The sequence below is a fragment of the Streptomyces longisporoflavus genome (genome assembly GCF_014649775.1).
In the GTDB taxonomy this organism is placed as follows: Bacteria; Actinomycetota; Actinomycetes; order Streptomycetales; family Streptomycetaceae; genus Streptomyces; species Streptomyces longisporoflavus.
Genome location: NZ_BMTR01000020.1, coordinates 57,672 through 115,342 on the forward strand (window position 1 = coordinate 57,672; position 57,671 = coordinate 115,342).

Annotated in this window: 49 protein-coding genes (2 of these 49 cut by a window edge); 35 read left to right on the forward strand and 14 right to left on the reverse strand. The window is 70.9% G+C overall.

Annotation, left to right across the window (positions count from 1 at the left end):
* Nucleotides 1–499, forward strand: partial view of a trimeric intracellular cation channel family protein gene (locus IE226_RS32515; protein WP_190085017.1) — the 3' portion only. Its footprint begins 179 nt before the window's first position; 499 of the gene's 678 nt are visible here — the last part of the coding sequence; its start codon lies off the left edge, out of view; its stop codon occupies nucleotides 497–499.
* A gap of 90 nt (nucleotides 500–589) precedes the next feature.
* A complete protein-coding gene (locus IE226_RS32520) occupies nucleotides 590–1,459 on the forward strand; it encodes a thioesterase family protein (RefSeq protein ID WP_190085018.1) in 870 nt (289 codons plus the stop codon).
* Between the two features lie 217 nt (nucleotides 1,460–1,676).
* Here the strand turns inward: IE226_RS32520 and IE226_RS32525 are convergent, their stop codons facing one another.
* The 3 genes from IE226_RS32525 to IE226_RS32535 form a co-directional block, all read right to left on the reverse strand.
* A complete protein-coding gene (locus IE226_RS32525) occupies nucleotides 1,677–2,723 on the reverse strand; it encodes a YeiH family protein (protein WP_190085019.1) in 1,047 nt (348 codons plus the stop codon).
* Nucleotides 2,723–3,292, reverse strand: coding sequence for a cysteine dioxygenase family protein (locus IE226_RS32530; protein WP_190085020.1), 570 nt, complete (start codon nucleotides 3,290–3,292; stop codon nucleotides 2,723–2,725). Before IE226_RS32530 ends, IE226_RS32525 begins: the two co-directional genes overlap by 1 nt.
* Before the next feature lie 149 nt (nucleotides 3,293–3,441).
* Nucleotides 3,442–4,347 carry a LysR family transcriptional regulator gene (locus IE226_RS32535; RefSeq protein WP_190085021.1) on the reverse strand — a complete coding sequence of 302 codons (906 nt, stop codon included), beginning with the start codon at nucleotides 4,345–4,347 and terminating at the stop codon, nucleotides 3,442–3,444.
* 97 nt (nucleotides 4,348–4,444) lie between these two features.
* Here IE226_RS32535 and IE226_RS32540 point away from each other — a divergent pair, with 97 nt between their 5' ends.
* On the forward strand, nucleotides 4,445–5,434 hold the full coding sequence (locus tag IE226_RS32540; protein WP_190085022.1) for a helix-turn-helix transcriptional regulator: 990 nt from the start codon (nucleotides 4,445–4,447) through the stop codon (nucleotides 5,432–5,434).
* On the opposite strand, the gene IE226_RS32545 is transcribed toward IE226_RS32540, so the two are convergent.
* Nucleotides 5,394–6,236, reverse strand: coding sequence for an alpha/beta fold hydrolase (locus tag IE226_RS32545; protein WP_190085023.1), 843 nt, complete (start codon nucleotides 6,234–6,236; stop codon nucleotides 5,394–5,396). The two genes, IE226_RS32540 and IE226_RS32545, sit on opposite strands and share 41 nt — an antisense overlap.
* Before the next feature lie 73 nt (nucleotides 6,237–6,309).
* Nucleotides 6,310–6,945, reverse strand: coding sequence for a TetR family transcriptional regulator (locus IE226_RS32550; protein ID WP_190085024.1), 636 nt, complete (start codon nucleotides 6,943–6,945; stop codon nucleotides 6,310–6,312).
* Between the two features lie 144 nt (nucleotides 6,946–7,089).
* Between IE226_RS32550 and IE226_RS32555 the strand changes: the two genes are divergently transcribed.
* The 4 genes from IE226_RS32555 to IE226_RS32570 all read left to right on the forward strand — a co-directional run bounded on the left by IE226_RS32555 (nucleotide 7,090) and on the right by IE226_RS32570 (nucleotide 10,469).
* Nucleotides 7,090–7,248 carry a hypothetical protein gene (locus IE226_RS32555; RefSeq protein ID WP_190085025.1) on the forward strand — a complete coding sequence of 53 codons (159 nt, stop codon included), beginning with the start codon at nucleotides 7,090–7,092 and terminating at the stop codon, nucleotides 7,246–7,248.
* Between the two features lie 261 nt (nucleotides 7,249–7,509).
* On the forward strand, nucleotides 7,510–7,728 hold the full coding sequence (locus IE226_RS45125) for a DUF4190 domain-containing protein (protein ID WP_190085081.1): 219 nt from the start codon (nucleotides 7,510–7,512) through the stop codon (nucleotides 7,726–7,728).
* Nucleotides 7,729–7,774: 46 nt separating this feature from the next.
* Nucleotides 7,775–8,947, forward strand: a complete 1,173-nt coding sequence (locus tag IE226_RS32565) for a cysteine desulfurase family protein (protein ID WP_190085026.1) — start codon at nucleotides 7,775–7,777, stop codon at nucleotides 8,945–8,947.
* Nucleotides 8,948–9,179: 232 nt separating this feature from the next.
* Nucleotides 9,180–10,469: a cytochrome P450 gene (locus IE226_RS32570; protein WP_190085027.1), complete on the forward strand. Its 1,290-nt coding sequence runs from the start codon at nucleotides 9,180–9,182 to the stop codon at nucleotides 10,467–10,469.
* A 15-nt stretch (nucleotides 10,470–10,484) separates the two neighbouring features.
* Here IE226_RS32570 and IE226_RS32575 read toward each other — a convergent pair whose 3' ends face one another.
* Nucleotides 10,485–11,162 carry an N-acetylmuramoyl-L-alanine amidase gene (locus tag IE226_RS32575; protein ID WP_190085028.1) on the reverse strand — a complete coding sequence of 226 codons (678 nt, stop codon included), beginning with the start codon at nucleotides 11,160–11,162 and terminating at the stop codon, nucleotides 10,485–10,487.
* A 61-nt stretch (nucleotides 11,163–11,223) separates the two neighbouring features.
* Here IE226_RS32575 and mnmA point away from each other — a divergent pair, with 61 nt between their 5' ends.
* Nucleotides 11,224–12,363, forward strand: coding sequence for a tRNA 2-thiouridine(34) synthase MnmA (gene mnmA / locus IE226_RS32580; RefSeq protein ID WP_190085029.1), 1,140 nt, complete (start codon nucleotides 11,224–11,226; stop codon nucleotides 12,361–12,363).
* 42 nt (nucleotides 12,364–12,405) lie between these two features.
* Here mnmA and IE226_RS32585 read toward each other — a convergent pair whose 3' ends face one another.
* Nucleotides 12,406–12,732: a DUF427 domain-containing protein gene (locus tag IE226_RS32585; RefSeq protein ID WP_190085030.1), complete on the reverse strand. Its 327-nt coding sequence runs from the start codon at nucleotides 12,730–12,732 to the stop codon at nucleotides 12,406–12,408.
* A gap of 63 nt (nucleotides 12,733–12,795) precedes the next feature.
* Between IE226_RS32585 and IE226_RS32590 the strand changes: the two genes are divergently transcribed.
* The 17 genes from IE226_RS32590 to IE226_RS32670 all read left to right on the forward strand — a co-directional run bounded on the left by IE226_RS32590 (nucleotide 12,796) and on the right by IE226_RS32670 (nucleotide 35,358).
* On the forward strand, nucleotides 12,796–13,341 hold the full coding sequence (locus IE226_RS32590) for an LOG family protein (protein ID WP_190085031.1): 546 nt from the start codon (nucleotides 12,796–12,798) through the stop codon (nucleotides 13,339–13,341).
* Nucleotides 13,342–13,383: 42 nt separating this feature from the next.
* Nucleotides 13,384–14,073 carry an SDR family oxidoreductase gene (locus IE226_RS32595; RefSeq protein WP_190085032.1) on the forward strand — a complete coding sequence of 230 codons (690 nt, stop codon included), beginning with the start codon at nucleotides 13,384–13,386 and terminating at the stop codon, nucleotides 14,071–14,073.
* On the forward strand, nucleotides 14,070–15,065 hold the full coding sequence (locus IE226_RS32600) for a methionine synthase (RefSeq protein WP_190085033.1): 996 nt from the start codon (nucleotides 14,070–14,072) through the stop codon (nucleotides 15,063–15,065). Before IE226_RS32595 ends, IE226_RS32600 begins: the two co-directional genes overlap by 4 nt.
* A gap of 30 nt (nucleotides 15,066–15,095) precedes the next feature.
* Nucleotides 15,096–17,279: an NAD-dependent DNA ligase LigA gene (gene ligA / locus IE226_RS32605; RefSeq protein ID WP_190085034.1), complete on the forward strand. Its 2,184-nt coding sequence runs from the start codon at nucleotides 15,096–15,098 to the stop codon at nucleotides 17,277–17,279.
* Between the two features lie 249 nt (nucleotides 17,280–17,528).
* Complete coding sequence (locus IE226_RS32610) at nucleotides 17,529–19,925, forward strand: putative bifunctional diguanylate cyclase/phosphodiesterase (protein WP_190085035.1); 2,397 nt, start codon at nucleotides 17,529–17,531, stop codon at nucleotides 19,923–19,925.
* Between the two features lie 443 nt (nucleotides 19,926–20,368).
* On the forward strand, nucleotides 20,369–20,665 hold the full coding sequence (gene gatC / locus IE226_RS32615; RefSeq protein ID WP_016642027.1) for an Asp-tRNA(Asn)/Glu-tRNA(Gln) amidotransferase subunit GatC: 297 nt from the start codon (nucleotides 20,369–20,371) through the stop codon (nucleotides 20,663–20,665).
* A gap of 5 nt (nucleotides 20,666–20,670) precedes the next feature.
* A complete protein-coding gene (gatA, locus tag IE226_RS32620) occupies nucleotides 20,671–22,176 on the forward strand; it encodes an Asp-tRNA(Asn)/Glu-tRNA(Gln) amidotransferase subunit GatA (protein WP_190085036.1) in 1,506 nt (501 codons plus the stop codon).
* Nucleotides 22,173–22,415, forward strand: a complete 243-nt coding sequence (locus IE226_RS32625) for a hypothetical protein (protein WP_190085037.1) — start codon at nucleotides 22,173–22,175, stop codon at nucleotides 22,413–22,415. Before gatA ends, IE226_RS32625 begins: the two co-directional genes overlap by 4 nt.
* A gap of 16 nt (nucleotides 22,416–22,431) precedes the next feature.
* Complete coding sequence (gatB, locus tag IE226_RS32630; protein ID WP_190085038.1) at nucleotides 22,432–23,943, forward strand: Asp-tRNA(Asn)/Glu-tRNA(Gln) amidotransferase subunit GatB; 1,512 nt, start codon at nucleotides 22,432–22,434, stop codon at nucleotides 23,941–23,943.
* 107 nt (nucleotides 23,944–24,050) lie between these two features.
* The gene (locus IE226_RS32635) at nucleotides 24,051–25,340 is read left to right on the forward strand and encodes an SLC13 family permease (protein WP_373307083.1); all 1,290 of its coding nucleotides are present in this window, start codon (nucleotides 24,051–24,053) and stop codon (nucleotides 25,338–25,340) included.
* 146 nt (nucleotides 25,341–25,486) lie between these two features.
* The gene (locus tag IE226_RS32640) at nucleotides 25,487–27,592 is read left to right on the forward strand and encodes a phosphocholine-specific phospholipase C (protein WP_190085039.1); all 2,106 of its coding nucleotides are present in this window, start codon (nucleotides 25,487–25,489) and stop codon (nucleotides 27,590–27,592) included.
* Nucleotides 27,593–27,817: 225 nt separating this feature from the next.
* Entirely contained in the window at nucleotides 27,818–30,064 is a 2,247-nt protein-coding gene (locus tag IE226_RS32645; RefSeq protein ID WP_190085040.1) for an MMPL family transporter, read from the forward strand.
* Entirely contained in the window at nucleotides 30,033–30,623 is a 591-nt protein-coding gene (locus IE226_RS32650; RefSeq protein ID WP_190085041.1) for a GNAT family N-acetyltransferase, read from the forward strand. The genes IE226_RS32645 and IE226_RS32650 overlap by 32 nt, the downstream gene beginning before the upstream one ends.
* A 35-nt stretch (nucleotides 30,624–30,658) precedes the next feature.
* A complete protein-coding gene (locus IE226_RS32655) occupies nucleotides 30,659–31,285 on the forward strand; it encodes a hypothetical protein (RefSeq protein WP_190085042.1) in 627 nt (208 codons plus the stop codon).
* 320 nt (nucleotides 31,286–31,605) lie between these two features.
* Nucleotides 31,606–31,791, forward strand: a complete 186-nt coding sequence (locus tag IE226_RS32660) for a hypothetical protein (RefSeq protein WP_190085043.1) — start codon at nucleotides 31,606–31,608, stop codon at nucleotides 31,789–31,791.
* Nucleotides 31,792–31,856: 65 nt separating this feature from the next.
* Complete coding sequence (locus tag IE226_RS32665) at nucleotides 31,857–34,997, forward strand: helix-turn-helix transcriptional regulator (RefSeq protein ID WP_190085044.1); 3,141 nt, start codon at nucleotides 31,857–31,859, stop codon at nucleotides 34,995–34,997.
* Between the two features lie 103 nt (nucleotides 34,998–35,100).
* Complete coding sequence (locus IE226_RS32670; RefSeq protein WP_190085045.1) at nucleotides 35,101–35,358, forward strand: DUF6191 domain-containing protein; 258 nt, start codon at nucleotides 35,101–35,103, stop codon at nucleotides 35,356–35,358.
* Between the two features lie 33 nt (nucleotides 35,359–35,391).
* Here IE226_RS32670 and IE226_RS32675 read toward each other — a convergent pair whose 3' ends face one another.
* Complete coding sequence (locus IE226_RS32675; protein WP_229871661.1) at nucleotides 35,392–36,555, reverse strand: PQQ-dependent sugar dehydrogenase; 1,164 nt, start codon at nucleotides 36,553–36,555, stop codon at nucleotides 35,392–35,394.
* Nucleotides 36,556–36,645: 90 nt separating this feature from the next.
* Nucleotides 36,646–37,638 (reverse strand): aldo/keto reductase, encoded by a 993-nt coding sequence (locus IE226_RS32680; RefSeq protein WP_190085046.1) that lies wholly within the window; start codon nucleotides 37,636–37,638, stop codon nucleotides 36,646–36,648.
* A 97-nt stretch (nucleotides 37,639–37,735) separates the two neighbouring features.
* On the opposite strand from IE226_RS32680, the gene IE226_RS32685 reads away from it, so the two are divergent.
* From IE226_RS32685 to serA, 6 genes are all read left to right on the forward strand, one after another.
* Nucleotides 37,736–38,701, forward strand: coding sequence for a 2-hydroxyacid dehydrogenase (locus IE226_RS32685; RefSeq protein WP_190085047.1), 966 nt, complete (start codon nucleotides 37,736–37,738; stop codon nucleotides 38,699–38,701).
* 378 nt (nucleotides 38,702–39,079) lie between these two features.
* Entirely contained in the window at nucleotides 39,080–42,016 is a 2,937-nt protein-coding gene (locus IE226_RS32690) for a putative bifunctional diguanylate cyclase/phosphodiesterase (protein WP_373307081.1), read from the forward strand.
* Between the two features lie 232 nt (nucleotides 42,017–42,248).
* Complete coding sequence (locus IE226_RS32695; RefSeq protein WP_190085048.1) at nucleotides 42,249–44,096, forward strand: acetolactate synthase large subunit; 1,848 nt, start codon at nucleotides 42,249–42,251, stop codon at nucleotides 44,094–44,096.
* A 29-nt stretch (nucleotides 44,097–44,125) separates the two neighbouring features.
* A complete protein-coding gene (ilvN, locus tag IE226_RS32700; RefSeq protein WP_160507374.1) occupies nucleotides 44,126–44,653 on the forward strand; it encodes an acetolactate synthase small subunit in 528 nt (175 codons plus the stop codon).
* A gap of 108 nt (nucleotides 44,654–44,761) precedes the next feature.
* Nucleotides 44,762–45,760, forward strand: coding sequence for a ketol-acid reductoisomerase (ilvC, locus tag IE226_RS32705; protein WP_190085049.1), 999 nt, complete (start codon nucleotides 44,762–44,764; stop codon nucleotides 45,758–45,760).
* A 263-nt stretch (nucleotides 45,761–46,023) separates the two neighbouring features.
* A complete protein-coding gene (serA, locus tag IE226_RS32710) occupies nucleotides 46,024–47,628 on the forward strand; it encodes a phosphoglycerate dehydrogenase (RefSeq protein WP_190085050.1) in 1,605 nt (534 codons plus the stop codon).
* 50 nt (nucleotides 47,629–47,678) lie between these two features.
* On the opposite strand, the gene IE226_RS32715 is transcribed toward serA, so the two are convergent.
* Nucleotides 47,679–49,238, reverse strand: a complete 1,560-nt coding sequence (locus IE226_RS32715) for an MFS transporter (RefSeq protein WP_190085051.1) — start codon at nucleotides 49,236–49,238, stop codon at nucleotides 47,679–47,681.
* 97 nt (nucleotides 49,239–49,335) lie between these two features.
* On the opposite strand from IE226_RS32715, the gene IE226_RS32720 reads away from it, so the two are divergent.
* Nucleotides 49,336–49,923, forward strand: coding sequence for a TetR/AcrR family transcriptional regulator (locus IE226_RS32720; RefSeq protein WP_190085052.1), 588 nt, complete (start codon nucleotides 49,336–49,338; stop codon nucleotides 49,921–49,923).
* 60 nt (nucleotides 49,924–49,983) lie between these two features.
* On the opposite strand, the gene IE226_RS32725 is transcribed toward IE226_RS32720, so the two are convergent.
* Nucleotides 49,984–51,150, reverse strand: a complete 1,167-nt coding sequence (locus tag IE226_RS32725) for a PucR family transcriptional regulator (protein WP_190085053.1) — start codon at nucleotides 51,148–51,150, stop codon at nucleotides 49,984–49,986.
* A gap of 182 nt (nucleotides 51,151–51,332) precedes the next feature.
* Here IE226_RS32725 and IE226_RS32730 point away from each other — a divergent pair, with 182 nt between their 5' ends.
* Together IE226_RS32730 and pruA are read left to right on the forward strand one after the other, a co-directional pair.
* Nucleotides 51,333–52,259, forward strand: a complete 927-nt coding sequence (locus IE226_RS32730; RefSeq protein WP_190085085.1) for a proline dehydrogenase family protein — start codon at nucleotides 51,333–51,335, stop codon at nucleotides 52,257–52,259.
* A gap of 40 nt (nucleotides 52,260–52,299) precedes the next feature.
* Nucleotides 52,300–53,931 (forward strand): L-glutamate gamma-semialdehyde dehydrogenase, encoded by a 1,632-nt coding sequence (gene pruA / locus IE226_RS32735; protein ID WP_190085054.1) that lies wholly within the window; start codon nucleotides 52,300–52,302, stop codon nucleotides 53,929–53,931.
* A gap of 299 nt (nucleotides 53,932–54,230) precedes the next feature.
* Here pruA and IE226_RS32740 read toward each other — a convergent pair whose 3' ends face one another.
* On the reverse strand, nucleotides 54,231–54,608 hold the full coding sequence (locus IE226_RS32740; protein WP_190085055.1) for a MerR family transcriptional regulator: 378 nt from the start codon (nucleotides 54,606–54,608) through the stop codon (nucleotides 54,231–54,233).
* A 74-nt stretch (nucleotides 54,609–54,682) separates the two neighbouring features.
* On the opposite strand from IE226_RS32740, the gene IE226_RS32745 reads away from it, so the two are divergent.
* A complete protein-coding gene (locus IE226_RS32745; protein WP_190085056.1) occupies nucleotides 54,683–55,801 on the forward strand; it encodes an alkene reductase in 1,119 nt (372 codons plus the stop codon).
* Here IE226_RS32745 and IE226_RS32750 read toward each other — a convergent pair.
* On the reverse strand, nucleotides 55,780–56,490 hold the full coding sequence (locus tag IE226_RS32750) for a nitroreductase family protein (protein ID WP_190085057.1): 711 nt from the start codon (nucleotides 56,488–56,490) through the stop codon (nucleotides 55,780–55,782). The genes IE226_RS32745 and IE226_RS32750 overlap by 22 nt on opposite strands.
* Before the next feature lie 18 nt (nucleotides 56,491–56,508).
* Nucleotides 56,509–57,671 carry the 3' portion of a lysophospholipid acyltransferase family protein gene (locus IE226_RS32755; RefSeq protein ID WP_190085086.1) on the reverse strand. Its footprint extends 25 nt past the window's final position, so only the last 1,163 of its 1,188 coding nucleotides appear in the window; the start codon falls outside the window, past its right edge; it ends in the stop codon at nucleotides 56,509–56,511.

Genomic DNA, 57,671 nt, shown 5'->3' on the forward strand with positions numbered 1-57,671 from the left:
GGCGGTGCCGCCCGCCGCCTTCGTCGACCTCGGCTACTTCATCACGCCGCTGTTCGCCGCCGCCCTGGTGTTCTTCCTGCACCCGGAGGTGGAGCGCACCCAGCTCGCGGTGAACGTCTTCGACGCGGCGGGTCTCGGCCTCTTCTGCGTCACGGGCACCACCAAGGCGTACGACTACGGCCTCGGACTCACCGCGTCGGCGGCCCTGGGCCTCGCCACCGCGGTGGGCGGCGGCGTGCTGCGCGACATCATCGCCAACGAGGTGCCCTCGCTGGTGCGCTGGGACCGCGATCTGTACGCCGTCCCCGCGATCGTCGGCTCCGCGATGGTCGCGTGCTGCATCAACTACGACATGCTGAACGCCTACACCAGCGGCCTCGCCGTGATCACGACCTTCGTCCTGCGCCTGCTCGCGCTGCGCTTCCACTGGCGTGCGCCACGGGCGTGGCACCGGCGGTCCACGGCGGTGGACGTGGAGGCGGCGGAGGACGTGTCGTAGGGCACGTGCGCCCCGTCGCGGGCCGTGCCCGGTTCAGCTGCCCCGGCAGGAAAGCTACCGCTCAGTAATGTCATGTTGTACGTTACCGGTATGGCAGAGGCAGCATCCATACCGGCAGCGGTGCCCGCGAGCATCGGCGACAGCGAGTTCGACCGCGACACCGCGGTCACCCGGCGGGAGCCCGGTGTCTACGACATCGATCTCTCCGCGGGGTGGACGATCATCAACGCCGTCAACGGCGGCTATCTCCTCGCGGTCCTCGGCCGCGCCCTCGCCGACGCGCTGCCGCACTCGGACCCCTTCACGGTCTCCGCGCACTACCTGACCGCGTCCCACCCCGGGCCCGCCGTGATCCGCACGGACACGGCGCGGACCGGGCGGACCCTGTCGACCGGGCAGGCGTCGCTCTTCCAGTACGACGAGGAGGGGCGCGAGGTCGAGCGCATCCGCGTGCTCGCCTCGTACGGCGACCTGGACGCGCTGCCCGACGATGTCCGTACGACGGCGAAGCCGCCCGCGCTGCCGCCGCTTGAGCAGTGCTTCGGGCCGCAGGACGCTCCGGATCACCGGCCTGTGCCCGGCAGTTCCGCCATCAGCGACCGGCTCTTCCTGAAGCTGGACCCCTCCACCCTGGGGTGGGCCCTCGGCCAGCCCTCCGGGAAGGGGGAGATGCGGGCCTGGTTCGGCCTCGCGGACGGCCGTGACGCGGATCCGCTTTCGCTGCTCCTCGCGGTGGACGCGTTGCCGCCCACGGCGTTCGAGCTGGGGCTTTCGGGATGGGTGCCGACGGTGGAGCTGACGGTGCATGTCCGTGCCCGTCCGGCGCCGGGTCCTCTCCGCGTCTCGATCACCACCCGCAACCTCGCCGGGGGCTTCCTGGAGGAGGACGCGGAGGTCTGGGACAGCGAGGACAGGCTGGTCGCCCAGTCGCGGCAACTGGCGCGGGTGCGGCTGGGCTGAGGTTCAGGGGCTCTTTCCCCAACCCCACCCCTTCCCGAAAACCGGCTGGCGCGGGGGCCTTGGTTGCCGTCATCACCGGCTCCGCCGAGTTCGTCCTCAATCGCCGGACGGGCTGAGATTGTCCCGGCCAGGGGGAATCTTTCAGCCGTCCGGCGATTGAGGACGCCCCGGCGCAGCCGGTTTTCGGGAAGGGGCGGGGTTGGGGAAAAGGCAATCCCTACCCGACCACGACCACCCCCACATACGAAGCCCCCGCCACCACGACCCACGCACACAGCCCAAGCGCCGCCACGCGCCCGCCCGTTCGGGTGAGGGAGGGCAAGTCCACCGCCGCGCCGAGGCCGAACAGCGCCGCTGCCAACAGCAGTTCCTGGACGTGGCCCGCCAGGTCCAGTGCGGAACCCGGCAACCAGCCCGCGCTCCGCACCGCCACCATCCCCAAGAACCCCGCCACGAACAGGGGCAAAACCGGCGGCCTCGGCTTCCCTGCCCCGCGCGCCACAGAACGGGCCCGCAGTGAGAGACCCACCCCCGCCACCAGCGGCGCAAGCATCGCCACCCGCATCAGCTTCACCAGGACCGCGTCCCCCAGCGCCCCCGCCCCGGCGGTCTGCGCCGTGGCCACCACCTGCCCCACGTCGTGCACGCTCGCCCCGGCCCACCGCCCGAACTCGGCGTCGGTAAGACCCAACGGGCCCTGCAACAGCGGGAGTACGGCGATGGCGAGCGTCCCGCAGAGCGTCACGAGCGCCACCGAAACCGCCGCGTCCCGCTCCTCGCTCTCCGTCACCTGACCGACCGCGCCGATCGCGGACGCCCCGCAGATCGAGTAGCCGGTGGCGATCAGGAGCGGCTGGTCGCCGGGCAGCCCCAATCGGCGGCCGAGCCACCACGTCCCGAAGAACGTCGCGGAGACCACCCCGAGCACCATCGCCACCGTCGCCCAGCCGAGACCCAGGACGTCGTCCAGGCTCAGCTTCAGGCCGAGCAGGACGATGCCGAGCCGCATCAGCCGCTTTCCGGCGAGGGAGAGCCCCGCCTTGCCCCGGCCTCGTACGAAAGCGCGGGCACCCGGTACATGCGCCGCCACGAGCCCGAACACCACCGCCGCCGTCAGCATCGGCACGGCGGGGAAGACGGCGTGCGTCGCCCATGCCGCCGCGACGCCCAGCGCCGCGAGGGCAAGGCCCGGCGCCGGGTGGCGGCCGGGAGGGGACAGCGGGGAGACGCGGGAGACCTGGTGACGTTGCCCGAGGAGCGCCATCAGCGGTCGGCCGGCAGCTCGTACACCCGGCGCACGCTGGTGCCGAGGCGGGAGATGTCGGCGCCGTACACATGGATCGATATCGCCCGTTCCGTGCCCGCGTTCCAGACGCGGTGGATGTCCCCCGGCGGTGCGAAGCCGCAGACCGAACCCTGCTCGTTGACCAGGTCCTCGGTGGCGACGAGATGCGCCGGTGTGCCGGAAGCCGCAGGCACGAGCCGGTAGCGCCGCTCCTGCTCCGCGCCCTCGTGGACACCGGTGACGCACCAGGAGACGTGGTCGTGGACCGGGGTGTGCTGGCCGGGCAGCCAGACCAGGCCGACCACGGAGAAGCTGCCGTCGTGCTCGGAGTGCAGCAGATGCTGGCGGTAGCGCTCGGGATCGCCCTCGCACTGCTCGTCGGTGAGCAGGTCGGCCGTGCCCAGATGCGGCGCGAGCCGTTCGCCGACCAGGTACGCCGTCAGGTCGGGCGGCAGGCCCCGGCCGACGGCCTCGCGGATGCCGGCGACGAGGGCGTCCATGCGCCCGGTGGTGCGGACTGCGCGGGATGCGGTGATGGATGCACTCATGAAGGCAGCGTCCTGCCGCTCTTCCATCACGTCCAACGACAGTTTCTAAGCCGTACGCCAACTTTTGCTTATGGTTGGCCGGTTCGGGGAGCGCCGGACGGCCGGTTCGGGAGGCGCTGGACGACCGGTTCGGGGGAGGGGCGTGCGGCTCAGCAGCCCACGCGGTTCGCCGCGACCGCCTTCAGTTCCTCCAGCACCAGCGCCGTCGCGGGTATCCGCAGGTGTTCCCTGAGCGCGTACGCCGAGACCTGCCGGCGCGACGCCGGATCGAGGGCCCGTCCGGTCACCTGGCGGTGGCGCAGGAAGTTGAGGACCAGACCCGGCATCATCGCGATGCCGAGTCCCTCCGCGACCAGGCTCTGGATGACGAGGTTGTCGTCCGTGGTGAAGGCGATGTCCGGGGCGAAGCCCTGCTCGGCGCATTCGTGCAGGAAGTTGGCGCGGCAGCGCGGACAGCCCGCGATCCAGCGCTCGCCCGCGAGGTCGACGAGCTTGACGGAGCGGCGCCGGGCGAGTGGATGGCGGGACGGCATGAGGACCGTCAACTGGTCCTCCATCAGCGGGATCTCCACCACATCGTCCGGTACGTCCTCGTGCAGGCCGGGGTAGTGGAAGGCCAGCGTGATGTCGCAGTCGCCGTCCACCAGGCGCCTCAGCGACTCGGGCGGTTCGTTCTCCTGGAGTTCGACGCGCACACCGGGGTGGCCCGCCGCGAGCCGGGCGAGGGCCTCGGGGATGAGGGTGGCGTTGGCGCTGGGGAAGGCGCAGATGCGCACGCGACCGGCGCGCAGGCCGGTGATGGCGTTCATCTGCTGCTCGGCGGCGTTGATGTTGCCGAGGATGATCCCCGCGTGCCGGGACAGCGCCTCGCCCGCCTCGGTGAGGCGCATCCTGCGGCCGACGCGGGTGAAGAGGACGGTGCCCACCGAGCGTTCCAGCGCCTTCATCTGCTGGGTGATCGCCGGCTGCGTATAGCCGAGCGAGCGGGCGGCGGCGGAGTAGGAGCCGGTACGGACCACTTCGTGAAATGACTTGATGTGCCGGGAATCGAACACGTCTGAATCATAAGCAGCACTTGGGAGCGACCGACAAGACCCCCTCACCGGCCGCACCTGACCGCCGCCGCAGGCCCTTTCGGCCATCCTTGACCGCGTGAAATCCGACCGGCTGCTCTCCATCCTGCTGCTGCTCCAGACCCGCGGGCAGGTCCCCGCGCATGAACTGGCCGACCGCCTCGAAGTCTCCGTGCGCACCATCTACCGCGACATCGAGGCGCTCTCCGCCTCCGGCGTCCCGGTGTACGCGGAGCGCGGGCGGCACGGCGGCATCGCGCTCCTGCCCGGGTTCCGCACGGACGTCACGGGGCTGACTGCGGACGAGTCGCGGGCGCTGTTCATCCTGGCCGCCCGGGGCGCGCACGCCGCACTCGGGCTCGACGAGGCGATCGGCTCCGCGCTGCGCAAGGTCATGGCGGCGCTGCCCGCACCGCACCGCCCCGCGGCCGAGTTGACCAGCAGGCGCATCCTCGTCGACTCGGCGCGCTGGATGCCGGGCCCGCGCGGATCGGACGCGGCCCCCGTCGACCTCGACGTACTGCAGGACGCCGTCTTCTCGGACCGGCGGCTGCGGCTGCGCTACCGCCACGGCGGCGAGGACCGGCCGCGCACCTACACCGTGGACCCCTACGGCCTCGTGTCGAAGGCGGGCGTCTGGTACCTGGTCGCCGACCGGCGCGGCGCCCCGCGGCTCTTCCGCGCCGACCGTGTCCGGGCGGCGACCCTCACGGACCTGCCCGTGCGGCGCAGGGCCGGTGTCGAGCTCGCCGACGTCTGGGGTGTGCTGAAGCGGCAGGTCGAGGACCGGCCGGTCGCCGTCGACGTGACGGCGCGGGTCGCGCGGGACCGTTTCGCGCAGTTCCTGCGGCTCAAGGGCCAATTCCTCAGCGAGCCCCCCGAGGACGACGGGAAGAGCGAGTGGATCACCGTCCGTCTCGGCTTCGGGGACATCGGCGACACCCGCACGCTGCTTCCGTTCGCCGCGAGTGTGGAGGTGCTCTCGCCGCCCGAGGCGCGCGCCGAGCTCGCGGGCGCCGCCGCCGCGGTCACCGGTCTGTACGCAGGAAGCGGATCAGCTCAGCCGTGAGCTCGGCGGGCGCGTCCTCCTGTACGAGGTGGCCCGCGCCCCCGATCAGACGGAGCTCCGCGCCGGGGATCAGCCCGGCGAGCTCGTGGCCGCGCTCCACCGGGATCCAGGTGTCCTCCGTGCCCCAGCAGATGAGGACGGGCAGCGCCACTTCCCCGTACCGGCCCTGGATCTCGTCCGTGTACCGCTGGTCGTTCTGCTCGATCTGGCGGTAGAAGGCGGGCCTGCCCTCCTCGGTGCACCAGGGCTCGACCAGCCGGTCGAGCACCGCGGGGTGCAGTCCGCGGTGGCTCGCCGAAGCGATGTACTCCCGCACCAGTGCCTCGTGCAGGGCGGGCGGCAGCTGTTCGAAGACGTCGGCGTTCGCGCCGAGCAGCCGGTAGGCGGGGGAGCCCCAGGGGGCGAGCGCCACCGGGTCGACCACGGCGAGGCGTCCGTAGCGGGCGCCGTGCAGGAGGTGGGCGCGCAGCGAGACGCAGCCGCCGAAGTCATGGGCCACGACGGCGGGTTCGTCGAGCCCCCAGTGCGCGAGGAGCTCGGTGAGGACGCGGGCCTGGGCGGCCAGGGTCACGTCCTGCCCGGACCGCATCTGAGACGTTCCGTAGCCGGGCAGGTCCCACACGTAGACCCGGTGGTCCCGGCAGAGCGCGCGGGCCACGCCACGCCAGACGTACGAGGAGAAGGGCGTGCCGTGGACCAGGACGACGGGCGGGGCGTCCCCGGGACCCAGGGCGCTCCAGCGGACGGTGCCGGTCGGCCCGGCGAAGGTCTGGTCGAGTGTCCAGTCACCATCGGTCGTCATGACCGTAAGGCTAGTTGCTCCTTACGGGGACGTCGAGTCCTCGCCCTGAGCCAATGGGGCCGCCGCTGTGCGGTCAGCGCTCGTCGAGCCAGTGGTGCCGCCCGAGCGAAAGCAGGCGCAGTTGCCGCCGCGCGCCGACCGCGACGCGCTGCTCGGTGCCGGGTGCCGCCTCGAGGAGTGACGAGGCGGTCATCACCATGTGGTCGACGTACATCCTGGCCAGCATCAGGAGATCGTCCTCGTCCCAGCCCGCGGAGTCCGGCTCCCCGGCGAACTGGTCCTTCACCTCCTGTGCGAACAGGGCGAGTTGATCGCCTATCGCGGACCGGACGGCCTGCACCCCGCCGTGCTGCTCGCGGGCGATGAAGCGGACGTGCGCGGGGTGGGTGCGTACATAGGCGACGATCAACTCGACGGTGGCGGCGATGCGTTCCTCGCCGTCGTCCTTGCCGTCGCCGGTCGCCGCGAGGAGTGCGACGAGCGTGGTGTGCAGGCTGTCGAGCGCCTCCTCCACCAGGGCGACACCGAGGTCGGCCATGTCGCGGAAGTGCCGGTAGAAGGCGGTGGGGGCCACGCCCACGGCGCGGGTGACCTCGCGCAGGCCCAGGCTGCTCAGGCTCTGCTCCTCCAGCAGCTGGAGCGCCGCGTCGAGGAGTGCCTGCCGGGTTTTCTGCTTCTGGGCCTGCCGGATGCCGAGAGTGTGACTCATGCCATGCAGTTAACAACTGTTCTCCGAGATTAGGAAGCCGACGGCGCGGTACTCTCTAACTCAGTGAACACTTGTTACCACAAGCGTTCACCGAAATCTCCAGCGAGACCAACGAGACCAAACGAGACCAACGAGAGGCATCCCGTGCTTTTCCTCGTCGCCGCACTTCTGCTGCTCGGTGTCGCCCTGGGCTCCGTGGCCCACGCGCCGCTCCCCGTCAGCCTCGTCGCCGCCGCCGTCATCGGCGTATGGCTCGTGGTGTTCACGGTCCGCGAGCGGCACTCGCGCCGCCACTCGTCCTGAGGGCTGTTCCGGCGCTGTCGCGGGCCTCGTCCTGAGTCTGGTCCGATTCAGCGCCACTCCGAGAGCGACTGATCCGTGCTCCGAGACCGACTGATCCGTACGGCACCTGAAAGGAGTCGCACCATGGGACTCAGCACCCTCACCCCCAAGTCCAAGGCCACCCCCTCTTCGGACGTTTCGCCGGCCACTTCTCCGGCCCCCTCGTCCGCCTCGGCCCCCTCGTCTGAGCCCGTCCCCACCGGCCGGCGTGACACCGACGGCATGGCCGTCGCCTCGTTCGTCCTCGGCCTGCTCGGGCTGCTCGTCCTCAACATCTTCCTCGGGCCCATCGCGATCGTCCTCGCGAGCATCGCGCTCCTGCGCGGCACCCGACGCAAGGGCCGCGCCGCCCTCGGTCTCGGCCTCGGCGTGGCCGATCTCGTCGTCCTCGCCGTGCTGATGTCCATGGACAACACCGTCTCGTGGGGTCTCGCGGGCTGACCGCCGGAACGCGGGGGCCCGCACGGCTCGTAGAATCGTGCGCACCATGGCCTACCTCGACCACGCAGCGACCACTCCGATGCTTCCGGAGGCGATCGCGGCGATGACCGCCCAGCTCGCCGTCACCGGCAACGCGTCCTCCTTGCACGCCGCCGGACGCCGGGCGCGACGCACCGTCGAGGAGGCCCGCGAGGCGCTCGCCGAGTCGCTCGGCGCACGCCCCAGCGAGACCGTCTTCACCGCGGGCGGCACGGAGGCCGACAACCTCGCCGTGAAGGGCCTGTACTGGGCGCGGCGCGCTCCCGGAGGCGGCGCCCCGGCGCGGACCCGGGTCCTCGCGAGCCCCGTCGAGCACCACGCCGTCCTCGACGCCGTGCACTGGCTCGGCGAGCACGAGGGCGCCACCGTCGAGTACCTCCCCGTCGACGCGTACGGCCGCGTGCACCCCGACGCGCTGCGCGAGGCGATCGAGCGCAACCCCGACGACGTCGCCCTCGCCACCGTCATGTGGGCCAACAACGAGATCGGCACCATCCAGCCGATCCGCGAACTGGCCGACGTGGCGCGGGAGTTCGACATCCCGCTGCACGCCGACGCGGTGCAGGCCTTCGGGCAGGTGCCCGTCGACTTCGGCGCCTCAGGACTCGCCGCGATGACCGTCTCCGGGCACAAGATCGGCGGTCCGTACGGCATCGGGGCGCTGCTCCTGGGCCGCGAGTACAGCCCCGTGCCCGTCCTGCACGGCGGCGGGCAGGAGCGTCATGTGCGCTCCGGCACGCTCGACGTGCCCGCCGTCGCCGCGTTCGCCGTGGCGGGGCAGCATGCCGCGGAGCACCGCGAGTGGTTCGCCCGCGAGATCGGCGCGCTGCGGGACGACCTCGTCTCCGCCGTGCGCGCGGCGGTCCCCGACGCGATTCCGGGGGGCGACCCGGACGGCCGGCTGCCCGCGAACGCGCACTTCACCTTCCCCGGCTGCGAGGGCGACTCCCTGCTGCTGCTCCTCGACGCGCAGGGCATCGAGTGCTCCACCGGATCGGCGTGCACGGCGGGCGTGGCCCAGCCGAGCCACGTCCTGCTCGCCACCGGCACCGACCCCGACCTGGCCCGCGGCACGCTGCGCTTCTCCCTCGGCCACACCTCGACCAAGGCCGACGTGGAGGCGGTGGCCGGGGCGATCGGCCCGGCGGTGGAGAGGGCGCGGACGGCGGGACTCAGCTGAGCGTTTCGGCTGCGTGATTTAGCTGGGTGCTGCACCTACTTGGTCCCGGTTTGGGTCGGTACGTGACGCAGTTAACGCCGGACTCGGGCGATCGCGCCCGGAGTTGATGCCGGTTTCGGCCGCTATCGGGCGGACAGGCGCCGGTGCGGGCTACGAGGCCCACAGTCCGCCGATCTATGCTTGCCGCTCGCGAGTCCGCTCCGCGCGTTCGGGGCTGCACGACAACCCCCTCATGGAGTTCACATTGAAGGCGAACCTCCGCTCTCGCATCGCCGCGCGGCTCGGGCGCATGTACCTCTCCAGGATCCAGAAGAACGGGATCAGCGCCTCCGCGATCTCGCGCCTGCCCGAGCCCCTGCTCGCCCCGATGCGCCGCGACGGGCTCGACCCGGTGGCCCGGCTCACCGAGCACCAGGCGGAGCAGCCGATATCCAAGGTGCCGCTGCCGTTCGGCATGGACGCCTGGGTGGTCACCGGCTACGACGAGGTGAAGGCCGTCCTCGGGGCGACCGACGGCTTCAGCAACGACTTCACGAACCTCGCGGGCAACGCCGGCGTCGTCGAGGACCACAACCCCGGCGGCCTCGGCTTCAGCGACCCCCCGGTCCACACGCATCTGCGCCGCATCCTGACGCCCGAGTTCACGATGCGCAGGCTGCGCCGCCTCACGCCCCGCATCGAGGCCATCGTCGAGGAGCGGCTCGACGCGATGGAGGCCGCGGAAGGGCCCGTCGACCTCGTCCAGGCCTTCGCGCTTCCGATCCCCTCGCTGACGATCTGCGAACTGCTCGGCGTGCCCTACGAGGACCGCCACGACTTCCAGCAGCTGGCCATGGAGCGCTTCGACCTCTTCGGCGGGGCCACCGCTCCCTTCGGCGCGATATCCGCCTCGCTCTCGTACTTCCGGGACGTCGTCAAGAAGCAGCGCGAGAACCCGGGCGACGGACTGCTCGGCATGATCGTGAAGGAACACGGCGACACCGTCGACGACGAGGAACTCGCCGGCCTCGCCGACGGCGTCCTCACCGGCGGCTTCGAGACCACCGCGAGCATGGTGGCCCTCGGCTCCCTGCTGCTCCTGCAGGACCCGGAGACCGCCGCGCGGCTGCGCGACGACGACGCGGCCGCCGCGCCTTTCGTCGAGGAGGCGCTGCGCTACCTCACCGTCGTGCAGGTGGCCTTCCCGCGGTTCGCCCGCGAGGACATCGAGATCGCCGGAGTGCACATACCCAAGGGCGACCTCGTCCTCTGCTCCCTGAGCGGCGGCAACCGCGACGCCAAGTACACCCCCGACGGCGGCGGCTTCGACCCGCACCGCAAGGCCTCGGGGCACCTCGCCTTCGGCTACGGCATCCACCGCTGCATCGGCGCAGAACTGGCCCGCATGGAGCTGCGTGCCGCCTACCCCGCCCTCGTGAAGCGCTTCCCGGACATGCGGCTCGCGGTCGCCCCCGAGGAGCTCGCCTTCCGCAAGCTGTCCATCGTGTACGGGGTGGAGTCGCTGCCGGTGCACCTGCGGTAAGGACCGCACGGCTGGTCAGGCGAGGGCGTTACGGGCCTTGCGCACCAGCTTCATGTACCGGTCCCAGTCCCAGTGCGGCCCCGGATCCGTGTGGTCCGTGCCGGGCACCTCCACGTGCCCGATGATGTGCTTGCGGTCCACCGGGATGTCGTACCGCTTGCAGATTCCCGCGGTGAGCCGCGCCGACGACTCGTACATCTCATCGGTGAACGAGGACTTCTCGTCGACGAAGCCCTCGTGCTCGATGCCGATGCTGCGTTCGTTGTAACTCTTGTTCCCCGCGTGGAACGCCACGTCCAGCTCGCGGATCATCTGGGCCACGTGCCCGTCCTTGCGCACCACGTAGTGAGCGGCTGCCCCGTGCGCCGGGTCCTTGAACACCTTCAGCGCCACGTCGTACCCGCCCTGTACGACGTGGATGACGACCATGTCGATCCCGTAGTCATCGGGGCGGTCGGCGCGGCGCCAGTTGTAGTCCGACGCGGCGATCCACTGGGCGCCGCGGGCGTCGACCTCGCCCTCCTTGCGCTTCTTGACGACGCCGGGCAGCCGCCACCACAGGCGGCCCAGCTCGTCGGACGCGAGCACGGCCGTGCCCGCGGCGGCCACCGCGCCGCCGATCAGGAGCGTCCGCCGGTCGATGCCCCGGCGCTCGGGCTTCCGCTCCGCCGTCGAGTCCTGTTCTTCCCCCATGTGATCGTCAACGCTTACTCACGGGCGTGTGGTTCCCGCGGGCCCGTACCCTGTTAGAGCTATGACTGAGAACCGGACCCCGCAGCAGCACCCCCGCCCCCTTCGCGTACTCGCCGCCATGTCGGGCGGCGTGGACTCCGCCGTCGCCGCCGCGCGTGCCGCCGAAGCCGGGCACGACGTGACCGGAGTGCACCTGGCGCTCTCGGCGAACCCGCAATCGTTCCGCACGGGCGCGCGAGGCTGTTGCACCATCGAGGACTCCCGCGACGCCCGCCGCGCCGCGGACGTCATCGGCATCCCGTTCTACGTCTGGGACCTGGCCGAGCGGTTCCGCGAGGACGTGGTCGAGGACTTCATCGCGGAGTACGAGGCGGGGCGCACCCCCAACCCGTGCCTGCGCTGCAACGAGAAGATCAAGTTCGCCGCGCTCCTGGACAAGGCCCTCGCGCTCGGCTTCGACGCGGTCGTCACGGGGCACTACGCCACGGTCGTCGTGAACGAGGACGGCACCCGCGAGCTGCACCGCGCTTCGGACATGGCCAAGGACCAGTCGTACGTCCTCGGGGTCCTGGACGACCGCCAGCTCGCCCACGCGATGTTCCCCCTCGGTGACACGCTCACCACCAAGGAGGAGATCCGCGCGGAGGCCGAGGAGCGCGGCCTCGCCGTCGCCAAGAAGCCCGACAGCCACGACATCTGCTTCATCGCCGACGGCGACACCCGGGGCTTCCTCGCGGACCGCCTGGGCAAGGCGGAGGGCGACATCGTCGACGCCGACGGAAACAAGCTGGGCACCCACGAGGGCGCCTTCGGCTACACCATCGGCCAGCGCAAGGGCCTGCGGATCGGCACCCCGGCCCCCGACGGCAAGCCGCGCTACGTCCTGGACATCTCCCCGGTGAACAACACCGTGACGGTCGGCCCCGCCGCCGACCTGGACGTCTCGGGCCTGACGGCGATCAAGCCCCGCTGGTGCGGCGCGGCTCCCACCGGGCCCGGCACGTACACCGCGCAGCTGCGGGCGCACGGCGGCGAGACGCCGGTGCGCGCGGAGCTGGTCGACGGCTCCGAGCTGCGCGTCACCTTCGACGAGCCCGTACGCGGCGTGGCCCCCGGCCAGGCGATCGTGCTCTACGACGGCACGCGCGTGGTGGGGTCGGCCACGATCGCGACCACGGAGAGGGCGACGGCGGCGGCCTAGGGTTCTGTCGGCGCCTGCCGTCTGCCCTCTGCCGGTGGCGCCTTACTCCGCTGCTTCCACTTCGTAGAAGCAGAAGTGGTCCTTGATCTCGGACACCGCGTCCTTCGGCTCCGGGTAGGCCCAGACCGCGTCCTTCGCGTCGGGCAGCGACCAGTAGGACGCCGTGCCCTTGAACGGGCAGTACGTGGTCGTGTCCGACGGGGTCAGGAGGTCCGTGCGTACGTCCTCCGGAGGGAGGTAGTACCGCACGGGGCAGCCCGTCTCGCGCAGCAGCAGGGGACGTCGGCTCTCGGCCACGATCTGGCCGTCCCGCACCACGCGCACGTGCCCGGTGCCCTGCTCGATGGTGATCTTGTGCCCTGCTGCCACCGTGGTCTCCTTACGTGAGCGGCCGTGTTCCACCCAGTCTGTGCCGGATCGTACGGTGAGGCCATGAACATCTGTGTCTTCCTCTCCGCGGCCGACCTCCCCGAGCGCTACACCCGCCCCGCCCGCGAATTCGCCGAGCTGCTCGGCAAGGGCGGCCACACCCTGGTGTGGGGCGGTTCGGAGAGCGGTCTGATGAAGGTCGTCGCGGATGGTGTGGAGGAAGCGGGCGGGCGCCTCGTCGGGGTATCGGTGGACTTCCTCGCCGCCAAGGCACGGGCCGTGACCGCGCCCGACGAGATGGTGATCGCGCGCGACCTGGCCGAGCGCAAGGCGCTGCTCCTGAAGAAGTCCGACGCCATCGTGATCATGGTCGGCGGCACGGGCACGCTTGACGAGGCCACCGAGATCCTCGAACTGAAGAAGCACGGCAAGCACACGAAGCCGGTGGTCCTGCTCAACTCGGCCGGTTTCTACGACGGCCTGAAGGAGCAGTTCCAGCGCATGGAGGACGAGGGCTTCCTGCCGGTGCCGCTGACCGGCCTCGTCTTCTTCGCGGAGGAGCCGGTCGGCGCGCTCGCGTACCTGGAGGAGTCCATGGGCACCCAGTGACCGTGCGCTGACCTGCGCCTGCCGGGGTGCGACGATGGACGCATGGCAACACATGTGATCACCGGGGCCGGCTCCGGCATCGGCGCGGCCGTCGCCCGCCGCCTCCACGCACGCGGCGACGCGCTCGTCCTGCACGCACGGGACGCGGGCCGGGCCAAGGAACTCGCGGCGCAATTCCCCGGGTCGGCCACGCTCGTGGGCGACCTCTCCGACCCGGACAAGCTCTCCTGGGCGTTCGGCCACCAGTCGCTGCCCGACCGGGTGGACTCCCTGCTGCACATCGCGGGCGTCGTCGACCTGGGCCGGGTCGGTGACCTCACCCCCAAGTCCTGGCGCCACCAGCTCAACGTCAACCTCATCGCCCCCGCCGAGCTGACCCGCCACTTCCTGCCCCAACTGCGTGTCGCGCAGGGCCACGTGGTCTTCGTCAACTCGGGCGCCGGCCTGAGCGCCAGCCCCGAGTGGTCCGCCTACGCCGCCTCCAAGCACGGCCTCAAGGCCCTGGCCGACTCCCTGCGGGGCGAGGAGCACGCGAACGGCGTCCGGGTCACCTCCGTCTACCCGGGGCGCACGGCGAGCGCCATGCAGGCGAAGGTCCACCAGCAGGAGGGCAAGGAGTACGACCCCTCCCGCTTCATCGACCCGGAGTCGGTCGCCACGACGATCCTGATGGCCCTCGACCTGCCGCGCGACGCGGAGGTCAACGATCTGACCGTGCGGCCCGGCCGGTGAGCGCGATCAGTTGGGGGCCGGCCACCGGCATCGGGTCCATGCCGGGCGGCGACGCCCGTGAGGCCGCGAAGACCGTCACCGGCAGCTTCGAGGAGTTCCCGTATCTGGCGGAGCTGCCCGCGCGGGGGCCCGGCGCCGACATGATCGGGCGGACCGCCGGGATGCTGGTCGAGCTCTACGCGCGCGTGGAGCCCAGCGGCTGGCGGATCGGCGACCGGCCGGGGCGGGACACCCGCCGCGCGAAGGCCTGGCTCGGCGAGGACCTCGACGCCCTGGAGGAGTTCACCCAGGGGTACGAAGGGCCGGTCAAGGTGCAGGCCGTCGGGCCGTGGACCCTTGCCGCCGCCCTGGAGCTGAAGAACGGCGAGGCCGCGCTCCGTGACCCCGGCGCCTGCCGTGACCTGGCCGGATCGCTCGCCGAGGGGCTGCGCGCCCACCTCGCGGACGTACGCCGCCGGATCCCCGGGGCGCAGATCGTGCTCCAGCTCGACGAGCCCTCGCTCGTCGCCGTGCTGCGCGGACAGATCAAGACGGCGAGCGAGTACCGCACCCACCGGGCCGTGGACCGCCAGCTCGTGGAGAGCACCCTGCGGGAGGTCCTCGGCGTCCATGACGGTCCCGCCGTGGTGCACTCCTGCGCGCCGGACGTGCCGTTCGCGCTCCTTCGCCGTGCGGGGGCGGACGCGATCTCGTTCGACTTCTCGCTGCTCACCGAGCGTGACGACGAGGCGATCGGTGAGGCAGTCGAGGGCGGCACGCAGCTCTTCGCCGGTGTCGTGCCCGGCGTGGACGGCCCATTGTCGGACCCTGCCGGTAGCGTCATGGGTGTCAGGACGTTGTGGCGCAGGCTGGGACTGAATCCGGGGTCTCTCGCGGAGTCGGTCACGGTCACTCCGTCGTGCGGGCTCGCGGGGGCTTCCCCGGCGTACGCCCGCGCGGTGCTCGCCCACTGCGCCCGGGCGGCGAGATCACTCGCGGACAACCCTGAGTAATTGGGTATGACGTAACGGGAGGATGTAACGGTGGCTGTCGAACAGCAAGGCTCTGTGCCCGCCGAGGCACGGGATCAGCATGCCCAGCTGGCCGAACAGATCGAGGAGCACCGCTTCCGGTACTACGTGAACGACCAACCGGTCGTCAGCGACGCCGAGTTCGACAAGCTCCTCCGCTCGCTGGAGGCCCTGGAAGAGCAGTATTCGGAGCTGCGCACGCCCGACTCGCCCACCCAGAAGGTCGCGGGCGCGTACGAAACCGAGTTCACCTCGGTCCAGCACCGCGAGCGCATGCTCTCCCTGGACAACGCCTTCGACGACGCGGAGCTCGCCGCCTGGGCCGACCGCGTCGGCAAGGAGGTCGGCACCACCGATCACCACTTCCTGTGCGAACTGAAGGTCGACGGCCTCGCCGTGAACCTCACGTACGAGGACGGCAAGCTCACCCGCGCGGCCACCCGCGGGGACGGCCGCATCGGTGAGGACATCACTCCGAACGTCCGCACGATCGCGGACATCCCGGACCGCCTCAAGGGCGACAAGGTCCCCGCCCTCGTCGAGATCCGCGGCGAGGTCTTCTTCCCCATGGAGAAGTTCGAGGAGCTGAACGCCCGTCTGGTGGAGGCCGGCGACAAGCCCTTCGCCAACCCGCGCAACGCGGCGGCGGGTTCGCTGCGCCAGAAGGATCCGCGCGTCACGGCGACGCGTCCGCTGCACATGGTGGTGCACGGCATCGGTGCCCGCGAGGGCTTCGACATCGACTGCCTCAGCCACGCCTATGACCTCCTGCACGACTGGGGCCTGCCCACCGCCCGGCACAACAGGGTGGTCCAAGGACTCGACGGCGTACGGGACTTCATCACGTACTTCGGCGAGAACCGCCACTCCGTGGAGCACGAGATCGACGGCGTCGTCGTGAAGCTGGACGAGATCCCGCTCCAGGGCCGCCTCGGCTCCACCTCGCGGGCGCCCCGCTGGGCGATCGCCTGGAAGTACGCCCCCGAGGAGGTCAACACCAAGCTGGTGAACATCCGCGTGGGCGTCGGCCGCACCGGCCGCGTCACTCCGTACGCCCAGGTGGAGCCGGTCACCGTCGCGGGCTCCGAGGTCGAGTTCGCGACCCTGCACAACCAGGACGTGGTGAAGAAGAAGGGCGTCTTCATCGGGGACACGGTCGTCCTGCGCAAGGCGGGCGACGTCATCCCGGAGATCCTCGGCCCGGTCGTCGACCTGCGGGACGGCACCGAGCGGGAGTTCGTGATGCCCGCCGAGTGCCCCGAGTGCGGGACGGCGCTACGACCGATGAAGGAGGCCGACATCGACCTCCGCTGCCCCAATGCCCAGTCGTGCCCCGCCCAGTTGCGCGAGCGTCTTTTCTACCTCGCGGGCCGCAAGAGCCTGGACATCGAGAACTTCGGCTATGTCGCGGCGGCCGCCCTGACCAACCCCCTGGAGCCGTCCGAGCCGCCGATCCTGGACGAGGGCGACATCTTCGACCTCACCATCGACCGGCTCCTGCCCATCAAGGCGTACGTACTGGATCAGGACAGCGGGCTGCCCAAGCGGGACCCGAAATCCGGCGAGGAGAAGATCGCCACGGTCTTCGCCAACCAACAGGGCGAGGCGAAGAAGAACGCCGTATCCATGCTGGAGAACATCGCCGCGGCCAAGGAGCGCCCGCTCGCGAGGATCATCACGGGTCTCTCCATCCGCCATGTGGGCCCGGTCGCCGCGGAGGCGCTCGCCCGCGAGTTCCGGTCGATCGAGCGCATCGAACAGGCCACGGAGAAGGAACTCGCCGACGTCGAGGGCGTGGGGCCGACCATCGCCGCCTCCCTGAAGCAGTGGTTCGAGGAGGAGTGGCACCGGGAGATTCTGCGCAAGTGGCGCGCGGCCGGCGTCCGCATGGAGGAAGAGGGCGGGGGAGAGGACGAGGGGCCGCGTCCGCTCGAAGGCCTCACCGTCGTCGTGACCGGAACGCTCGAGAACCACACGCGGGATGGCGCAAAAGATGCGTTGCAGAGCCGGGGCGCAAAGGTGACCGGTTCCGTTTCGAAGAAGACAGCTTTCGTCGTAGTGGGTGACAATCCTGGATCTAAATTCGACAAGGCCATGCAGCTGAAGGTTCCGGTTCTCAACGAGGAAGGCTTCGCCGTCCTGTTGGAACAGGGACCCGACGCAGCCGCGGAAGTCGCGCTTCCGACCGAGGAGTAGCGGTTGAAGGCCACCCGTTCAGCGCATACCAGATGCATACGGGTGGCCGGGTCGCATTCGGGCAACCGTTGTGGACCGCTGCCCGTAGAAGCCTCCTGCGGCCTACTGTTGAGGTGTGCGCCTGCCGTGCCCCGCTGCGATTGGGGTATCCCCTGCTCATCGGGAGCATGGGGAAGGGGTTTCAGACGCGGCTGACTTCTGGAGCGAGTCCGCGTGGCGTGGGCACCGCCGGCTGTGAGAGGGACGGGAATGGAACCGACCGAGAGCGCCGCACCGGACTCCCGGCTGCCCGCGCGCCTGCGTCGCGGACCGGGCGCGTGGCTCAGCGCACGCAGGGCGGCACGGGAGGCAAGCGAAGCCGAGAGCAGGCTTCCCGCCGTCCCGAGCACCGCAGTTGAGCGGCGCGAACGCGCATGGAGCACCGTCGGTGCATACGGCACGCAGGAGCTCGGCGTGGGCGAGACCACGGGCGGCAGGGACACGGCGGGGTCCGGCTCCGCCCCGTCCGGCACCGAAGGCCGCCGCAAGACCCTCTGGCGCGGCCGGGAGGCACCCGACGCGGGAGACACAGCAGACGAGCGTGACCCTTGGCCAGTGCTTCCGGTTGCTGTCGTGGCGATAGCCGCGGTGGCGCTCGGCACGGGCTTCTTCCACGCGCTCACCGGACGCGACGCGCTGTTCCCCTCCGGCACGGTCGGCTGGTCCCTGGCCATCCTCACGGGACTCATCGTCGGCCACCTCGTCGCACTCGGCCGCGACCGCTGGTGGAGCGGCACCGGCTCGGGCGGCGCGCTCACCGTCGCCGTCCTCCTGCTCTACGGCTGGGTGCCCGCCGGCATGGTCAGCCTCACCGTCGTCGTCCTGGTCGGCATCGCCCGCCGCCACCGCTGGCGCCAGGGCATCCTGCACGGCGCCGTCGACATCCTCGGCATCGGCGCAGGCGCGCTCGCCATGGCCGCGTTCGGCACGGCGCCGTCGGCGCAGTCGCCCTGGCTGCCCGAGACCTGGGACCTGTACTCCGCCCCCGAAGTGGCCCTGGCCGCCATCGCCTACCTCGTCGTCACCCGCGTCCTGCTCTGGTACGTCCACGCCCCGCGCACCGGCGCCCTGCCCACGGTCACCCGCACCGCCCTGGTCAGACAGGGTCTCGTCGCCGTCGCGCTGCTCGGCATCGCCCCGCTGATCTGCGTGGTCGCCGCCTCGACCCCCGTTCTGCTCCCGCTCTTCGCGATCCCGCTCGTCGCGCTCGACTCGACGCTGTGGATCGCGCGGGCCAGGGCCGAGGAGCAGCTGCGCGACCCGCTCACCGGCCTGCCCAACCGGCAGTGGCTCCTCGAGCGGACCTGGACGGCGCTTGACGACGCCGAGCGGATCGGTGCGCGGTCCGCCCTGATGCTGATCGACATGGACCGCTTCCGTTCGGTGAACGACACCCTCGGCCATCTCGCGGGCGACCGGCTGCTCCTGCAGATCGCCGACCGGCTGCGGCTCGCCCTGCCGCGCGGTGCGGAGGCCGCACGGCTCGGCGGCGACGAGTTCGCCGTCCTGCTGCCGGTCACCGACTCCACGACGTCTGCCACCCGGGTGGCACGGTCCCTCGTCGCCGCCCTCGGCTCGCCCCTGGACCTCGACGGCCTGACGCTGGTCCTCGAGGCCAGCGCCGGGCTCTCCGTCTTCCCCGACCACGCGCTGGACGCCGAAGGCCTGTTGCAGCGGGCGGACGTCGCGATGTACCAGGCCAAGCGGGACCGCACGGGCGTCGAGGTGTACGAGTCCAAGCGGGACTCCAACACCCCCGACCGGCTCGGCCTGCTCGGCGATCTGCGCCGGGCGCTCGACGCGGGCGACGTCGAGCTGCACTACCAGCCGAAGGTCCAGTTCGACGGCCGTGTCGCGGGGCTCGAGGCGCTGGTGCGGTGGGTGCATCCCGAGCGCGGAAAAGTACCGCCGGACGAGTTCATCGCCATAGCGGAGTCGTCCGGCCTCATGCCGCACCTGACGGAGTACGTCCTGGAGACCGCGCTCGGCCAGGTGGCCAAGTGGCAGGAGCAGGGGCTCAAGGTCCCCGTCGCGGTGAACGTATCGCCGCGTGACGTGCACACCCCCGGCTTCGCGGGCGCGGTCGCGGCGCGCCTGGCCCGGCACGGGGTCCCCCCGGGAGCGCTCCAACTGGAGATAACCGAACACGTGCTCCTGGAGGACCCGCAGCGGGCCGCCGACACCCTGGCGGGCCTGACCGGCCACGGGGTCAAGATGTCGCTCGACGACTTCGGCACGGGGTACTCGTCCCTGGTGCACCTGCGGCGGCTGCCGGTGAGCGAGCTGAAGATCGATCGGTCCTTCGTCGCGCGGCTCGCGGTGGACAACGAAGACGCGGAGATCGTCCGCTGCACGGTCGACCTCGCGCACTCCCTGGGACTGCTGGTCGTGGCCGAGGGCGTGGAGGACGACGAGACGTGGGAGCGGCTGCGCGATCTCGGCTGCGACGCGGTGCAGGGCTGGCTGGTCGCCGCGGCGATGCCCGCGGACGAGACCACCGCCTGGCTGCGGGCCAGGGGCTCCCGCGGCTGGCGCAGGCCGGTGGACGTCGCCGCCGAGGAGGCGGAAGCGGCGCGCGCGGCCGCGGAGGCCGACGCGCTGAAGTAGCCGCGGGCCCGCGGGGGCGGGCACAGGGCGGGGGAGCGACCCGCCCCGGAGCGGCCGTGAACGCCGGGGGGCCGGACGCCGAAGCGCCGGACGCCGGGGCAGGGGCACAGATCCCGCAGATCCCGCAGATCCCGCAGGGGCGGGGGCACAGGTCCCGCAGATCCCGCAGATCCCGCAGGGGCGGGGGCACAGGTCCCGCAGGGGCAGGGGTGCAGATCCCGCAGGGGCGGGGGCACAGGTCCCGCAGGGGCAGGGGTGCAGCTCCCGCAGGGGCGGGGGCACAAGTCCCGCCGGGGCGGAGGCGCATATCCCGCCGGGGCGAGGGCACAGATCCCGCAGGGGCAGGGGCACAGATCCCGCCGGGGAATCCGTTTCACGTGCACGGGGTGCGGCCCCATAGGATTGGGCCACAAACCACACACTCACCCCCAGAGGATCGCCGCATGCCTGGCATTACGCGCGAGGAGGTTGCCCACCTCGCCCGCCTAGCACGTCTTGAGCTGAAGGACGAGGAGCTCGACCACTTCGCCGGACAGCTCGACGACATCATCGGCGCGGTCGCCCGCGTCTCCGAGGTCGCCGACCAAGACGTACCGCCGACCTCCCACCCGCTGCCGCTGACGAACGTCATGCGCGCGGACGAGGTCCGTCCGTCGCTCACCCCCGAGCAGGCGCTCTCCGGAGCCCCGGCCCAAGAGCAGCAGCGTTTCAAGGTGCCGCAGATCCTGGGGGAGGACTAACCGCCATGACGGACAGCAAGATCGACATCATCAGGCTCACCGCCGCCGACATCGCCGCGAAGGTCGCCTCCGGCGAGCTGACGGCCGTCGAGGTCACCGAGGCCCACCTCGCCCGCATCGAGGCCGTCGACGAGAAGGTGCACGCCTTCCTGCACGTCGACCGCGAGGGCGCCCTCGCGCAGGCCCGCGCCGTCGACGCCAAGCGCGAGAACGGCGAGAAGCTCGGCCCGCTGGCCGGCGTCCCGCTCGCGCTCAAGGACATCTTCACCACCGATGGCGTACCGACCACGGTCGGCTCCAAGATCCTCGAGGGCTGGATCCCGCCGTACGACGCGACCGTCACGCGCAAGCTGAAGGACGCCGACGTCGTCATCCTCGGCAAGACCAACATGGACGAGTTCGCCATGGGGTCCTCCACCGAGAACAGCGCGTACGGCCCCACCGGCAACCCGTGGGACCTCACCCGCATCCCCGGCGGCTCCGGCGGCGGCTCCTCCGCGGCCCTGGCGTCGTACGAGGCCCCGCTCGCCATCGGCACGGACACCGGCGGCTCCATCCGCCAGCCCGCGGCCGTCACCGGCACGGTCGGCGTCAAGCCCACCTACGGCGGCGTCTCGCGCTACGGCATGGTCGCGTTCTCGTCCTCGCTCGACCAGGGAGGTCCCTGCGCCCGTACGGTCCTGGACGCCGCGCTCCTGCACGAGGTCATCGCCGGTCACGACGAGCTCGACTCGACGTCCATCGACGCCCCGGTCCCGCCGGTCGTCGAAGCGGCCCGCAATGGCTCCGTACAGGGCATGCGGGTCGGCGTCGTCAAGCAGTTCGCGGGCGAGGGCTACCAGGCCGGTGTCGTCCAGCGCTTCCAGGAGTCCGTCGCGCTCCTCAAGGAGCTCGGCGCCGAGATCGTCGAGCTGGACTGCCCGTCCTTCGACCTGGCGCTCTCCGCGTACTACCTGATCGCGCCCTCCGAGTGCTCGTCGAACCTCGCGCGCTTCGACGCCATGCGTTACGGCCTGCGGGTCGGCGACGACGGCTCGAAGTCCGCCGAGGACGTCACCGCGCTGACCCGCGAGGCCGGCTTCGGCGACGAGGTCAAGCGCCGCGTCATCCTGGGCACGTACGCCCTGAGCTCCGGCTACTACGACGCGTACTACGGAAGCGCCCAGAAGGTCCGCACCCTGATCACGAAGGACTTCGAGAAGGCCTTCGAGCAGGTCGACGTGATCGTCTCGCCCGCGACTCCCACCACCGCCTTCCCGATCGGCGAGCGCGCCGACGACCCGATGGCGATGTACCTCGCGGACGTGTGCACCATCCCGTCGAACATGGCCGGCAACGCCGCCATGTCGCTGCCCTGCGGTCTCGCGCCGGAGGACGGCCTGCCCGTCGGACTGCAGATCATCGCCCCAGCCATGAAGGACGACCGCCTTTACAAGGTGGGAGCCGCCGTAGAGGCCGCCTTCGTGGAAAGGTGGGGTCACCCGCTGCTTGAGGAGGCACCGTCACTATGAGTCCGATGACTGCCAAGGCCAAGGGCTTCAAGAAGTCGAAGCCCGGCGCGTACCTGTCGATGGCCACCACCGCCTTCGGTGCGGTCTCCGTCGTCAAGCAGGCCAGGATGGCCCGCAAGGAGAACGACACGCTCCGTCTCGTCGACGCCGCTGTCTCCGCCGCCGCCATCGTCACCGGTCTTGCTCTGCTCTATCGCGAGCTGAAGAAGCTCGGCGACGAAGACGTCCTGCTGGGTTGAGAGGGAAAGTTTCACCGTGACTGTCACGACTGACCTGGTGTCGTACGAGGATGCCCTCGCGACGTACGACCCCGTCATGGGCCTTGAGGTCCATGTCGAGCTGGGCACCAAGACCAAGATGTTCTGCGGCTGCTCCACCGAGCTCAAGCAGGACGCCAACAGCCAGACCTGCCCGACCTGTCTCGGACTGCCCGGTGCGCTGCCGGTCGTCAACGAGATCGGCGTCGAGTCCGCCATCAAGATCGGTCTCGCGCTGAACTGCGAGATCGCCGAGTGGTGCCGTTTCGCCCGGAAGAACTACTTCTATCCGGACATGCCGAAGAACTTCCAGACCTCCCAGTACGACGAGCCGATCGCCTTCAACGGCTATCTGGACGTCCAGCTGGAGGACGGCGAGGTCTTCCGCGTGGAGATCGAGCGCGCCCACATGGAGGAGGACACCGGCAAGTCCACGCACGTGGGTGGCGCGACGGGCCGTATCCACGGCGCGTCGCACTCGCTCCTGGACTACAACCGCGCCGGTATCCCGCTCATCGAGATCGTCACCAAGCCGATCGAGGGCGCGGGCGAGCGGGCTCCCGAGGTCGCCAAGGCGTACGTCGCGGAGCTGCGCGAGGTCATCAAGGCGCTCGACGTGTCCGAGGCCCGGATGGACAAGGGCCAGATGCGCTGCGACGTGAACCTGTCCCTGCGCCCGCACGGGCGTGAGGAGTTCGGTACGCGTTCGGAGACGAAGAACGTCAACTCGCTCCGTTCCGTGGAGCGTGCGGCGCGCTTCGAGATCCAGCGGCACGCGGCCGTCCTGAACGGCGGCGGAACGATCGTCCAGGAGACCCGTCACTTCCACGAGGAGGACGGCTCCACGACGTCGGGCCGCATCAAGGACAACGCCGAGGACTACCGGTACTTCCCGGAGCCCGACCTCGTCCCCGTCGCCCCGGCCCGTACGTGGGTCGAGGAGCTGCGTGCCGGTCTCCCCGAGATGCCGCGCGTGCGCCGTAACCGCCTCCGCGAGGAGTGGGGTGTCTCGGAGCACGACATGCAGTCGATCCTGAACGCCGGTGCGGTCGACCCCATCGTCGCCACGATCGAGGCGGGCGCCGACTCGGCGGCCGCGCGCAAGTGGTGGATGGGCGAGCTGTCCCGCAACGCCAACGAGACGGGCAGGGCGCTCGACGAGCTGCCGGTCACCCCGGCGCAGGTCGCGCGCGTGGCCGAGCTGGTCACCAAGGGCGACCTGAACGACAAGCTGGCGCGCCAGGTCTTCGAGGGTGTCCTCGCGGGCGAGGGCACGCCGGACGAGGTCGTCGAGAAGCGTGGCCTGAAGGTCGTCTCGGACGAGGGCGCCCTGACGACCGCCGTGGACGAGGCGATCGCGGGCAACCCCGCCATCGCCGACAAGATCCGCAGTGGCAAGGTCGCGGCGGCCGGTGCGCTGGTCGGCGCGGTCATGAAGGCGACCCGGGGTCAGGCCGACGCGGCCCGCGTCAAGGAACTGATCCTGGAGAAGCTGGGCGTGGAGGGCTGAGGCCTTTCGCTTGTACGGCCTGAACCGCCGCTTCGCGGCGGATCTTTCCCGCCCGCCCACCCGATTGCCCTGGGGCCATCGAGTGGGCGGGCGGGGTGCTGTTCGCCCTGTCGGACCATCGCAAGCCCCGGGCCACGGAGCCTCCCCTGAACACCGTCACCGCCGAGATCCTCTCCGTCGGCCTGCTTCTCGCCGTGCTCGCGTTCGCCGTCGTACGGCCCAAGAAGTGGTCCGAGGCCGCCGCCGCGCTGCCCGCCGCCGGGCTTGTCGTGGGGCTCGGGGCCGTCTCGCCGGAGCACGCGCTCGCCGAGGTCCGGAGCCTGCTGCCCGTGGTGGGTTTCCTGGCCGCCGTCCTCGTGCTCGCGCAACTCTGCGCGGACGACGGGCTCTTCGCCGCCGCCGGTGATCTCGTCGCCCGTATCTGCGGCGGACGGACCCGGGCGCTTCTCGGCGGGGTTTTCGGGGTGGCCGCGGCGATCACCGCCGTGCTCAGCCTCGACGCCACCGTCGTCCTGCTCACCCCGGTCGTCTTCGCCACCGCCGCCCGCGTCGGCGCCAGGCCCCGCCCGCACGTCTACGCCACCGCGCATCTCGCCAACTCGGCGTCGCTCCTGCTGCCCGTCTCCAACCTCACCAACCTCCTCGCCCTCACCGCCAGTGGTCTCACCTTCACCCGGTTCGCGTTCCTGATGGCGTTGCCGTGGCTGGTGGCGATCGGCATCGAGTATGTGGCGTTCAGGCGGTACTTCGAGGCCGACCTGGACGCGGGCGCCGAGGAGCCCGAGGAGGTCGAGCCGACCCCCGTACCGGTCTTCACGCTGGTCGTCCTCGGTCTCACCCTCGCCGGCTTCGTCGTCACCTCGCTGGCCGGAGCCGAACCCCTGTGGGCGGCCCTCGCCGGAGCCGCGGTGCTCGCGGTCCGGGCGCTGCTGCAAAAACGTACGACCGCCACCGGAATCGTCCGCTCCGCGAGCCCGCTGTTCTGTCTGTTCGTGCTCGCGCTCGGCATCGTCGTCAAGGCGGTCGTCGACAACGGCCTCGGTTCCGGGATCGAGTGGATCCTGCCGGACGGCGCCTCGCTGCCCGCCCTGCTCGCGATCGCGGGCCTCGCCGCCGTGCTCGCCAACCTGATCAACAACCTGCCCGCGATCCTCGCCCTGCTGCCCGCCGTCGCCCCCGCGGGCCCGGGTCCCGTCCTGGCGGCCCTGATCGGCGTCAACATCGGCCCGAACCTGACGTACGTCGGCTCGCTCGCCACCCTGCTCTGGCGCCGCATCCTGCACGACCACGGCACGGACGCCGACCTGCGGACGTTCACCGTGCTCGGCGTCCTGACCGTGCCCCTCACGCTCGCGGCATCGACCCTCGCGCTGTGGGCGGGGCTGCTGATCGGCTGACCGCGCCGGGCCACCCGTACCCGGGCGGCTCCGTTCACGCCGACTTCGTCCCCAAGTCTTCACACGGATACCGGACTTCACTAGCGTCCCGGCGAGCAGGTCAATGGATCAGCAGAGAACCATTGGCCGTCGACTGGAGGTCGTACGTGTCCCCGGAGATATCACGCAGGCGGCTGATGGCGGTCGGCGGAGGCGCGCTCGGCGCCGCCGCCGTCGGATCCTTCCTGCCGCCCTCGCTGCAGCAGGCACTGGCACAGGACCGGCACAAACCCGGCAGCGGCGGGCTCGACTCGATCGAGCACGTCGTCATCCTGATGCAGGAGAACAGGTCCTTCGACCACTACTTCGGCGCCCTGCGCGGCGTACGCGGCTTCGGCGACCGCAACGCCGTCCGGCTCCCCGGCGGGAAGTCCGTGTTCGAGCAGCCGGCCGCTCTCGGCACCGTCCTGCCCTTCCCCGTCCGCGAGGCCGCCGCCGCGCAGAAGAAGGACCTGCAGTACATCGGCGCCCTCGACCACTCCTGGAGCGGCGGCGCCAAGGCCTGGCACGACGGCTGGTCGGACGGCTGGATCACCGCCAAGACCGCGGCGACGATGGCGTACTACACGCGCGAGGACATCCCGCTGCACTACGAACTCGCCGACACCTTCACCGTCTGCGACGCCTACCACTCCTCCGTCCACACCTCCACCAGCCCCAACCGCAACCACCTGTGGAGCGGCAAGACGGGCTACGAGGCGAACGGCAAGCGCGCCGTCGGCAACGACGCGTACGACGAGGGCAAGCACCCCGGCTACGACTGGGGGACGTACGCCGAGCGCCTGGAGAAGGCGGGCGTGAGCTGGCAGACGTACACCGAGTGGGAGAACTTCACCGACAACCAGATCGAATTCTTCACTACCTTCAAGGCCATCGCCCGCAAGGTCCTCGCCAAGACCGGCCTCACCTACATGGAGGCCTTCTACGCCAAGGTCCGCGACGCCAAGGACGAGGCCGAGCGCGCGAAGCTGCTCGCCACCCTGGAGGAGGGTGTCGCCACCCTCACCAAGGCGGAGAAGTCGCTGTTCGAGCGCGGCCTGCGGCGCGTGCCCACCGGCAAGCTCGCCGAGGAGTTCGCCAAGGACGTCGCCGGCGGCAAGCTGGCCAAGGTCAGCTATCTGGTGCCGTCCGCCCTCGACTCCGAGCACCCCAGCGTCTCGTCGCCCATCCACAGCGCGACCATCGTCTACAAGGTCCTCGACGCCCTCGCCTCGCACCCCGAGGTCTGGCGCCGCACCGCCGTCTTCATCAACTACGACGAGAACGACGGCTTCTTCGACCACGTCCCGCCGCCCGTCCCCGGCACCGACTCGCCCGAGGACCAGGAGGAGCGCTGGGAGGGGAAGCCGACCGGCCTCGGCGTGCGCGTCCCCATGCTCGTCGTCTCGCCCTGGACCGTCGGCGGCTACGTCACCTCCGAAGTCTTCGACCACACCTCCGTCGTGCGCTTCCTGGAGAAGTGGACCGGCGTCCGCGAGCCCAACATCAGCGCCTGGCGCCGCAAGGTCACCGGCGACCTCACCGGAGCCTTCGACTTCCGGCGCGGCCACCGGCAGCCCGACGTCGAGCAGCCCGGCGCCATCCCGGAGTTCAGCGGCCGCTGGTCCCCGCAGCCGCCCCCGAAGCAGTCCATGCCGGTCCAGGAGCCCGGCACCCGCCGCGCCCGCCCGCTGCCCTACCAGCCCGACGCGTACGTCAAGCCGGGCGAGAGCGGCGCTCTCTCGGTGCGGCTGGGCAACGGCGGCCGCTCCAGCGCGCACTTCGCGCTCTACCCGTACGCCGGAGAGTTCCCGGCCCCCCAGCACCAGGACGTCGTCCGCGAGGGCTCCTGGACCGTCCCGGTGGCCAAGGACGCGTACGACTTCACGATCACGGGGCCGAACGGCTTCCGGCGCGAGTTCGCGGGCGGCAGGGACGGCAAGGCGCAGGTCGCCTCCGCGATCACCCGCCGTGAGATCCATGTGACGCTGGCCAATCGGGGCCGCAAGGAACTCGTCTTCACCGTCGAGCCGGTCGGCTATGTGGCCCAGCGGCACGTCAGGTCGCGTACGCGGATCGTCCGCGTCAAGGCGGGCAGCAGCCGCACGATCGCCTGGCACACGGACGACGAACACGGCTGGTACGACGTTCAGGTGACCGCGGCGGGCGAACCTGCTTTCCGGCGCCGCCTGATGGGGCACATAGAGAACGGACGCGCGAGCGTGTCGGGCTGAATCCCCGGTTCTGAGGGTGTGCGAGGTCCCGACGGGGCCTCGCACACCCTTATGTGAACTTGTGAGGAAAGCCACGAACGGGACCAATGATCTCCAGGTGCTGCCAAAGTACTTCCGGAGTACTTACGACGCATATGTCGTCGCTCAAGCGTTCTTTGCGGGCTGTTCATCTCATTCAAGACGGTTCCCGGTAAAGATCTACGAACCAGAACAGGGAGCCAGTCAGTGGCAGCAGTCGCACGGTGGTGTCTCAAGCATCGCCTCCTGGCCGTACTGCTCTGGCTGTTCGCACTCGGCGGCGCCGCGAGCGCCGCGGCCGTCGCCGGATCCGCGTACTCGAACGACTACGACGTGCCGGGCACCGAGTCCGGCCGCGCGACCCAGCTCCTGAACGCAGGCTTCGAAGGCCTCGGCGGCGACAGCAACACCGTCGTCTGGCGGACCGAGGCGGATACGACCGTCCGCGCGGCCGACATCGAGCAGACGATGTCCGACACCCTCGACCGCATCGAGGACCTGCCCGCGGTCGCCTCCGTCAGCAGCCCGTACGGGAAGCACGGCGCCGCACAGATCAGCGGCGACGCGCGCATCGCGTACGCGACCGTCACCTTCCACGAGCAGGCCGACGCCATCGGCAAGGCGGACGCCCGGGCCCTCGTCGACACCGCGAAGGCCGCCGACTCGGACCACCTGGAGGTCGAACTCGGCGGCAGCGCCGTCGCCCTCACCGAGTCCAAGAGCGCGCAGACCGCCGAGATCGTCGGGGTCGCCGTCGCCGCCGTCGTGCTCTTCCTCGCCTTCGGCTCGCTCGCCGCATCGATGCTGCCCATCGCCACGGCGCTGGTGTCGGTCGGCACGGCGTACGCGGGCATCGTGCTGCTCGGGCACCTCATGACCGTCGCGGACTTCGCGCCGATGCTGGGCACCCTGATCGGGCTCGGCGTCGGCATCGACTACGCGCTGTTCATCGTGACCAGACACCGCAAGGGCCTCAAGCAGGGCCTGCCGGTGGCCGTCGCCGCCGAGCGCGCGGTCGCCACCACCGGGCGCGCGGTCGTCTTCGCGGGCGCCACCGTGTGCATCGCGCTGCTCGGGATGCTCATCCTGCGGCTCAGCTTCCTCAACGGCGTCGCGATCGCCGGGTCGCTGACCGTGCTCCTCACGGTCGCCGCGTCGGTGACCCTGCTCCCCGCGCTCCTGTCCTGGATCGGCCCGCGCGCCCTCAGCCGCCGCGAACGGCGCGCGCTCGCCGAACACGGACCGGCCCCGGAGGTGCCCACCGGGCTCGCCGCGCGCTGGTCCGCCTTCGTCGAGCGGCACCCGAAGCTCCTCGGCGGTGTCGCCGTCGCCGTGATGGCGGTGCTCGCCCTGCCCACCCTCTCCCTGCATCTGGGCACGTCCGATCAGGGCAACAACCCGGCGACGGCCACCACCCGGCAGGCCTACGACCTCCTCGCGGACGGCTTCGGCCCCGGCGTCAACGGCCCGCTCACGCTCGTCACCCCCGTCGACGGAGCGGGCGACCGGCTCGCCCTCACCAACCTCGGCCCGGTGCTCGAATCGACGAAGGGCGTCGCCTCCGTCAGCCCCGTCACGTACGACGCCGACGGCACGACCGCCCACATCACCGTCGTACCGGCCTCCTCCCCCCAGTCCGAGCGGACCAGCGAGCTCGTCGACCGGCTGCGCGACGACGTGCTCCCCAGGGCCGAGGCCGACACCTCCCTCGACCTGTACGTCGGCGGCGTCACGGCGAGCTACGACGACTTCGCGGAGATCATCGTCGGCAAGCTGCCGCTCTTCGTGGGCGTGGTCATCGCCCTCGGCTGCGTCCTGCTGCTCCTCGCCTTCCGGTCCGTCGGCATCCCCCTGAAGGCCGCCGCGATGAACGTGGCGGCGGTGGCGTCGGCCTTCGGGATCGTCGTCGCGATCTTCCAGTGGGGCTGGGGGAGCGAGCTGCTCGGCCTCGGCTCGGCAGGGCCGATCGAGCCCTTCCTGCCCGTGATCATGGTGTCCGTCCTCTTCGGGCTCTCCATGGACTACCAGGTCTTCCTGGTCAGCCGGATGTACGAGGAATGGCTGGAGACGGGCGACAACCGGCGGGCCGTACGGGTCGGCCTGGCCGAGACGAGCCGAGTGATCAACTCCGCGGCCGTCATCATGATCTCGGTCTTCCTCGCCTTCGTCCTGAGCGGCGACCGGGTCATCGCGATGTTCGGCATCGGTCTCGCCGCCGCGGTCGCGCTCGACGCGTTCGTCCTGCGTACGCTCCTGGTCCCGGCCCTGATGCACATGCTGGGCGGCGCCAACTGGTGGCTGCCGCGCGGCCTCGACCGTCTGCTGCCGCGCGTCAGCATCGAGCCGCCGGAAACTCGTTCGAGCGAAACCGCCGCGAGTGCGAGGATCCCGGCACAAGACCCGGACGGACTGAAGGAGCGGGATGTTCGCGATATCGCTGGGCGAGGGCGCTGAACTGCGGCCCATCGAGCCGTGGCAGGCGGAGGAGTTCCTCGCGCACGTCGATCGTGCGCGGGAGTACGCGGGGCCGTGGGTACCCCTGACCGTCCTTGCGAAGGACCTCGATTCGGCTCGCGAGCGGCTCCAGGTGTTCGCCGACAAGCAGGCCGCCGACACGGGCCGCCTGTACGGCATCTGGCTGGACGGCACGCTCGTCGGCGGAGTGCTCTTCCGGATCTTCGACACGGCCACGGAGAGCTGCGAGGTCGGTGTCTGGCTGGAGCCTTCGGCCGCCGGGCGCGGTCTGATCACCCGGGCGAGCCGGGTCCTCATCGACTGGGCGGTGGACGAGCGCGGCATGCACCGCGTGGAGTGGCTGGTCTCCTCGGCGAACGCCCGCAGCAAGGCGGTGGCCGAGCGGCTCGGGATGACGAAGGACGGCGTGCTGCGGGAGAGCTTCCCCTGGCAGGGCGTGCGGCACGACATGGAGGTCTGGTCGGTGCTCGCGCCGGAGTGGCGCAAGGCGCGTGAGGCGCGTGAGGCCGCGGGCGGCGCGGGCTCTGCGGCTCGTTAAGAAACCTCTCAGACTCCGTCCGTACGGTGCGGAGCATGGGAACTAAGACAGAGGACGAAGCCGCGGCCAAGGCGGCCGCTAAGCCCGCAGAGCCCGAGGCCGTGGACAGCGCGGACACCGCGGACGGCACCGGGGCGGACGCCGTCAAGGTGGAGAAGAGCGCCGATGTCGAGGACGCCGCCACCCCGGCCGACCGTGCGGCCGACCACCCCGACGACGCCGATGAGCTTGTCGTCGTCGAGGAGGTCGCTCCGGCGAAGTCCGGCGGCGTGTTCCAGGGTGCCGCGGCCGTCGTCTCCGCCGCGCTCGGTGTGATCGGCCTCTCCGGCGGCTGGCTCGGCACGGTCGCCGCGGACCGCTCGAACATCGTCGGTCAGCTGGAGATGCAGAAGAAGCCGTCGACCGCCATCGCCGACCAGATCCAGGCCTTGTACGGCGACTCCTGGCAGATCACGGCGCTGATCGCTGGCGCCTTCGCGCTCGCCGCGTTGGTCGTCGGGTTCATCGTCCTGGTCCGGCCCGCGTTCGGCGCGCCCGGCCAGGCGCAGGCGTCGTGGATCAAGTCGGTGGCCTGGGCGGGTGTCTCCCTGGGCGTCATCGGCCTGCTGCTCGCCATCGCCAAGTACTCGGACCTGATCTACGGGCTGCCGTCGGCGAGTTGACGCGGGCGGGGTACACGCGGAGCGAAGTACTCGGAGCGAAGTACTCGGAGCGCCGGTGGGGCTGGATCTTCAGCCGCGCCGGCGCTTTCGTGCGCGCCGGGCACGCCTCAGATGCCTCATGGCTCCTTAGGCGGCCCCAGGCGGCCTTAGGGGGCCTTAGGCGGAGGGCGGAAGCCTAGGCCGCACCCTGCCGCCCGCCTAAGGCCCCCCACCCCCTCAAGATGCGGCACTCTCCCGATGTGCCGACCCTCCCTGGCGGACGAAAGTAGAGGCATCGCAAGAAGCCGCCAGCCGCAAGGCAGAGTCCAGGGAGTTCACGCATGTTCGAATACGAAATGCACCAGCTGCGCGCCGCCGACCTGGCCCGCGAGGCCGACCGCCGCCGCCTCCTGCGCGAGGCCCGGGAGGCCAAGGCGGCCCGCCGCGAGCGCCGTTCGGCCCACCACGAAACCGGAGGGCGGGTGAGTACCGGCCAGCGGAGGTTCCGCTTCACCCGGACCGCGTGATGGACACGGCGGCGCACGCCGGGCCCACCGGGATATCCGCTGCCGCCGGGCCCGCACCCTGTGCGATGCTCACCGCTGTGGAGACCAGGTCCGTAAGCCCCGTGTTCGTCGGCCGATCCGACGAGTTGGGCGTACTGAACGACGCACTCGCCCGTGCCAGGGGGACCGCCCCCGGCACGGGCGAGCCGCAGGCGTTGCTGCTCGGCGGCGAGGCCGGCGTCGGAAAGACCCGCCTCATCGAGGAGTTCACCGCCGCGGCCCGCGCCGAAGGTGCCGTCGTCGCGCTCGGCGGCTGTGTCGAGATCGGCGCGGAAGGCCTGCCCTTCGCCCCCTTCTCCAGCGCCCTGCGCTCCCTGCGCCGCCAGCTCCCCGACGAGGTGGACGCGGCGGCGGCCGACCAGGAGGGCGAGCTCGCCAGGCTCCTGCCCGAACTGGGCGAGGCGCCGCAGCGCCGCCGGGGCACCGACGCCCAGCACGACGAGGAAGGCATGGCCCGCCTCTTCGAGCTGACCGTCCGCCTCCTGGAGCGCCTCGCCGCCGAGCGCCCGGTGGTCGTCGCCCTGGAGGATCTGCACTGGGCCGACGCCTCGACCCGCCACCTCCTCTCCTACCTCTTCCGTACGCTGCGCAGCGGCAGCCTCGTCGTCGTCGCGACCTTCCGTGCCGACGACATCCACCGCCGCCACCCGCTGCGTCCGCTCCTCGCCGAGCTCGACCGCCTGCGCACGGTGCGGCGCATCGAACTGTCCCGCTTCAGCAAGGGCGAAGTGGGACAGCAGATGGCGGGGATCCTCAGCGCCGAGCCCGCGCAGTCCCTGGTGGACGACATCTTCGAACGCTCGGACGGCAACGCCTTCTTCGTCGAGGAACTCGCGGTCGCCTCGCACGGCGGCAGCTGCGCGAGCCTCACCGACTCGCTGCGCGATCTCCTGCTCGTACGCGTCGAGGAACTGCCCGAGGACGGCCAGCGGGTGGCCAAGATCGTCGCCGAGGGCGGATCGACCGTGGAGTACCGGCTGCTCGCCGCGGTCGCGGGGCTCGCGGAGGACGATCTGATCGAGGCGCTGCGGGCCGCCGTCGGCGCCAACATCCTGCTGCCGTCACCCGACGGCGACGGCTACCGCTTCCGGCACTCCCTCGTGCGCGAGGCCGTCGGCGACGACCTGCTGCCCGGTGAGCGCTCGCGGATCAGCCGCCGCTTCGCCATGGCCCTGGAGGCCGATCCCTCGCTCGTCCCCGACGACCAGCGCGCCACCCGCCTCGCCAGCTACTGGTACCACGCGCACGACGCGGCGAAGGCGCTCCCCGCCGTCCTGCGGGCGTCCGTCGAGGCGCGCAGCCGCTATGCGTACTCCGAGCAACTGCGCCTTCTGGAACGGGCGATGGAGCTGTGGGAAGGCGCCCCCGAAGACGTACGCCGCGAACTGCGCCCCCTGGACTACGCCGAGGCCTATCCTCCGCCGCTGCCTGAAGGGCGTGGGGGGACCCCCGGCGGCGGCGAAGCCGAGTCCGCCCCGCTGAACTACCTCGACCTCATGGCGGAGGCCGCCGTCGCCGGACGCCTCTGCGGTGAGCGGGAACGCGCCATGAAGATCACCAAGCGTGCGCTGCGTGAACTCGGGGACGGCGACCCGCTGCGCGCCGCCTGGTTCTGGATCCAGCGCTCCCGGCTCACCTCGACGCTCGCGCGCGGTGACGGCTGGGCGGAGATCGCCACGGCCCAGGAGCTGGTCCGCGGCCTCCCGCCGTCCGAGGTGCACGCCGAGGTCCTCATGAACGTCGCCTCGTGGGGCATGCTCCACAACCCCGGCGAGGAGACCATCGCGGCGGCCGAGCGCGCCGTCGAGTACGCCCGGATGGTCAAGGCCGAGGAGACCGAACTCAACGCCCGGCTCATCCTCGGCGGCCTCCTCGCCGACGCGGGCGACGTCGAGCACGGCCTCGCGGAGATGTACGCGGTCAGGGACCGCTGCCTGGCACCGCCCGGCCTCGTCTCCCGCATCCCGCACATCCACATCAACCTGCCCTCCGTGCTCGAAGGCGCGGGCCGCTCCGCCGAGTCCCTGGAGGTCAGCGACCAGGGCCTCGCGCTCTGCCGCAAGTACGGACTCACGGACGCCGAGAGCTGGATCCAGGTCAACACGGCGGAGACCCTCATATCCCTCGGCCGTTGGGACGAGGCGGTCGCCGCCGCCGAGGCGGCCCGCCGCGGCGCGCTCAGCGTCAAGCCGCGGGGCGGCGCCGCCCTGCAACTCACCTGCGTCGCCATCGGCCGCGGCGACCGGCCCGAGGCCGCCGCCCAGCTGGCAACGGCCCGCGGCCACTACGGCTCGCACGACCTCATGCCGCAGTACACCCTGCCCCTCGTCACCGCCGCCCTCGGCATCGCGGCCGCCGACCCCGACCGCGCGGCCGGTGTCGCAGCCGTGCGCGCCGAGCTCGAAGCGGCCCTCGCCACAGGCTTCCCGCCCGGCACCCAGCGCTACACCTGGCCCCTGCTGCTCGCCGCCGCCGTCTCGGAGGCCGACGCGCGGGGCCTGCCCGCCGCCGAGCCCGGCCGGTCCGAGGTCGTCGACAGCATCCGGCGCGCCGCCGGGAAGCTCCCTTCGCCCGTACCGGTCTGGGTCGCCCACGAGCAGTGGGTCCGCGCGGAACTCCTGCGTGCCGAGGACCGCGACACCCCCGCCGACTGGTCCGCGGCGGTCGCGGCCTTCGAACCCCTCGACCGCCCCTACGACCTCGCCCGCACCCGTCTGCGCCTCGCCGAGTCCCTCCTCACGACGGCCGCGACCGCTTCCGGCGCGGACGCCGAGGCGGACCGTGAGCGCGCCGCCGGTCTGCTGCGCCGGGCCGGCGAGGTCGCCGAGCGCCTCGGTGCCCGGCCCCTCGCCGACGCCGTCGCGCAGCTCGCCCGGCGCGCCCGCCTCTCCCTGGACATCTGCGACCCCAAGAGCGCCCGCCTCGCCCCGGTCGACCCCGCCGAGGCGCTCGGCCTGACCAGCCGGGAGCGTGACGTGCTCCGCCGCGTCGCCGCCGGCCGCAGCAACCGCCAGATAGCCGAGGAACTGTTCATCTCCCCGAAGACGGCGAGCGTCCACGTCTCCAACATCCTCGCCAAGCTGGGCGTCGCGGGCCGGGGCGAGGCGGCGGCCCTGGCCCACCGCCTGCGCCTGTTCCCCGCGGAGCCCGCCGAGGCCACCGGCTGACCAACCGCTGACCAACCGGCTGACCTGCGGTTTTCCGGCCCCAGCGGGTTTCGGAAGGGCTCGCTTACGCTTGGAGGGAGGAACCCGGCCGCCAGGAGGCGCAGTGTTCAACCCGATCGAGCTTTTCCAGCCCGGCCGCAAACACACGGACGACGAGCAGAAGCGGTTGGAGCTGAGCCGGGTAGACGTGGCCGACGGCGACCCCGGCCGCGGCCCGATAGACCTCACTTCCGGCAAGGTGGTGGTGCGGGTGCCGCAGCAGGCGACGTCCGGACCCGAGCCGGAGCCCGAGCTGCCCGACACCGAGCCCGATCAGGCGGCGGACGCGACGCCCGGGACTCCGCCTCAGCCCGGCACGTAGCCGCAGGCGGCAGCCGCCACCCCCCCCGAGGCCCTACTTCACCGTCACCTCAAGGATCTTGTCGTCCCCCTTCTCCGGGGTGCCACGGGAGTCCGTTTCGTTCGTCACCACCCACAGCTTGTCCCCGCCCGCGGCGAGAACCGTGCGCAGGCGCCCGTGCTCGCCCTCCAGGAATGCCCGAGGCTCCGCCGTGCCGTCCACGCCGCGCACCGGAATGCGCCACAGCCGCTCGCCGCGCAGGCCCGCCATCCAGACCGAACCCTCGGCGTAGGCGATGCCGCTGGGAGAGGCGTCCGAGGTCTTCCACTGGGCCACCGGGTCGTGGAAGCCCTCCTCGTCGCCCTTGCCCTCCACCTCCGGCCAGCCGTAGTTGTCGCCGGCCTTGATCTCGTTCAGTTCGTCCCAGGTGTCCTGGCCGAACTCCGCCGCCCAGAGCCGCTTCTCCTCGTCCCAGGCCAGGCCCTGCACATTGCGGTGGCCGTACGAATAGACGGGGGAGTCGTCGAAGGGGTTGCCGGGGGCCGGGTCGCCGTCCGCGGTCAGGCGCAGGATCTTGCCGCCGAGCGACTTCTTGTCCTGGGCCAGGCCGGTGTCACCCGTCTCGCCCGTGCCCGCGTACAGCATCTTGTCCGGGCCGAAGGCGATCCGGCCGCCGTTGTGGACGACCCCCTTGGGGATGTCCTTGAAGACCGTGTCGGGTGCGCCCAGCTGCTGTCCCGAGGGCTTCTTCTCGTCGTACAGCATGCGGGCGATGCGGTTGTCCGACTCGGTGGTGAAGTACGCGTAGACCATGTGGTCCGACGCGTACGAAGGAGAGAGCGCGAGGCCCATCAGGCCGCCCTCGCCCGCGGGGGAGACGCCGGGGACCGAGCCCAGTTCGGTCTTCTTGCCCGTCTCGCCGTCGACCCGGGTGATGGTCCCCTCGTCGCGGGAGGACACCAGCAGGTCCCCGCCGGGGAGCGGCGCGAGGCCCCACGGCGACTTCAAGTTCTCGGTCAGTGTCTTGGTGACCTTCGCCGAGCCCTTCTCGGGCGGGGCGTCGCCGGCGCGCGGCTTGCCCGAGGACTTGTCCGATGGCGCGGGGCGGGACTCGGCGCTCTTCGCGTTGTCCGGTGCGTCCGAGCCGCCGGACGAGCAACCGGCCGTGAGCACTAGGGCGGCGGCAGCCAATGCGGCTGTTACAGCGGGTCGTTGCACGATCTGGTTCCCTTCGACGCAGCGCTTCTACTGTTCATACACCGCTCGGTCCCCACAGGTTCCCAACCCCGCTCCACCGACCCGCGGACGTCAGTCCCAGGAGCCCAACGCCGAGGGCAGCGCCTCGATCTCCGCCAGATCCGCGCCGGTGAGCCGCACCGCCGCCGCCCCCGCGTTCTCCACCGCCCAGCGCTCCCGCTTGGCCCCGGGGATCGGCACCACGGCACTGCCCTGCGCGAGTACCCAGGCGAGGGCCACCTGCGCCGGTGTCGCCCCGTGCCGCCCGGCCACCCGGCGCAGGCCCACCACGAGCGACTGGTTGGCCGCCATCATCTCGGCGGTGAACCGGGGGTGCCGGGCCCGCACGTCGTCCGGCTCGAAGCCCTGCCCCGGCGTCAGCGTCCCCGTGAGGAAACCATTCCCCAGCGGCATCGCCGCCAGAAAGCCGACCCCGCGCGCCGCGCACCACGGAAGCAGCGTCTCCAGGGCCTCGCGCGACCACACCGACAGCTCGGCCTCCACCGCGCTGACCGGAAAAACCTGCTGGATCCGCTCCAGCTGCCGGACCGTCCCCTCGTGCAGCCCCCTGCCCTCGCGCCGCGAAGCACGCGCCCCCACCGCGCAGAGGCCGAGCGCCCGCACCTTCCCCGCGGCGACGAGTTCGGCCATCGCGCCCCAGGTCTCCTCGACGGGCACCTCGGGGTCGGCACGGTGCAGCTGGTACAGGTCGATCGTCTCGGTCTGCAACCGCCGCAGCGACGCGTCGCAGGCCCGCTTCACATAGCCGGGGCGGCCGTTGGCGACGATGTGCTGCTCGCCGACCAGGAGCCCGCACTTGGTGGACACGAAGGCCTCGGCCCGCCGCTCCTTCAGCGCCCGTCCCACAAGGAGTTCGTTGGTGAACGGCCCGTACATGTCCGCCGTGTCAAGGAGGGTCGAGCCCTGGTCGAGCGCGGCGTGCACGGTGCGCAGCGACTCCTCGCCCCGCTGCCGGGAGCCGGTGTACGCCCAGCTCATCGGCATGCAGCCGAGCCCGACCGCACCCACCTCGAGCGCTGCCGCGCCGATCCTCCTGCGGTCCACCTGGCCGTGCCCTCCCACCTCATGTCAGAGCGGCCCCCAACGTAACCTCTGCCTCCCCTCGCGTGGCGTGCGGCCTCCGCGCATTAGCCTCCTGACCATGACGACAGACGTATGGCTCCCCTACGCCGCGGACGAGATCGAAGGCCTGCCACCGGCCGCCGAAGCCGGGCTCAACTACCGCTACTGGGACGGCGGCCCGGACTTCCCCGCGGACCCGGCCGACTGCGTGTTCTACGTGGTGCCGTATCTGAAGGGCGCGGAGACCTCCGTACGACCGCTGCCCGGGATGACGTCCGTACGCGCCGTACAGACGCTCACCGCCGGCATCGACCATGTGCAGGCCGGGCTCAAGTACCTCGCTCCCGGCGTGCAGTTGTGCAACGCCAAGGGCGTGCACGAGGCCAGCACCGCCGAGCTGGCGCTCGCCCTGGTCCTCGCGTCCCTGCGCGGAATCCCGCGGTTCGTTCAAGGGCAGCGGCAGGAGGAGTGGCGGTCCGGGTTCTATCCGGCGCTCGCCGACAAGTCCGTGCTGATCGTGGGGTACGGATCGATCGGTTCCGCCATCGAGGACCGGCTCGCCCCCTTCGAGTGCGCGCGGGTGGCGCGCGTCGCGCGCTCCGCCCGTGCCACGGAGCGCGGCCCCGTGCACCCGCTCGCCGAATTGCCGGCACTGCTGCCCGGGGCCGATGTGGTCATCCTCTCCACGCCCCTCACCGACACCACCCGTGGCCTGGTGAACGCCGACTTCCTGGCCCGTATGAAGGACGGCGCCCTGCTGGTGAATGTCGCGCGCGGCCCCGTCGTCGACACCAAGGCGCTCCTGGCCGAACTGGAGAGCGGCCGGATCACCGCCGCCCTCGACGTCACCGATCCGGAACCGCTGCCCGCAGGTCACCCCCTGTGGCACGCTCCTGGAGTGCTCATCAGTCCGCACGTGGGCGGATCGACGTCCGCCTTCCTGCCCCGCGCCAAACGCCTGCTCGCCGCGCAGCTGACCCGTCACGTCGCCGGGAAACCCCTGGGGAACGTGGTGCTCACGACCGGTTCCCGACCGACGGGCTAGCGCACGAACCCGCAATCGGCCAGGGATCGTTCGAGCACGCTGCGCACCCGAGCGTGCGCGCCCCGTGTCCACACTCTCGTCCGCCGTCACTGAGCGTACTGAACCTATGTCCCTGAGTGACGAGACTGGTGTATCGTCCCGACAGGGGATGCGCCGTGGACCTTTTTCGGCGCCGGGGACGAGGCATCAGACGCGAGGGGGGCGACGGGCGATGTACGGCCAATGGGCGAACGAACCGACGCGGCGAGACTGCCGGCGGCGACTCTCACGGAAGCCGGCCCGCAGTCGGACGCGCGAGGGTCACGCACACGAAATCCCGGAGTCGACCAGTCACGGGAGGCGGACGGGCACAGGGGCGGTACGGACCAGGGCGGCCCGGTGAGCACCCGTCCGTCACCCGCCACCGCCCTGGACGGCGGCAGCGGCCTGACGGCGCCGATGCGGCCCCGAACGCCACTGACCCGGCGCCCCGCCACCGGCGGCGGAGCAGGCCTGGCCTCCCAGATCGCGCTCCTCGTGCTCTGCGGCGGCTATGCCACCGGGGCCGCGCTCGGCTGGGGCTCGACCCGAGCCGCCCTGATCATGGGCGACTTCGGTCTGAGCATCGCCGCCGCGGCAGCCGCGGTCTCCTGCTTCCGCTACTCCCGCACCCGTCGCAGCCGCTTTCGACCCGCCTGGCTGCTCTTCGCGCTCTCCTCCGCGATGGCGTCCCTGGGCAACGGCGTATGGGGCTGGTACGAAGTCGTGCTCGAACAGCCGGTGCCCAGCCCGGGCCTCGCCGACCTGTTCTTCCTCTGCTTCGCGCCGCCCGCCATCATCGGTCTCCTCGTGCTCGCCAAGCGCCCGGTGACCAAGGCCGGTTGGGTCTGCCTGGCGCTCGACGCCTGGCTCATCGGCGGCTCGCTGCTCACGCTCTCCTGGAGCCTGGCGCTCGCGCACACGGCGCAGTTCGAGGGCCAGAGCGTCGCACACGCCGCGCTCTCGCTGGCCTATCCGCTTCTGGACATCGCGCTGGTCAGCATGGTCCTCGCGCTGCACTTCAGACGATCCGCCGGCAACCGCACGGCGGTGAATACGGCGATCGGCGCCCTCGCGCTGACCGTCATGTGCGACGCGATGTTCACCTCGCCCCTGCTGCACGCCAGTTACCGCTCGGGGCAGATGCTGGACGCGGGCTGGTTCGCGGGATCGCTGCTCCTGGCGTACGCACCCTGGGCCGTGCCCCGGCAGAAGTCCGGGGACGACGCGCAGCCCGGGCGCGAGGAGTCCGACGGCGCCCCCAAGGGCATGCGGGGCGCCCCCACCCGGCCGATCGCCGGCTCACTGGCCGCGCTCACCCCGTATCTGGCCGCCGCCGTCTGTACGCTGGGGATTCTGTACAACGTGCTCAGTGGTCGCAGTGTCGACGAAGTCGTGCTCTTCACCGCGGGCACGGTCGTGCTCGCTCTCGTCGTGCGCCAGGGCATCATGCTCCTGGACAACATCACCCTCACCCAGGAACTGGCCCAGAAGGAGAACCACTTCCGGTCCCTGGTGCAGGGTTCGAGCGACGTGATCATGATCGCCGCCCCGAACGGCATACTCCACTACGTCAGCCCCGCCGCCGCCGGTGTGTACGGCCGCGAGGCCGAGGACCTCATGGGGTCCGAGCTGGCCTCGCTCATGCATCCCGAGGACCTGGGCCGCGTGGTGCACGAAGTCCGCAGATTCCTCGCCGCGAACCCCGTCGAGGAACCCACGACCCGCATCGAGTGCCGCTTCAAGTCCGGCGACGGCGAGTGGCTGAACGTGGAGTCCACGGTCAACCGCCACCAGGGCGGCCTCATCTTCAACAGCCGTGACGTCACCGAACGGGTCCGGCTCCAGGCGCAGTTGCAGCACAACGCCGAGCACGACCCGCTCACCGACCTGCCCAACCGCGCCCTGTTCACCCGCCGGGTCGGCCAGGCGCTCACCGGCCGCAGAGTCACCGACCGGGGCACGGCCGTGCTCTTCATCGACCTGGACGGCTTCAAGGCGGTCAACGACACCATCGGCCATCAAGCGGGGGACGAGCTCCTCATCCAGGCGGCCCGTCGCCTTCAGGAGGCCGTCAGGTCCGGGGATTGCGCGGCCCGGCTTGGCGGCGACGAATTCGCCGCGCTCATCGTGGGCGACGGCACCCGCGACCAGGCCGCACGCGAGCAGCACATCTACGAACTCGCCGACCGTCTCAGAATCACCCTCTCCCAGCCGTACGCCATCGACGGCAACGACGTGCGCGTGGCGGCGTCCATCGGCGTGGCCTTCGCCGAGCCCGGCCTCGGAGCGGGCGAGCTGCTGCGCAACGCCGACCTCGCGATGTACCGCGCCAAGGCCGCGGGCAAGGGACGCGTCGAGCTGTACGCCCCCCAGATGCAGGCCGACGTCGTCCGGAAGGCGGAGCTCGCGACACGGCTGCGCACCGCGCTGCACGACGGCGAGTTCGCCCTGCTCCACCAGCCGGTGGTCTCCCTGGCCGACGGACGCATCACGTCCGTCGCCGCCCAGGCGCGCTGGCGCTCGGCGCAGGGCATCCTCTTCACGCCCGCCGAGTTCCTGCGCGTCGCCGACGCCTCGGACGCCCAGGAGAGCGCCCGGACGGCCGAACTGGGCCGCTGGATGATGGAGGAGGCCGTCCAGCAGGCCGCGGAGCGCGGCCGTACGGGTCACGCGACGCCGGTCACCGTCCGCGTCAGCGCGCGGCGCCTCCTGGACCGCTCCATGCCGCTCGGCTCCATCGAGGCACTCCTCACGCGCTACGGCCTGCCCTCTGGGGCGCTCATCATCGAGCTGGCCGACAGCGACCCCCGCGTCTCCCTGGACGATCTGGAGCGCCGCCTGACCTCACTGCGCAGGCTCGGTGTGCGTATCGCCCTGGACGGCTTCGGGAGCGGCTATGCCGCCATCACCGCGCTGCGGCGGCTGCCCGTCGACGTACTGAAACTGGACCGGAGTCTCGTCGACGGCGTCGTCGAGTCCGCGCGGCTGCACAAGATCACCGCCGGGCTGCTGCGCATCGCCACCGATCTGGGGCTGCGCTCCGTGGCCGACGGCGTCGACCGTCCGGAGCAGGTGACCGCCCTGCGCGCGATGGGCTGCACCCACGGACAGGGCATGGCGTTCTCCGGGCCGCTCGACGAGTACCGCCTGCGCCGCGCGCTGTCCCTCGGCGAGTATCCGGTGCCGCGCGGGCCCGCGGAGGTGGTCCTCGCGGGCGCTCCTCCGGTGGGATTCGGGGGAGGTGTCGAGTCCTTCCTGCGCTCACATAATGAGACCCCCGTCCCACCTACTTGACAGGCGCTGTGCGCCGGGGAGAGGGTCAATGCCATGCGCACCCGAATTCTCGTACTTGGAAAGCGCGTCGGCTGAAGCTGGGACTCACCGGTCCGACGACCGGAATCCCGCAACCGCACCGACGCGCTCCCCTCGCTTGCCTCCCGGCACGAGGGGTTTTTTGTTGCACCGGCACCCGCCAAACCCCCGCAAACACCCCGCAAAAACCCTCAGCTTCGAGAAGAGAATGCCGATGACCGAGCAGGCCACCGGGGCCCACCATCCGCAGCCGCGGCCCCGATCCTCAGGACAGCAGTCCGCCCCCGTCGAGCACGTCACGGGCGCGCAGTCCCTCATTCGTTCTCTCGAGGAAGTCGGGGCCGACACGGTATTCGGCATTCCCGGCGGTGCCATCCTTCCCGCGTACGACCCGATGATGGACTCCACCCGCGTCCGTCACGTCCTGGTCCGCCACGAGCAGGGCGCGGGCCACGCGGCCACCGGTTACGCGCAGGCCACCGGCAAGGTCGGGGTGTGCATGGCGACCAGCGGCCCCGGTGCGACCAACCTCGTCACGCCGATCGCCGACGCCCACATGGACTCCGTGCCCATGGTCGCGATCACCGGCCAGGTGGCCTCCAAGGCCATCGGTACGGACGCCTTCCAGGAGGCGGACATCGTCGGCATCACGATGCCGATCACCAAGCACAACTTCCTGGTCACCAAGGCGGAGGACATCCCGGCGACGATCGCGGAGGCCTTCCACATCGCCTCCACCGGCCGTCCGGGCCCCGTCCTTGTCGACATCGCCAAGGACGCCCTCCAGGCGCAGACCACCTTCCAGTGGCCGCCCACCCAGGACCTGCCCGGCTACCGCCCGGTGACCAAGCCGCACGCCAAGCAGATCCGCGAGGCCGCGAAGCTGATCACCAGCGCGAAGCGGCCCGTCCTCTACGTCGGCGGCGGCGTCATCAAGGCCCACGCCACCGCCGAGCTGAAGGTCCTGGCAGAACTCACCGGAGCGCCCGTCACCACCACACTGATGGCGCTCGGCGCATTCCCCGACAGTCACGAGCTGCACGTGGGAATGCCGGGCATGCACGGAGCGGTCACCGCCGTCACCGCGCTGCAGAAGGCCGACCTGATCGTCGCCCTCGGAGCCCGCTTCGACGACCGCGTCACCGGCAAGCTGGACAGCTTCGCGCCCTTCGCGAAGATCGTCCACGCCGACATCGACCCGGCCGAGATCGGCAAGAACCGCGCCGCCGACGTGCCGATCGTCGGTGACGCCCGCGAGGTCATCGCCGACCTGATCCAGGCGGTCCAGGCCGAGCACACCGCGGGGATCAAGGGCGACTACACCGCCTGGTGGGCCGACCTCAACCGCTGGCGCGACACCTACCCCCTCGGCTACACCCAGCCCGAGGACGGTTCGCTCTCCCCGCAACACGTCATCGAGCGCGTCGGGCAGCTCGCCCCGGCGGACACGATCTTTGCCGCGGGCGTCGGCCAGCACCAGATGTGGGCCGCGCACTTCATCGAGTACGACAAGCCCGCCACCTGGCTCAACTCCGGCGGCGCGGGCACGATGGGCTACGCGGTCCCGGCCGCGATGGGTGCCAAGGCCGGACAGCCCGACCGTACGGTCTGGGCGATCGACGGCGACGGCTGCTTCCAGATGACCAATCAGGAACTCACCACCTGCGCCCTGAACAACATCCCGATCAAGGTCGCCATCATCAACAACGGCGCCCTCGGCATGGTCCGCCAGTGGCAGACGCTGTTCTACAACCAGCGCTACTCCAACACCGTGCTGCACAGCGGTCCCGAGGACGTCGGCCCCAACAAGGGCACCCGCGTCCCCGACTTCGTGAAGCTGTCCGAGGCCATGGGCTGCGTGGCACTGCGCTGCGAGCGCCCCGAGGACCTCGACAAGGTCATCGCCGAGGCCAACGCCATCAACGACCGCCCCGTGGTGGTCGACTTCATCGTCCACGAGGACGCCCAGGTGTGGCCGATGGTCGCAGCCGGCACCTCGAACGACGAGGTCATGGCCGCCCGCGGGGTCCGCCCCGACTTCGGCGACAACGAAGACGACTGAGACCGAGAGCGAAAGAGAGACCACGAGTCATGTCCACCAAGCACACGCTCTCCGTCCTGGTCGAGAACAAGCCCGGTGTCCTCGCCCGGATCACCGCCCTGTTCTCCCGCCGCGGCTTCAACATCGACTCCCTGGCCGTGGGCGTCACCGAGCACCCCGACATCTCACGCATCACCATCGTCGTGAACGTCGAGGACCTGCCGCTCGAACAGGTCACCAAGCAGCTCAACAAGCTCGTCAACGTCCTGAAGATCGTCGAACTGGAGCCGGCCGGCGCCGTGGCGCGCGAGCTGGTGCTCGCCAAGGTCCGCGCCGACAACGAGACGCGCTCGCAGATCGTCGAGATCGTCCAGCTGTTCCGCGCCAAGACCGTGGACGTCTCGCCCGAGGCGGTCACCATCGAGGCCACAGGCTCCAGCGACAAGCTGGAGGCGATGCTCAAGATGCTGGAACCCTTCGGCATCAAGGAGCTCGTCCAGTCCGGCACCATCGCCATCGGCCGCGGCTCCCGCTCCATCACGGACCGCAGCCTGCGGGCGCTCGACCGCTCGGCCTGAACAAGCCTGGCCCGAGCCGTCGGTCCGCCCGTATGGCGAGACCTGAAAACTTTCTTCCCCCGCCCGCCGTACGGTGGGTCGCAACACCGCACACATAGGAGATTTCCAGTGGCCGAGCTGTTCTACGACGACGACGCCGACCTGTCCATCATCCAGGGCCGCAAGGTCGCGGTCATCGGATACGGCAGCCAGGGCCACGCCCACGCGCTGTCGCTCCGTGACTCGGGTGTCGATGTCCGCGTCGGTCTGCACGAGGGCTCCAAGTCCAAGGCCAAGGCCGAGGAGCAGGGCCTGCGCGTGGTGACCCCCTCGGAGGCCGCCGCCGAGGCCGACGTCATCATGATCCTGGTCCCGGACCCGATCCAGGCCCAGGTCTACGAGGAGTCCATCAAGGACAACCTCAAGGACGGCGACGCGCTGTTCTTCGGTCACGGCCTGAACATCCGCTTCGGCTTCATCAAGGCCCCCGAGGGCGTCGACGTCTGCATGGTCGCCCCCAAGGGCCCGGGCCACCTGGTCCGCCGTCAGTACGAGGAGGGCCGCGGCGTTCCGTGTATCGCGGCCGTCGAGCAGGACGCGACCGGCAAGGGCTTCGCGCTGGCTCTCTCGTACGCCAAGGGCATCGGCGGCACGCGTGCGGGCGTCATCAAGACGACCTTCACCGAGGAGACCGAGACCGACCTCTTCGGCGAGCAGGCCGTGCTCTGCGGTGGCACCGCGGCGCTGGTCAAGGCGGGCTTCGAGACGCTGACCGAGGCCGGCTACCAGCCGGAGATCGCGTACTTCGAGTGCCTCCACGAGCTGAAGCTCATCGTGGACCTCATGTACGAGGGCGGCCTGGAGAAGATGCGCTGGTCGATCTCCGAGACCGCCGAGTGGGGCGACTACGTCACCGGCCCCCGCATCATCACGGACGCCACCAAGGCCGAGATGAAGAAGGTCCTGACCGAGATCCAGGACGGCACCTTCGCCAAGCAGTGGATGGACGAGTACCACGGCGGTCTGAAGAAGTACAACGAGTACAAGACCCAGGACGAGAACCACCTCCTGGAGACCACCGGCAAGGAGCTCCGCAAGCTGATGTCTTGGGTGAACGAAGAGGCGTAAGCCGCAGGGCTCGAGGGCCGGGACCGCAGTCCCGGCCCTCTCGTCCATCCCCGGAGGGACAGCGGACGATCTCGTTGTCCACCCCGTCCAGCCACGGACGGGTGATCCTTCCACCGAGGCGTAAGACACCCGTCAGTACGCCACTACACTGCTTTCAACATTCGCGTCAGGCCCACAGCGTCGTGCGTCTTCCACGCGGCAAGCACCCTCCACCGCATGCGGCCGTCGGGACGGCCGTCCGCATTGGACCTGTGAGGACTCACGTGAGCACTGCTGCCAACGGCAAACCGGTCGTACTCATCGCTGAAGAGCTGTCGCCCGCAACTGTCGACGCCTTGGGCCCGGACTTCGAGATCCGTCAGTGCAACGGCGCGGACCGCGCCGAGTTGCTGCCCGCCATCGCCGACGTGGACGCCATTCTGGTCCGCTCCGCGACCAAGGTCGACGCCGAGGCCATCGCGGCCGCCAAGAAGCTGAAGGTCGTCGCCCGCGCGGGCGTGGGCCTGGACAACGTGGACGTTTCCGCCGCCACCAAGGCCGGCGTCATGGTGGTGAACGCCCCCACCTCGAACATCGTCACCGCGGCCGAGCTCGCCTGTGGCCTGCTCATCGCCACCGCCCGCAACATCCCCCAGGGCAGCCAGGCGCTGAAGGCCGGCGAGTGGAAGCGCTCCAAGTACACGGGCGTCGAGCTCGCCGAGAAGACCCTCGGTGTCGTCGGCCTCGGCCGCATCGGCGCCCTGGTCGCCCAGCGCATGAGCGCCTTCGGCATGAAGGTCGTCGCCTACGACCCGTACGTGCAGCCCGCGCGCGCCGCGCAGATGGGCGTCAAGGTCCTCTCCCTCGACGAGCTGCTCGAGGTCTCGGACTTCATCACCGTGCACCTGCCCAAGACCCCCGAGACGGTCGGTCTGATCGGCGACGAGGCCCTGCACAAGGTGAAGCCCGCCGTCCGTATCGTGAACGCCGCACGCGGCGGGATCGTCGACGAGGAGGCGCTGTACTCCGCGCTCAAGGAAGGCCGCGTGGCCGGTGCCGGCCTGGACGTGTACGCGAAGGAGCCCTGCACGGACTCCCCGCTCTTCCAGTTCGACCAGGTCGTCTGCACCCCGCACCTCGGTGCCTCCACGGACGAGGCGCAGGAGAAGGCCGGTATCGCCGTCGCCAAGTCGGTGCGCCTCGCCCTCGCCGGTGAGCTCGTGCCGGACGCCGTGAACGTCCAGGGCGGTGTCATCGCCGAGGACGTGCGCCCCGGCCTGCCGCTCGCCGAGAAGCTCGGCCGGATCTTCACCGCGCTCGTCGGCGAGGTCGCAGCGCGGCTCGACGTCGAGGTGTACGGCGAGATCACCCAGCACGACGTGAAGGTGCTCGAACTCTCCGCGCTCAAGGGCGTGTTCGAGGACGTGGTCGACGAGACCGTGTCGTACGTGAACGCTCCCCTCTTCGCCCAGGAGCGTGGCGTCGAGGTCCGTCTGACCACCAGCTCGGAGTCCCCGGACCACCGCAACGTCGTCACGGTGCGCGGCACGCTCACCGGCGGCGAGGAAGTCTCGGTCTCCGGCACCCTGGCCGGCCCCAAGCACCTCCAGAAGATCGTCGCCATCGGTGAGTACGACGTGGACCTGGCGCTCGCCGACCACATGGTCGTCCTGCGCTACGCGGACCGTCCCGGTGTCGTCGGCACCGTCGGCCGTGTCCTCGGTGAGGCGGGCATCAACATCGGCGGCATGCAGGTCGCCCGCGCGGACGTGGGCGGCGAGGCGCTCGCCGTCCTCACCGTGGACGACACCGTGCCGCAGTCGGTGCTGAACGAACTCGCCGCGGAGATCGGTGCGGAGTCCGCGCGTGCGGTGAACCTCGCGGACTAGTCGCCCGCGTCTCGGTCGCCGGTTCATCACCGGCTTCGCCGAGTTCGTCCTCAAACGCCGGACGGGCTGGATTCCTCCAGCCGGTCCGGCGTTTTGGCTGTACGGATCTGCCTCAGCGCCGCCGCCGACAGTGCCGCCGCGGCCAGCAGCACCGCCGCCCCCGCGAACGCCGCGACACGCATGCCGTCGGTGAATGCCTCACGGGCCGCTGTGGTCAGTGCCGAAGCCGCCTGGTCCGGCAGGTGCCGGGCCACGGCAAGCGCGCCGCCGAGCGTCTCGTGGGCCTCGGCGGGGGCCGTGTCCGGGATCTCGGCGCGGTAGACCGCGTTGCCGATGGAGCCGAGTAGTGCCATGCCGAGGGCGCCGCCGAACTCCTGGCCCGTTTCCAGGAGCGAGGAGGCCGAGCCCGCCTTGTCCGCCGGGGCGGAGCCGAGGGCCAGGTCGGTGAGTTGCGAGCCGATGATCACGGCGCCGCAGGCGAGGAGAGCGGCCGCGGCGAGGACGGTCCACAGCGCGTCGGTGCCGGCCAGGGTCAGGAGACCGAACCCGCTCGCCGAGACGACGAAACCGGTGGCCACGACGGAGGCGCGGTTCACCCCGCGCTGCACGAGGGCTGTGGCGACGGGCGCGGCGAAGCCGATGGGGATCGAGGGCAGCAGGCCCCACAGCGCGGCTTCGAGCGCGCTCTTGCCGAGTACCGACTGCAGATACTGCGTGGTGAAGTACGCCGAGCCCATCATCGCCAGGGACGCGACCAGGTTCAGCAGCACCGCGGGGGCGAAACCGCGGCCACGGAACAGCGCCGGGGATATCAGCGGGGAGGCTGTCGTGCGCTGGCGGTGGACGAAGAGGGCGGCGAAGACGAGGCCGACGGCGAGCGATGCGGCGTACGGAGGTTCGAGGCCCTCGGCGGCCATCTCCTTGAGGCCGTAGACGACGGGCAGCACGGCGGCCATGGACAGCGGCACGCTCAGCAGGTCGAAGCGGCCGGGCTCGGGGTCCCTGGACTCCGGAATGAGGACCGGTGCGAGGAGCAGGAGCACCACCATCGCGGGCAGGTTGACCAGGAAGACCGAGCCCCACCAGAAGTGTTCGACGAGGACGCCGCTCATCACCGAGCCGAGCGCGACGCCGGCCACCATCACGCCGGACCAGATGCCGATCGCCTTCGCGCGCTGTCCGGCGTCGCGGAACATCGTGCGGACCAGGGCCATCGTGGACGGCATCAGGGTCGCGCCGCCGATGCCGAGCACCGCGCGGGCCGCGATGAGCAGTTCGGCGCTGTCGGCGTAGGCGGCGGTGAGGGAGGCCGCGCCGAAGGCGAGAGCGCCGAACATAAGCAGCTTGCGGCGGCCTATGCGGTCGCCGAGCGAGCCCATCGTCATCAGCAGGCCCGCGAGCACGAACGCGTAGATGTCGAAGATCCACAGCTGCTGGGTGCCGCTGGGCTCCAGGTCGGCGCTGATCGCGGGGACCGCGAAGTAGAGGACGGAGACGTCCATCGAGACCAGGAGCAGCGGCAGCATCAGGACGGCGAGCGCGGCCCACTCCTTGCGGCCCGCGCGCTCCGGGATCGCCGAATGCGCTTGTTCGTATGTCGAGTTCGTCATGGGCAGGACTGTACGGGCGTATAAAACAGTTGTCTAGTACGGTCGTATAGAACGAACGTATGGGACGTGCGTATGGATCGGGAGTAGGCTGGCGGGCATGGGACACCGTGAGGATCTGCTCGAAGGCGCCAAGCGCTGCCTGCTGGAGAAGGGCTTCGTGCGCACGACGGCCCGCGACATCGTGAAGGAGTCCGGCACCAATCTCGCGTCCATCGGCTACCACTACGGCTCAAAGGACGCGCTGCTCGCCGACGCGTACGTCGCGCTCATCGAGCCCATGGGCGACGGGTTCGAGGGTGCGGTCGACGTGGCCGGCGCACCGGAGAGCGGTGGTCTCGAAAGGTTCCGGGAGACTTGGGCGAACGTCATCCGCTCGATCCCCGAGTCCCGGGCGATCTGGATGCTGAGCCTGGAGGTCGTCACGCAGCAGGAGCGGCTCGCGGGCGTTCGCGAGCTGCTCGCCAAGGCGCAGGTGGAGGGGCGGCGCGGGCTCGCCGCGGTGTTCACCGGGATCGCGGAGAGCGACCTGACCGAGGATGTCGTGGAGACCGAGGGGCGCTTCTATACGACGCTGCTCAACGGCCTGATGGTGCAGTGGCTGTTCGACGAGGCGTCGGCGACCGATGCGGAGCAGCTGACCGAGGGGCTGCGGCGGGTGACGGGGCGGGTGTCGGGGGAGTCCTGAAGTGCCTTGCGCGGGGCGGGAGTTGCGCCTGGCGCGGAGGTGCGCCGGGCGTCGCGGTGACTACAGCCGTGATGCCTTCAGGAGCATGTGCAGGAGCAGTCGGTCCTCGCCGTCGTCCAGGTCCAGGGCCGTGAGCTGTTCCACGCGGGAGAGGCGGTAGTACAGCGTCTGGCGGTGGATGCCCAACTCCGCCGCCGCGCGGCCCGCTTGGCCCGCGCAGTCCAGGAACACCTCCGCGGTGCGGGCCAGTTCGCGGTGGGCGGGGGAGAGCAGGGCGCGGGCCGCCGGGTCGTCGGCGGCCTCCGGGGGCAGTGACGTGAGCAGGCGGTAGGGGCCCACTTCCGACCACTGGGCCACCGGGGCGAAGCGCGGTTCGGCGCGGGCCGCGCGAGCCGCCGTGGACGCCTCCCACCAGGCGGCGCCGAGCTCTTCGAGGCCGTGCCGGGCGCTCGCGATGCCCGCCGCCGCGGAGCCGGCGGACTCCAGGAGCCGGGTCGCCGCCGACACCGCCGGGGTGGGCACGTCCGCCGAGCGCAGCCGGACCAGGACCGCGAGGCTCTGGCCCGCCGTGCCCCAGGGCACGGTGCACAGGGCGGTCGCCCCCTGCACCGTACGGACCGAAGGGGCGGAGTCCGGGTCGGCGGAGGGCCAGGGCGCCACGCACACCACCGCGTGCAGGCCCTCGCCGCGCGGGCCGAGTGCCGTGCGCAGGTCGGCCACGGCCATGTCCCGCTGCCAGCCGCGCTCGGCGGTCAGGACGGCCCGGAACTCCCGGGTCAGATCGGCGCCCGCCTGCACCTCGTCGGCGAGCAGCGCGCCGATGCGGGCGGCGACCTCCATGGCGGCGGTCAGCTGGGCGTCCGTGGGCCCGGGATCGTCGTCGAGCAGCCATACGTAACCCAGGGCGAACCCCCGATGCCGTACGGGAAGGCAGATCCGGCCGCGGTGGACGCCCGCCTCCGGAGTGGGCGGGATGCGGATCGGGGCCGTCGCGCGGGTGATGCCGAAACTCTCGAACCAGGTGCGGACCTCTGCCGTGGAGCGGCGCGTGAGGATCGAGCGGGTGCGCACCGGGTCGAGAGCCGTCGCGTCGAAGTCGGTGTCGCCGCTGTCGTGCGCGCCGAAGGCGATCAGCTCGAAATCGCGGTTCTCCAGCGTCGCCGGGGCGCCGAGCAGGGCCGAGATCTCGTCGACGAGTTCCTGATAATCACCTTTCACACTGTCCATTCTGACGTAGTTCGACCCCACCTTCAGACAGATGTCTGAGATCCAGGGCACGGATGCGTGACAGCTGTCGATGGCACCGGATCGGCGGGATCCTTAAGTTTCACGGTGGTTCTCCGTGCCGTACCGGTTCGTTCTGCATATATCCAGGTATGGCCCCGTATCTACTCTCCGTGGAGGTGCCCGTGCTGGGTCCCGTGATCCTCGCCGCGTCGCGCAGCGACCAGATGCGCCGTTTCGTGTCGGCGGCCCCGGGCACCAAGCAGGTCGTCGACCGCTTCATCGCCGGTGAGACCGTGGACCAGGTCGTGCCGATCATCACGGACGCCGCCGACAAGGGCCTTGAGGTCACCCTCGACGTCGTCGGCGAGGACATCACCACGCCCGAGCAGGCCGCCGCCGCGCGCGACGCCTACCTGGAGCTCATCGAACGCCTCAAGGACCTGGGGCTCGGCGCGAAGGCCGAGATGTCCGTGAAGCTGTCGATGTTCGGCCAGGCGCTCGAAGGCGGTCACGAGCTGGCCCTCGCCAACGTACGGCCCGTGGTGATCGCCGCCGCCGCGATCGGCACCACGGTCACCCTGGACGCCGAGGACCACACCACCCTCGACTCGATGTTCGCCATCCACGAGGAGCTGCGGAAGGACTTCCCGCAGACCGGCTGCGTCATCCAGTCCTACCTCTTCCGTACCGAGGAGGACGCCCGCCGCCTGGCCGCCGCGGGCAGCCGCGTACGCATCGTGAAGGGTGCCTACAAGGAGCCCGCCGAGGTCGCGTACCAGGACAAGGCGGAGATCGACAAGGCGTACGTGCGGATCATGCGCATCCTGATGGAGGGCGACGGGTACCCGATGATCGGGTCCCACGACCCGCGTCTGATCTCCATCGCACAGGAGCTCGCACACCGCGCCGGGCGCAAACTGGACGAGTACGAATTCCAGATGCTGTACGGCATCCGCAGCGACGAGCACCTGCGGCTCGCGGCCGAGGGGCACCGGATGCGGGTGTACACCGCCTACGGCACCGACTGGTACGGATACTTCATGCGCCGTCTCGCGGAGAAGCCGGCCAACCTGCTCTTCTTCGCCCGCTCCATCCTCACCAAGGGCTGAGCTCCCTTACCCCCGACCCCCCTTAAGGAGATAAGGACTCATGGACGCTGTGACCCAGGTCCCCGCGCCGGTCAACGAGCCGGTGCACGGCTACGCACCCGGTTCCCCGGAGCGTGCCCGCCTCGAGACGAAGCTCAAGGAGCTCGCCGAGAACCCCATCGAGCTGCCGATGACCATCGGCGGCGTCAAGCGCCTCGGTGGCGGCGAGCCCTTCCAGGTCGTGCAGCCGCACAACCACAAGGCCGTCATCGGCACCGGCCGCGGCGCCACGCAGCAGGACGCGCAGGACGCGATCGACGCCGCGCTCGCCGCCGCTCCGGCCTGGCGCGCGATGGCCTTCGACGACCGCGCCGCGATCATCCTGCGCGCCGCCGAGCTGCTCTCCACGACGTGGCGCGAGACCATGGCCGCGTCCACGATGCTCGGCCAGTCGAAGACCGCCCAGCAGGCCGAGATCGACACGCCCTGTGAGCTGATCGACTTCTGGCGCTTCAACGTCAAGTACGCCCGTGACCTGCTCGCCGAGCAGCCCCCGGCGAACGCGACCGGCGTCTGGAACCGCCTGGACCACCGCCCGCTCGAGGGCTTCGTCTACGCGATCACGCCGTTCAACTTCACCGCGATCGCCGGTAACCTCCCGACCGCCCCGGCCTTGATGGGCAACGTGGTCGTGTGGAAGCCGTCCCCGACGCAGACGCACGCCGCCGTGCTGCTCATGCAGCTCCTGGAAGAGGCGGGCCTGCCCAAGGGCGTCATCAACCTGGTGACCGGTGACGGCAAGGCCGTCTCCGAGGTGGCCCTGACCCACCGCGACCTGGCGGGCATCCACTTCACCGGCTCCACCCCGACCTTCCAGCACCTGTGGAAGACGGTCGGCGAGAACATCGCCAACTACCGCACGTACCCGCGCCTCGTCGGCGAGACGGGCGGCAAGGACTTCGTCGTCGCGCACCCGTCCGCGGACCGTGCCGTCCTGAAGACCGCGCTGACCCGTGGCTCCTTCGAGTTCCAGGGCCAGAAGTGCAGCGCCTCGTCGCGTGCGTACATCCCCGCCTCGATCTGGAACTCCGGCTTCAAGGAGGAGTTCGCGGCCGAGGTCGACGGCATCAAGATGGGTGACGTCACCGATCTGTCGAACTTCATCGGCGCGGTCATCGACGAGCGCGCGTTCGCCAAGAACAAGGCGGCCATCGACCGTGCGGCGGCCGACCCGACCTGCACGATCGTCGCGGGCGGCACGTACGACGACTCGGTCGGCTACTTCGTCCGTCCGACCGTCGTCGAGTGCTCGGACCCGGCCAACGAGGTCTTCACCACCGAGTACTTCGGTCCGTTCCTCGCCGTGCACGTCTACGAGGACGACAAGTACGAGGAGATGCTGACCCAGATGGAGTCGGCGTCGGACTACGCGCTGACCGGGTCGGTCATCGCGGGTGACCGTGCCGCGGCGGCGTACACGATGGAGAAACTGCGGTACGCCGCGGGCAACTTCTACATCAACGACAAGTCGACCGGTGCGGTTGTCGGGCAGCAGCCCTTCGGTGGTGGGCGTGCGTCCGGTACGAACGACAAGGCTGGTGCGCCGCAGAACCTGCAGCGGTGGACGCTTACCCGTGCCATCAAGGAGACGCTGGTGTCTCCGACGGAGTACGGCTACCCGCACATGGGCTAGCCCCTCTCGGGGCTCGCGCCCCTCTTTACCCCGCCTCCGGCCCGGGCCCCACCCCGGTCGGGGGCGGTGTTTTTTGCCTGCGGGGTTTTTCCGGTGGCCGGGGGCTTTTCCCGTGCCGGGGGCTTTTCCCGCCCACCCGCCCGGCGCCCTGCGTCCCGTCCTGGGCGAACAGGCTTTTCCCGCCCACCCGCCCGATTGCCCCGCGTGCCACCCGTGCCAAGAAGGGGGCCAAGAGGGGGGGGAGCTGCGGGGCGTGGGCGGATGGGTGGGGTTGTGGTTGGGGGTTTGGGGGTTGGGAGTTATGGGGTTGTCGGGGGGTGGGGGGATGACGCTGCTGAGATCACCTCGTCCAGTACCTCTCTGGCTCTCAGCAGTTCCTCCACCATGCCGTCGATCCGGGCCCGTTCCACCGACAGTTCCTGCACCAGCCATGGCGTGGCGGTTTCCGAGGGGCCGCCGTCCTTGTCCCGCATGCAGGGGAGGAGCTGCACGATTTTGGCGCTGCACAGGCCCGCCGCGAAGAGTTCCTGGATGCGGATGACGCGGTCGACCGCCGTATCTGGGTAGTCGCGGTGGCCGCCCGGTGTGCGGTCCGCGTACAGCAGGCCCTGCTTCTCGTAGTAGCGCAGGGAGCGCTCGCTCACCGCCGTGCGCTGTGCCAGTTCGCCGATCCTCATGTCACCCGTACCTCCGCACCCGAAGTACCTCCGCACTTGAATCTGACACCAGTGTCAGCTTCTACCGTTCCGGCATGACGAACACTTCGCTTCTCGCGCCCTATTCCGCAGGCCCCATCGGCCGCCTCCCCAACCGCATCGTCATGGCCCCCATGAGCCGCCACCGTGCCACGGAGGACGGCACCCCGCTGCCGGTCGTCGCCGAGCACTACGCCCAGCGCGCGTCCGCGGGCCTCATCGTCACCGAGGGCATCTGGCCCAGCAGCCGGGGCCAGAGCGGCTGGCGCTTCCCCGGGATCGAGACCGCCGCGCACATCGAGGGCTGGCGGCGGGTCACCGAAGCCGTGCATGGCGCCGGTGGCCGGATCTACGCCCAGCTGATGCACGGCGGCCGGCACGGGCACCCGCTGTCCCGGATCGACGGGGACGTACCCGCGGCGCCCTCTGCCGTGCTCGTCGACCCGAGCCGCGTCCACGTGCGCGGCGGCAAGGCCGACCCGGTCACTCCGCGCGAGATGAGCCCCGACGACATCCGCACGGCGATCGAGGACTTCGCGGACGCCGCCCGCAACGCCATCGCCGCGGGCTTCGACGGCGTCGAGCTGCACGGCGCCAACAGCTATCTGATCCACCAGTTCCTCGCCGACAACTCCAACCTCCGTACCGACGCCTACGGCCGCGGCTCCATCGCCGACCGCATCCGCTTCGCCGTCGAGGTCGTGCGCGCCGTCGCCGACGCCATCGGCGCCGAGCGCCTGGGTCTGCGCCTCTCGCCGGGCAACCCGCAGTTCGGGATGGTCGAGAACGACCCCGGTCCCGTCTACCGCGCGCTGCTCGATGAGATCGATGGGCTCGGGCTCGCCTATCTCCACCTCACCGACAACGACCGCTACCCCGCCCTCGCCGACCTGCGCCCCCACTGGCACGGCACCCTCATCGGCAACGTCGGCGAGAACGGCGACCCGACGACGCGGGAAGCGGGTGAGGCGGTGCTCGCCGAAGGGCTCGCGGACCTCGTCTCGTACGGGCGGGCCTTCATCTCCAACCCCGATCTGCCGGAGCGGTTCGCCGCGGGCGCGCCGCTCCAGGAGATCGACGCGGCGAACCTCTACACCCACGGCGCCGAGGGGTACACCGATTACCCCGCCATGGAGCGGGAGCCGGTCTTCGCTCAGACCTCGACCAGCACCTGATCCAGCGACTTCCGTACGAGATCGGGGACCCGGCAGTCCGCCGCCGGATAGCCCACGGGGATCACCGCGAACGCCTTCTCGTTCTCGGGGCGGCCGAGCACCTGCGACAGGAACCGCATCGGGCTCGGTGTGTGGATCAGCGCGGCGAGGCCCGACAGATGCAGCGCGGACAGCAGCATCCCGACCGCGATGCCGACCGACTCGTCGACGTAGTAGTGCTTGTGCTTGGTGCCGTCCTCGCCGAGCCAGTAGCGCTGCTGGAAGACGACGACGAGCGCGGGCGCGTCCGTCAGATGCGGCTTCACCTCGTCCGTGCCGAGCGGTCGCAGCGCAGCGAGCCACTCCTCGCCGAGACGCCCGTCGTACGAGATCTGTTCCTCGTGCTCGGCGGCCTCGCGGATGAGGCAGCGCACCTCGGGGTCCTGGACGAGGACGAACGTCCACGGCTGCTGGTGCGCGCCGGACGGTGCCGTCGCGGCGCAGGCGATGGCGTCCCGCACGACCTGCGCGGGCACGGGGTCGGGGGCGAACTGCCGTACCGTGCGCCGCTCCTGCATCCGCGCCCTCAACTCGGCGGCGTGCGCGAGGGATTCGGTTTTGGGCATGCGCTCGGGACGGTAGGGAACGGAGCGGTACGGCTCGCCGTGGATGGGGGTCCAGGGCCGTTCTGCGGTCGTCTCGTCAGCCATGGGCACGAGTGTGCCCGGTCAGCTCCAGCCCGTCACGATCAATGCGAGCCCGATCGTGAATCCGCCGCCGAGCAGGGCCAGATACAGGACGTAGAACCGCCGCAGCCGGTGTACGAGGAAGCCGAAGGCGCCGAAGGCGAGACCTACCGTGAGGGTGCGGGAGCCACGGGAGAGCGCCGACTGGGCCAGCCAGTCCTGCGGCGCGATGCCGGCGCGGCCCGCCTCGCGTGCGTACACCTTGAAGGGGATGCCGTTCCAGGGCTGGTGGCGGACGGCCGCCGCGCCTTCGGCGGCGAGTTCGGCGCGTACTTCCGCGCGCATCCGGTCCGTGGTCAGCGGGTTCGGCAACTGGGCTCCGGAAGCGGCCAGTTGGAGCGCGAGCAGGCTGCCCGCGAGGCTGCCCGCCAGGGCGGTGAGGGAGAGTTTCAGGGCCCGGCGCGGTACCGCCACGCAGGCGATCGCCAGGAACAGCTCCGGCATCAGCGGCCAGCTCAGCGCCTCCGCGAAGGCCCAGGCGAAGGCCGCTGCCAGGCCCCGGCGGGTGCTGATGACGGCTGCGACGCGCCTCCGGGTGACGGAGTCCCTGAGGGGCTCCCCCGCCGTACGGCGATGCAGCTCGGCCACCGCGTCACGCGCCGTCTCCGGGGTCGTGTCCGGGGGCAGCGGGGCTCCGACGCGGACCCTGACCAGGGTGGGGCGGAGTTTGCCGTGCTTGGGCAGGAGGCGGGCGGTGCCGTCGATGGCGACCGGGACGACGGGCACGTCCGCCTGCCGGGCGAGGACGAGCGCGCCCTTGTGGAACGCGCCCAGTTCCCCCGCCCGTGCGCGGGTGCCCTCGGGGAAGAGGACGACGGCCCCGCCCGCGCGCAGCGCGTCGGCCCTGGAGAGCAGGTCGTCCATGCCGCCTCCGGTGCGGCGTACGGGGAAGCCCGCGGCCAGGCGGCTGCAGATCCGACGCCGCCAGGGGGAGGCGAACCAGTAGTCAGCGGCCGCGCCTATCGCGGGCGCGTGGCGGGCGTCCAGGGCGGCGAGCAGGGCCGCGGTGTCCGCGTGCGACGAGTGGTTCGCCACGACCACGCAGCCGCCGCGCGGGAGCCGACCGCGTCGCTCGACTCCGCCGGTGAGGGTGAGCAGGGTCCACCACAGCGCCCGGCGGACACGGGCCGCGCCCCGCTTCGGGC

Excerpts from the sequence above, each read along its gene's own strand:
- IE226_RS45125 (WP_190085081.1), top strand. The coding sequence starts at position 7,510 with ATGGCCGTCGCCTCGTTCGTCCTCGGCCTGCTCGGGCTGCTCGTCCTC.
- IE226_RS32545 (WP_190085023.1), bottom strand. The coding sequence starts at position 6,236 with ATGACGACCGATGGTGACTGGACACTCGACCAGACCTTCGCCGGGCCG.
- IE226_RS32655 (WP_190085042.1), top strand. The coding sequence starts at position 30,659 with ATGGGAACTAAGACAGAGGACGAAGCCGCGGCCAAGGCGGCCGCTAAG.
- IE226_RS32525 (WP_190085019.1), bottom strand. The coding sequence starts at position 2,723 with ATGGCGCTCCTCGGGCAACGTCACCAGGTCTCCCGCGTCTCCCCGCTG.
- IE226_RS32660 (WP_190085043.1), top strand. The coding sequence starts at position 31,606 with ATGTTCGAATACGAAATGCACCAGCTGCGCGCCGCCGACCTGGCCCGC.
- IE226_RS32695 (WP_190085048.1), top strand. The coding sequence starts at position 42,249 with ATGACCGAGCAGGCCACCGGGGCCCACCATCCGCAGCCGCGGCCCCGA.
- ilvN (WP_160507374.1), top strand. The coding sequence starts at position 44,126 with ATGTCCACCAAGCACACGCTCTCCGTCCTGGTCGAGAACAAGCCCGGT.
- IE226_RS32685 (WP_190085047.1), top strand. The coding sequence starts at position 37,736 with ATGACGACAGACGTATGGCTCCCCTACGCCGCGGACGAGATCGAAGGC.
- IE226_RS32570 (WP_190085027.1), top strand. The coding sequence starts at position 9,180 with ATGGAGTTCACATTGAAGGCGAACCTCCGCTCTCGCATCGCCGCGCGG.
- IE226_RS32530 (WP_190085020.1), bottom strand. The coding sequence starts at position 3,292 with ATGAGTGCATCCATCACCGCATCCCGCGCAGTCCGCACCACCGGGCGC.
- IE226_RS32740 (WP_190085055.1), bottom strand. The coding sequence starts at position 54,608 with ATGAGGATCGGCGAACTGGCACAGCGCACGGCGGTGAGCGAGCGCTCC.
- IE226_RS32575 (WP_190085028.1), bottom strand. The coding sequence starts at position 11,162 with ATGGGGGAAGAACAGGACTCGACGGCGGAGCGGAAGCCCGAGCGCCGG.
- IE226_RS32595 (WP_190085032.1), top strand. The coding sequence starts at position 13,384 with ATGGCAACACATGTGATCACCGGGGCCGGCTCCGGCATCGGCGCGGCC.
- IE226_RS32665 (WP_190085044.1), top strand. The coding sequence starts at position 31,857 with ATGCTCACCGCTGTGGAGACCAGGTCCGTAAGCCCCGTGTTCGTCGGC.
- IE226_RS32720 (WP_190085052.1), top strand. The coding sequence starts at position 49,336 with ATGGGACACCGTGAGGATCTGCTCGAAGGCGCCAAGCGCTGCCTGCTG.
- IE226_RS32590 (WP_190085031.1), top strand. The coding sequence starts at position 12,796 with ATGAACATCTGTGTCTTCCTCTCCGCGGCCGACCTCCCCGAGCGCTAC.
- IE226_RS32625 (WP_190085037.1), top strand. The coding sequence starts at position 22,173 with ATGAGTCCGATGACTGCCAAGGCCAAGGGCTTCAAGAAGTCGAAGCCC.
- mnmA (WP_190085029.1), top strand. The coding sequence starts at position 11,224 with ATGACTGAGAACCGGACCCCGCAGCAGCACCCCCGCCCCCTTCGCGTA.
- IE226_RS32725 (WP_190085053.1), bottom strand. The coding sequence starts at position 51,150 with ATGGACAGTGTGAAAGGTGATTATCAGGAACTCGTCGACGAGATCTCG.
- IE226_RS32650 (WP_190085041.1), top strand. The coding sequence starts at position 30,033 with ATGTTCGCGATATCGCTGGGCGAGGGCGCTGAACTGCGGCCCATCGAG.
- IE226_RS32750 (WP_190085057.1), bottom strand. The coding sequence starts at position 56,490 with ATGGCTGACGAGACGACCGCAGAACGGCCCTGGACCCCCATCCACGGC.
- gatC (WP_016642027.1), top strand. The coding sequence starts at position 20,369 with ATGCCTGGCATTACGCGCGAGGAGGTTGCCCACCTCGCCCGCCTAGCA.
- IE226_RS32745 (WP_190085056.1), top strand. The coding sequence starts at position 54,683 with ATGACGAACACTTCGCTTCTCGCGCCCTATTCCGCAGGCCCCATCGGC.
- IE226_RS32565 (WP_190085026.1), top strand. The coding sequence starts at position 7,775 with ATGGCCTACCTCGACCACGCAGCGACCACTCCGATGCTTCCGGAGGCG.
- IE226_RS32550 (WP_190085024.1), bottom strand. The coding sequence starts at position 6,945 with ATGAGTCACACTCTCGGCATCCGGCAGGCCCAGAAGCAGAAAACCCGG.
- IE226_RS32715 (WP_190085051.1), bottom strand. The coding sequence starts at position 49,238 with ATGACGAACTCGACATACGAACAAGCGCATTCGGCGATCCCGGAGCGC.
- pruA (WP_190085054.1), top strand. The coding sequence starts at position 52,300 with ATGGACGCTGTGACCCAGGTCCCCGCGCCGGTCAACGAGCCGGTGCAC.
- IE226_RS32520 (WP_190085018.1), top strand. The coding sequence starts at position 590 with ATGGCAGAGGCAGCATCCATACCGGCAGCGGTGCCCGCGAGCATCGGC.
- gatA (WP_190085036.1), top strand. The coding sequence starts at position 20,671 with ATGACGGACAGCAAGATCGACATCATCAGGCTCACCGCCGCCGACATC.
- IE226_RS32610 (WP_190085035.1), top strand. The coding sequence starts at position 17,529 with ATGGAACCGACCGAGAGCGCCGCACCGGACTCCCGGCTGCCCGCGCGC.